The organism is Lacinutrix sp. (assembly GCF_029238095.1).
GTDB lineage: Bacteria > Bacteroidota > Bacteroidia > Flavobacteriales > Flavobacteriaceae > Lacinutrix.
Genome location: NZ_JAQWGS010000011.1, coordinates 1 through 57671 on the forward strand (window position 1 = coordinate 1; position 57671 = coordinate 57671).

The 57671-nt window shown below is 31.5% G+C and carries 57 protein-coding genes, 1 tRNA gene and 1 pseudogene (1 of these 59 running past the window's edge); 31 read left to right on the forward strand and 28 right to left on the reverse strand.

Features of this window, described 5'->3' with window-relative positions:
* Both P8H50_RS03390 and P8H50_RS03395 read left to right on the forward strand, forming a co-directional pair.
* Positions 1-1836: sodium-translocating pyrophosphatase (locus tag P8H50_RS03390; protein WP_300205613.1), on the forward strand; the 1836-nt coding region annotated here is incomplete at its 5' end.
* A 145-nt stretch (positions 1837-1981) separates the two neighbouring features.
* On the forward strand, positions 1982-2914 hold the full coding sequence (locus P8H50_RS03395) for a phosphatase domain-containing protein (protein ID WP_366900953.1): 933 nt from the start codon (positions 1982-1984) through the stop codon (positions 2912-2914).
* Between the two features lie 50 nt (positions 2915-2964).
* On the opposite strand, the gene P8H50_RS03400 is transcribed toward P8H50_RS03395, so the two are convergent.
* Positions 2965-3579, reverse strand: coding sequence for a deoxynucleoside kinase (locus P8H50_RS03400; protein WP_300205615.1), 615 nt, complete (start codon positions 3577-3579; stop codon positions 2965-2967).
* A 1-nt stretch (position 3580) separates the two neighbouring features.
* Positions 3581-4360, reverse strand: coding sequence for a hypothetical protein (locus tag P8H50_RS03405; RefSeq protein WP_300205617.1), 780 nt, complete (start codon positions 4358-4360; stop codon positions 3581-3583).
* 186 nt (positions 4361-4546) lie between these two features.
* On the opposite strand from P8H50_RS03405, the gene P8H50_RS03410 reads away from it, so the two are divergent.
* Together P8H50_RS03410 and P8H50_RS03415 are read left to right on the forward strand one after the other, a co-directional pair.
* Positions 4547-5503, forward strand: a complete 957-nt coding sequence (locus P8H50_RS03410; RefSeq protein ID WP_300205619.1) for a GLPGLI family protein — start codon at positions 4547-4549, stop codon at positions 5501-5503.
* Positions 5504-5542: 39 nt separating this feature from the next.
* The gene (locus P8H50_RS03415) at positions 5543-8302 is read left to right on the forward strand and encodes a carboxypeptidase regulatory-like domain-containing protein (RefSeq protein ID WP_300205621.1); all 2760 of its coding nucleotides are present in this window, start codon (positions 5543-5545) and stop codon (positions 8300-8302) included.
* A gap of 48 nt (positions 8303-8350) precedes the next feature.
* Here P8H50_RS03415 and P8H50_RS03420 read toward each other — a convergent pair whose 3' ends face one another.
* The 3 genes from P8H50_RS03420 to metK form a co-directional block, all read right to left on the reverse strand.
* Positions 8351-9079 (reverse strand): nitroreductase family protein, encoded by a 729-nt coding sequence (locus tag P8H50_RS03420; protein WP_300205623.1) that lies wholly within the window; start codon positions 9077-9079, stop codon positions 8351-8353.
* A gap of 80 nt (positions 9080-9159) precedes the next feature.
* Positions 9160-9241 (reverse strand) — tRNA-Tyr (locus P8H50_RS03425).
* Between the two features lie 61 nt (positions 9242-9302).
* Complete coding sequence (gene metK / locus P8H50_RS03430) at positions 9303-10559, reverse strand: methionine adenosyltransferase (RefSeq protein ID WP_300205625.1); 1257 nt, start codon at positions 10557-10559, stop codon at positions 9303-9305.
* A 247-nt stretch (positions 10560-10806) separates the two neighbouring features.
* On the opposite strand from metK, the gene P8H50_RS03435 reads away from it, so the two are divergent.
* Positions 10807-11901: an acyloxyacyl hydrolase gene (locus P8H50_RS03435; protein WP_300205627.1), complete on the forward strand. Its 1095-nt coding sequence runs from the start codon at positions 10807-10809 to the stop codon at positions 11899-11901.
* Positions 11902-11940: 39 nt separating this feature from the next.
* A complete protein-coding gene (locus tag P8H50_RS03440) occupies positions 11941-12684 on the forward strand; it encodes a head GIN domain-containing protein (protein ID WP_300205629.1) in 744 nt (247 codons plus the stop codon).
* A gap of 70 nt (positions 12685-12754) precedes the next feature.
* On the opposite strand, the gene P8H50_RS03445 is transcribed toward P8H50_RS03440, so the two are convergent.
* The 3 genes from P8H50_RS03445 to gldA all read right to left on the reverse strand — a co-directional run bounded on the left by P8H50_RS03445 (position 12755) and on the right by gldA (position 15798).
* Complete coding sequence (locus P8H50_RS03445) at positions 12755-13411, reverse strand: hypothetical protein (RefSeq protein ID WP_300205631.1); 657 nt, start codon at positions 13409-13411, stop codon at positions 12755-12757.
* A 136-nt stretch (positions 13412-13547) separates the two neighbouring features.
* On the reverse strand, positions 13548-14735 hold the full coding sequence (locus tag P8H50_RS03450) for an MFS transporter (protein ID WP_300205633.1): 1188 nt from the start codon (positions 14733-14735) through the stop codon (positions 13548-13550).
* A 169-nt stretch (positions 14736-14904) separates the two neighbouring features.
* Complete coding sequence (gene gldA / locus P8H50_RS03455) at positions 14905-15798, reverse strand: gliding motility-associated ABC transporter ATP-binding subunit GldA (protein WP_300205636.1); 894 nt, start codon at positions 15796-15798, stop codon at positions 14905-14907.
* A gap of 298 nt (positions 15799-16096) precedes the next feature.
* On the opposite strand from gldA, the gene P8H50_RS03460 reads away from it, so the two are divergent.
* The 12 genes from P8H50_RS03460 (at position 16097) to rlmN (ending at position 28116) form a co-directional block, all read left to right on the forward strand.
* Positions 16097-16924 carry a prephenate dehydratase gene (locus P8H50_RS03460; protein WP_300205638.1) on the forward strand — a complete coding sequence of 276 codons (828 nt, stop codon included), beginning with the start codon at positions 16097-16099 and terminating at the stop codon, positions 16922-16924.
* Entirely contained in the window at positions 16921-18063 is a 1143-nt protein-coding gene (locus P8H50_RS03465) for an aminotransferase class I/II-fold pyridoxal phosphate-dependent enzyme (protein WP_300205748.1), read from the forward strand. The genes P8H50_RS03460 and P8H50_RS03465 overlap by 4 nt, the downstream gene beginning before the upstream one ends.
* Positions 18064-18153: 90 nt before the next feature.
* Entirely contained in the window at positions 18154-19005 is an 852-nt protein-coding gene (locus P8H50_RS03470) for a prephenate dehydrogenase (protein ID WP_300205750.1), read from the forward strand.
* A 47-nt stretch (positions 19006-19052) separates the two neighbouring features.
* Positions 19053-20135: a bifunctional 3-deoxy-7-phosphoheptulonate synthase/chorismate mutase type II gene (locus P8H50_RS03475; protein ID WP_300205640.1), complete on the forward strand. Its 1083-nt coding sequence runs from the start codon at positions 19053-19055 to the stop codon at positions 20133-20135.
* Positions 20136-20216: 81 nt separating this feature from the next.
* Positions 20217-21167 carry a ribosome small subunit-dependent GTPase A gene (rsgA, locus tag P8H50_RS03480; protein ID WP_300205642.1) on the forward strand — a complete coding sequence of 317 codons (951 nt, stop codon included), beginning with the start codon at positions 20217-20219 and terminating at the stop codon, positions 21165-21167.
* Positions 21168-21179: 12 nt separating this feature from the next.
* Positions 21180-21632 (forward strand): D-aminoacyl-tRNA deacylase, encoded by a 453-nt coding sequence (gene dtd / locus P8H50_RS03485; RefSeq protein WP_300205644.1) that lies wholly within the window; start codon positions 21180-21182, stop codon positions 21630-21632.
* A 66-nt stretch (positions 21633-21698) separates the two neighbouring features.
* Positions 21699-23594 carry a DUF3857 domain-containing protein gene (locus P8H50_RS03490; protein ID WP_300205646.1) on the forward strand — a complete coding sequence of 632 codons (1896 nt, stop codon included), beginning with the start codon at positions 21699-21701 and terminating at the stop codon, positions 23592-23594.
* Between the two features lie 11 nt (positions 23595-23605).
* Positions 23606-24124, forward strand: coding sequence for a metal-dependent hydrolase (locus P8H50_RS03495; RefSeq protein ID WP_300205648.1), 519 nt, complete (start codon positions 23606-23608; stop codon positions 24122-24124).
* Complete coding sequence (locus P8H50_RS03500) at positions 24114-24440, forward strand: nucleotide pyrophosphohydrolase (protein WP_300205650.1); 327 nt, start codon at positions 24114-24116, stop codon at positions 24438-24440. The genes P8H50_RS03495 and P8H50_RS03500 overlap by 11 nt, the downstream gene beginning before the upstream one ends.
* Positions 24441-24473: 33 nt before the next feature.
* Positions 24474-25703 (forward strand): 3-phosphoshikimate 1-carboxyvinyltransferase, encoded by a 1230-nt coding sequence (aroA, locus tag P8H50_RS03505; RefSeq protein ID WP_300205652.1) that lies wholly within the window; start codon positions 24474-24476, stop codon positions 25701-25703.
* Positions 25704-25784: 81 nt separating this feature from the next.
* Positions 25785-26834, forward strand: a complete 1050-nt coding sequence (queA, locus tag P8H50_RS03510) for a tRNA preQ1(34) S-adenosylmethionine ribosyltransferase-isomerase QueA (RefSeq protein ID WP_300205752.1) — start codon at positions 25785-25787, stop codon at positions 26832-26834.
* A gap of 241 nt (positions 26835-27075) precedes the next feature.
* A complete protein-coding gene (gene rlmN, locus P8H50_RS03515) occupies positions 27076-28116 on the forward strand; it encodes a 23S rRNA (adenine(2503)-C(2))-methyltransferase RlmN (RefSeq protein WP_300205654.1) in 1041 nt (346 codons plus the stop codon).
* An 87-nt stretch (positions 28117-28203) separates the two neighbouring features.
* Here the strand turns inward: rlmN and P8H50_RS03520 are convergent, their stop codons facing one another.
* The 3 genes from P8H50_RS03520 to gldB form a co-directional block, all read right to left on the reverse strand.
* Entirely contained in the window at positions 28204-29199 is a 996-nt protein-coding gene (locus P8H50_RS03520) for a T9SS type A sorting domain-containing protein (protein ID WP_300205656.1), read from the reverse strand.
* Positions 29200-29323: 124 nt separating this feature from the next.
* On the reverse strand, positions 29324-29659 hold the full coding sequence (gene gldC / locus P8H50_RS03525) for a gliding motility protein GldC (protein WP_300205658.1): 336 nt from the start codon (positions 29657-29659) through the stop codon (positions 29324-29326).
* Positions 29659-30633 carry a gliding motility lipoprotein GldB gene (gldB, locus tag P8H50_RS03530; protein WP_300205660.1) on the reverse strand — a complete coding sequence of 325 codons (975 nt, stop codon included), beginning with the start codon at positions 30631-30633 and terminating at the stop codon, positions 29659-29661. The genes gldC and gldB overlap by 1 nt, the downstream gene beginning before the upstream one ends.
* 72 nt (positions 30634-30705) lie before the next feature.
* Here gldB and nadE point away from each other — a divergent pair, with 72 nt between their 5' ends.
* Positions 30706-31494 (forward strand): NAD(+) synthase, encoded by a 789-nt coding sequence (nadE, locus tag P8H50_RS03535; protein WP_300205662.1) that lies wholly within the window; start codon positions 30706-30708, stop codon positions 31492-31494.
* 6 nt (positions 31495-31500) lie between these two features.
* Complete coding sequence (locus P8H50_RS03540) at positions 31501-31926, forward strand: PH domain-containing protein (protein WP_300205664.1); 426 nt, start codon at positions 31501-31503, stop codon at positions 31924-31926.
* A gap of 16 nt (positions 31927-31942) precedes the next feature.
* On the opposite strand, the gene dnaG is transcribed toward P8H50_RS03540, so the two are convergent.
* The 11 genes and pseudogenes from dnaG to P8H50_RS03595 all read right to left on the reverse strand — a co-directional run bounded on the left by dnaG (position 31943) and on the right by P8H50_RS03595 (position 44193).
* Positions 31943-33901 (reverse strand): DNA primase, encoded by a 1959-nt coding sequence (gene dnaG / locus P8H50_RS03545; RefSeq protein ID WP_300205666.1) that lies wholly within the window; start codon positions 33899-33901, stop codon positions 31943-31945.
* A 108-nt stretch (positions 33902-34009) separates the two neighbouring features.
* Complete coding sequence (locus P8H50_RS03550; RefSeq protein WP_300205668.1) at positions 34010-34624, reverse strand: hypothetical protein; 615 nt, start codon at positions 34622-34624, stop codon at positions 34010-34012.
* A gap of 73 nt (positions 34625-34697) precedes the next feature.
* A pseudogene (locus P8H50_RS03555) lies at positions 34698-34840 on the reverse strand (RNA polymerase subunit sigma-70); the annotation flags it as partial.
* 76 nt (positions 34841-34916) lie between these two features.
* Positions 34917-35894 (reverse strand): polyprenyl synthetase family protein, encoded by a 978-nt coding sequence (locus P8H50_RS03560; protein ID WP_300205670.1) that lies wholly within the window; start codon positions 35892-35894, stop codon positions 34917-34919.
* An 85-nt stretch (positions 35895-35979) separates the two neighbouring features.
* Positions 35980-37254, reverse strand: coding sequence for a rod shape-determining protein RodA (gene rodA / locus P8H50_RS03565; protein ID WP_300205672.1), 1275 nt, complete (start codon positions 37252-37254; stop codon positions 35980-35982).
* Positions 37254-39182, reverse strand: a complete 1929-nt coding sequence (gene mrdA / locus P8H50_RS03570; protein WP_300205674.1) for a penicillin-binding protein 2 — start codon at positions 39180-39182, stop codon at positions 37254-37256. Before mrdA ends, rodA begins: the two co-directional genes overlap by 1 nt.
* On the reverse strand, positions 39179-39688 hold the full coding sequence (locus P8H50_RS03575; RefSeq protein WP_300205677.1) for a rod shape-determining protein MreD: 510 nt from the start codon (positions 39686-39688) through the stop codon (positions 39179-39181). The genes mrdA and P8H50_RS03575 overlap by 4 nt, the downstream gene beginning before the upstream one ends.
* Positions 39681-40499: a rod shape-determining protein MreC gene (gene mreC / locus P8H50_RS03580; RefSeq protein WP_300205679.1), complete on the reverse strand. Its 819-nt coding sequence runs from the start codon at positions 40497-40499 to the stop codon at positions 39681-39683. The genes P8H50_RS03575 and mreC overlap by 8 nt, the downstream gene beginning before the upstream one ends.
* A gap of 15 nt (positions 40500-40514) precedes the next feature.
* Positions 40515-41543, reverse strand: coding sequence for a rod shape-determining protein (locus tag P8H50_RS03585; RefSeq protein ID WP_300205681.1), 1029 nt, complete (start codon positions 41541-41543; stop codon positions 40515-40517).
* A 379-nt stretch (positions 41544-41922) separates the two neighbouring features.
* Entirely contained in the window at positions 41923-43455 is a 1533-nt protein-coding gene (gene purH, locus P8H50_RS03590; RefSeq protein ID WP_300205683.1) for a bifunctional phosphoribosylaminoimidazolecarboxamide formyltransferase/IMP cyclohydrolase, read from the reverse strand.
* Positions 43456-43722: 267 nt separating this feature from the next.
* Positions 43723-44193, reverse strand: a complete 471-nt coding sequence (locus P8H50_RS03595) for a GAF domain-containing protein (RefSeq protein WP_300205685.1) — start codon at positions 44191-44193, stop codon at positions 43723-43725.
* Positions 44194-44272: 79 nt separating this feature from the next.
* On the opposite strand from P8H50_RS03595, the gene xrtF reads away from it, so the two are divergent.
* The 11 genes from xrtF to P8H50_RS03650 all read left to right on the forward strand — a co-directional run bounded on the left by xrtF (position 44273) and on the right by P8H50_RS03650 (position 52896).
* Positions 44273-44824 (forward strand): exosortase family protein XrtF, encoded by a 552-nt coding sequence (gene xrtF, locus P8H50_RS03600; RefSeq protein ID WP_300205687.1) that lies wholly within the window; start codon positions 44273-44275, stop codon positions 44822-44824.
* Positions 44817-45248 carry an exosortase F system-associated protein gene (locus P8H50_RS03605; protein WP_300205689.1) on the forward strand — a complete coding sequence of 144 codons (432 nt, stop codon included), beginning with the start codon at positions 44817-44819 and terminating at the stop codon, positions 45246-45248. The genes xrtF and P8H50_RS03605 overlap by 8 nt, the downstream gene beginning before the upstream one ends.
* A 59-nt stretch (positions 45249-45307) precedes the next feature.
* Positions 45308-45712: a hypothetical protein gene (locus tag P8H50_RS03610; RefSeq protein WP_300205691.1), complete on the forward strand. Its 405-nt coding sequence runs from the start codon at positions 45308-45310 to the stop codon at positions 45710-45712.
* Positions 45713-45782: 70 nt separating this feature from the next.
* Complete coding sequence (locus P8H50_RS03615) at positions 45783-46508, forward strand: MauE/DoxX family redox-associated membrane protein (RefSeq protein ID WP_300205693.1); 726 nt, start codon at positions 45783-45785, stop codon at positions 46506-46508.
* A complete protein-coding gene (locus tag P8H50_RS03620; protein WP_300205695.1) occupies positions 46508-48742 on the forward strand; it encodes a carboxypeptidase-like regulatory domain-containing protein in 2235 nt (744 codons plus the stop codon). The genes P8H50_RS03615 and P8H50_RS03620 overlap by 1 nt, the downstream gene beginning before the upstream one ends.
* A gap of 64 nt (positions 48743-48806) precedes the next feature.
* Positions 48807-49163 (forward strand): cation transporter, encoded by a 357-nt coding sequence (locus tag P8H50_RS03625; protein ID WP_300205754.1) that lies wholly within the window; start codon positions 48807-48809, stop codon positions 49161-49163.
* A 62-nt stretch (positions 49164-49225) separates the two neighbouring features.
* Entirely contained in the window at positions 49226-49567 is a 342-nt protein-coding gene (locus P8H50_RS03630) for a GIY-YIG nuclease family protein (protein ID WP_300205697.1), read from the forward strand.
* Between the two features lie 185 nt (positions 49568-49752).
* Positions 49753-50610, forward strand: coding sequence for a CsgG/HfaB family protein (locus P8H50_RS03635; RefSeq protein WP_300205699.1), 858 nt, complete (start codon positions 49753-49755; stop codon positions 50608-50610).
* Between the two features lie 4 nt (positions 50611-50614).
* Entirely contained in the window at positions 50615-51076 is a 462-nt protein-coding gene (locus P8H50_RS03640; RefSeq protein WP_300205701.1) for a hypothetical protein, read from the forward strand.
* Positions 51077-51078: 2 nt separating this feature from the next.
* The gene (locus tag P8H50_RS03645; protein ID WP_300205703.1) at positions 51079-51954 is read left to right on the forward strand and encodes a DUF6175 family protein; all 876 of its coding nucleotides are present in this window, start codon (positions 51079-51081) and stop codon (positions 51952-51954) included.
* Between the two features lie 3 nt (positions 51955-51957).
* On the forward strand, positions 51958-52896 hold the full coding sequence (locus tag P8H50_RS03650) for a hypothetical protein (RefSeq protein ID WP_300205705.1): 939 nt from the start codon (positions 51958-51960) through the stop codon (positions 52894-52896).
* Between the two features lie 217 nt (positions 52897-53113).
* On the opposite strand, the gene groL is transcribed toward P8H50_RS03650, so the two are convergent.
* The 6 genes from groL to P8H50_RS03680 form a co-directional block, all read right to left on the reverse strand.
* On the reverse strand, positions 53114-54751 hold the full coding sequence (gene groL / locus P8H50_RS03655) for a chaperonin GroEL (RefSeq protein WP_300205707.1): 1638 nt from the start codon (positions 54749-54751) through the stop codon (positions 53114-53116).
* Between the two features lie 99 nt (positions 54752-54850).
* On the reverse strand, positions 54851-55129 hold the full coding sequence (locus P8H50_RS03660) for a co-chaperone GroES (RefSeq protein WP_300205709.1): 279 nt from the start codon (positions 55127-55129) through the stop codon (positions 54851-54853).
* Positions 55130-55312: 183 nt separating this feature from the next.
* Positions 55313-55657, reverse strand: coding sequence for a preprotein translocase subunit SecG (gene secG, locus P8H50_RS03665; protein ID WP_300205711.1), 345 nt, complete (start codon positions 55655-55657; stop codon positions 55313-55315).
* A gap of 9 nt (positions 55658-55666) precedes the next feature.
* Positions 55667-56563: a hypothetical protein gene (locus P8H50_RS03670; RefSeq protein ID WP_300205713.1), complete on the reverse strand. Its 897-nt coding sequence runs from the start codon at positions 56561-56563 to the stop codon at positions 55667-55669.
* The gene (locus P8H50_RS03675) at positions 56564-57070 is read right to left on the reverse strand and encodes an LptE family protein (protein ID WP_300205715.1); all 507 of its coding nucleotides are present in this window, start codon (positions 57068-57070) and stop codon (positions 56564-56566) included.
* Between the two features lie 39 nt (positions 57071-57109).
* Positions 57110-57671 carry the final stretch of a sigma-54 dependent transcriptional regulator gene (locus P8H50_RS03680; protein ID WP_300205717.1) on the reverse strand. It continues 695 nt past the right edge of the window, so 562 of the gene's 1257 nt are visible here — the last part of the coding sequence; its start codon lies beyond the right edge, outside the window — the gene reads right to left on this strand; it ends in the stop codon at positions 57110-57112.

The following is a 57671-nucleotide window of genomic DNA, read 5'->3' on the forward strand; positions in this document are numbered from 1 at the left end:
AAAGCTGCAGATGTAGGTGCTGACTTAGTTGGTAAAGTTGAAGCAGGAATTCCTGAAGATGATCCAAGAAACCCTGCTACAATTGCAGATAATGTAGGAGATAACGTTGGAGATGTTGCTGGTATGGGAGCTGATTTATTTGGTTCTTATGTAGCTACGGTATTAGCTGCAATGGTATTAGGTAACTATGTAATTAAAGACATGGGAGGTACTATTTCAGATGCCTTTGGAGGAATAGGACCTATCCTATTACCAATGGCAATTGCTGGTGCAGGTATTATCATTTCTATTATAGGAACAATGCTTGTAAAAATTAAAAGTAACGATGCAAAAGAAACTCAAGTTATGGGCGCTTTAAATATTGGAAATTGGACTTCTATACTTTTAGTTGCTGCAGCTTGTTATGGATTAATCACATATATGTTACCAGAACAAATATCTATGGTTTTCTTTGGAGAAAATTTAGATGCAGCTGGAGAAGAAATTCCAAGAATAATTTCAAGAATCAATGTATTTTATTCAACTCTAGTTGGTTTGGTTGTTGGTGCTGTCATTTCTTCAGTAACAGAATATTATACAGGATTAGGTAAATCTCCAATCTTAAAAATAGTACAACAATCTAGCACAGGAGCTGGTACAAATATCATTGCTGGTTTAGCTACTGGTATGATTTCTACCTTTCCTTCAGTAATCTTATTTGCAGGTGCCATTTGGGCATCCTACTTCTTTGCAGGATTTTATGGTGTGGCTCTAGCTGCATCAGCAATGATGGCAACAACAGCTATGCAATTAGCAATTGATGCTTTTGGACCTATTGCAGATAATGCAGGTGGTATTGCCGAAATGAGTGAGCAAGAACCAATTGTAAGAGAGCGTACAGATATTTTAGACTCTGTTGGTAATACAACAGCAGCAACAGGAAAAGGTTTTGCAATTGCTTCGGCTGCATTAACTTCTTTAGCCTTATTTGCAGCTTACGTAACCTTTACTGGAATCGATGGAATTAATATTTTTAAGGCACCAGTTTTAGCCATGTTATTTGTTGGTGGAATGGTACCAGTGGTATTCTCTGCTTTAGCAATGAATGCAGTAGGAAAAGCTGCTATGGAAATGGTAGAAGAAGTTCGTCGTCAGTTTAGAGACATTCCTGGAATTATGGAAGGTACTGGAAAACCAGAATACGATAAGTGTGTGGCAATTTCAACTAAAGCCTCTTTAAAAGAGATGATGTTACCAGGTTTATTAACTATCGGTTTTCCATTAGTTATTGCTTTTGTGCCAATGCTATTTGGAATGAATAATTTAGCAATAGCCGAAATGTTAGGAGGTTATATGGCAGGAGTTACAGTTTCTGGTGTACTTTGGGCAATTTTCCAAAATAATGCTGGTGGTGCTTGGGATAACGCTAAGAAATCTTTTGAAGCAGGAGTTGAGATAAATGGAGAAATGACTTACAAAGGTTCTGACGCACATAAAGCAGCAGTAACAGGAGATACAGTAGGAGATCCATTTAAAGACACTTCTGGACCATCTATGAATATATTAATTAAACTAACCTGTTTAATTGGATTAGTCATTGCGCCTATTTTAGGAGGACATGCAGAAGAAGGGATGGCTTTAAATAATTCTAACGTAGAAGTATCTAGAGAGATTTCTATTGAAACTGTTGACAATGGAACAATGAAAGATGAGACAGCAAAAGCAACTGTAACTACCAAAATTACTAAAGATGGTAAAACTGAAATTACCGAAAAAACTTTTGAAGGCACTTTAGATGATGTTACTAATGAGGCTAGCGAATATGCTAATGCTGAAAAAGAAAAGGAAAGAAAATAATTTATTCTTTTAAATATTATATTTAAACCTGCTAATTAGTTTAGCAGGTTTTTTTTATGCTTAATTTGAAGCTATGAGTTGATTAAAAAAAGATCCCTTACAAATAATTGCGTTTCAAAGTTATGGAACAGACACGCATTTCTATTTGCGTGGAAGAGCCTTACAAGACGAATCTATAGATTTAGAACAAGGTGGTTTTTTTAGGTTATTAATTAATACCTGGAAACGTATGGAAACGGATAAAGTAAAACACGTTGACATAGACATAAAATTACCAAATGATACCATTTTAAACACTAAAAGCGATAACAAAGGTTACTTTAAAGTTGAAGCCAATTTACAGGGATTAAAAATCTTAGCAAATAAAGAAGGCTGGTTAGCTTGCGAAGTGTCTTATAACACTATAAATATAAAACGGAACATACAAAACAGTAATTGTTTTCCAGCTGAGATATTAATACCATCTACTAAAGCAACTTTTGGTGTTGTAAGTGATATAGACGATACGATTTTACACACTGGAGTTGTATCTACTTTAAAGTGGAGACTGCTTTACAATACTATTTTTAAGTCTGCAAAAATGAGACTGCCTTTAAAAGGAGCAGCAGAGTTTTATCATTTACTACATAGAGGACAATCTGGTAAGAATGCTAATCCTATATTTTACGTTAGCCATAGTCCGTGGAATTTATACAGATATTTAGAGTTGTTTTTAAGACAAAATAATTTCCCCAAAGGTCCTATTTTACTCCGAAATTTTAGCGATATGCTAAAGCGAAAAGCAGTTGATGATAAGCCGCAAAAACAAAAAGAAATACTAAATTTACTTAAAACCTATCCTAACTTACCTTTTATTTTAATTGGAGATAGTGGTGAGCATGATCCAGATATTTATATTGAACTTGCTAAGCAATTTCCAGAGCGTATTAAAGCTATTTATTTACGTAGTGTAAAACATAAAAAGAAAATAACACGTGTCAAAGTGTTGCTTGAACAGTATAAAACAACGCCTGCTTTATTGGTTAAAAGTAGTGAGCAAGCTATTGTTCATGCTCGTGACAAGGGATTTATTGTTTAAACTAATTTTATTTTATGTATTCTTGCCTTAGGTTTAGCTTGAAATAACAATTAAAATAAACCATTAATTTCAGCATCAATTTTATTAAGTATAAGCCCTAAGTCTTCCGGATTAGAGACAAAATCTAAGTCGTCTACATCTATAATTAGTAAATTACCTTTGTCATAACCATGAATCCAAGCTTCGTAACGTTCGTTAAGTCTACTTAAATAATCGATACTAATTGAGTTTTCATAATCACGACCACGTTTGTGAATTTGCGCTACTAAATTAGAGATAGAACTGCGTAAGTAGATTAATAAATCTGGACCTTGGACAAAACTTTCCATAAGATCAAAAAGTGAAGAATAGTTTTCAAAATCCCTATTGGTCATCAAGCCCATTGCATGAAGGTTTGGTGCAAAAATATGCGCATCTTCGTAAATGGTTCTGTCTTGAATAATATCTTTTCCGCTTTCGCGAATTTGTGCGACTTGGCGAAAACGACTGTTTAAAAAGTAAACTTGTAAATTAAAACTCCAGCGTTCCATTTGGTTGTAGAAATCATCTAAGTATGGATTGTCTACTACGTCTTCTAATTGTGCTTCCCATTTGTAATGTTTAGCAAGTAATTTTGTGAGCGTAGTTTTTCCAGCTCCAATGTTTCCGGCAATGGCAACGTGCATATTATTTTAATTTTAGTTGGTAAGTATACAGCGATTTATCTGTGTAAATATACACGAATTGATTGGTTACAAAAAACTGACTTATTAACAAATTTAAAATACTAATAGGTTTAATGGTTTCGGTGTTTTTTGCACTGTAAAATAATGTATTGTCTTTTTTTAGTATAATGTTTTCATTACACTCCTCAATGTTGGTATAACTAATGTTAGGTGTCTTTGAAACAAGGCTTCCAAAATAATTGTACTTGTAAATAAATTTCTTGGTAAGTAGCCAGCACCAATTGTAGTTGCTTGCCATATCTATAATATTGTCTTCTATAGGTAGTGTTTTTGCACGCATGGTATTATTTTTATAATCGTACAATTCTAATTGCATTAGGTCTTGATTAAAAACCCATATTGTATTATCACTTCCTGTAGAAACATGAGATATGTTTTTATACGGTTTGGTTTGGTTAAAGTCTATTTTATAGATTTCAGCTAACCTATTATCTAAAATAATAACGGTATTAAATGCTTTATAAAATACATTAATTTTTAGCGGGTTAAAGCTATTTGCCGATGTTATTGGCCCTAATTGGAGATTGCTATATTTTAGTAATTTATCCTCTTGCTTTTTTATTAATGAATTGTTTAAAGTGTAAAAAATAGTTCCAAAATTATCGACACCAACTATAGAATCGGCTTTAAAATCGATTTTACTTTCAAGTTCTGCTTTTATAGTGTCTTGAGTAAAACCTGAAAAGTGAATAAAAAAAAGGAAATAAAGTAGTTGTTTCATTGCGAAGTGAAAAGTACAAAAATTGAACCACTTTTTTAACAAATGTTTTGTATTGATTTAGGAGCTAAAATAAGAGGATGATTTTTTTGTGAAATATTTAACACTTTAAAATTAAACATTTTTTGCTTTTTCGCGTCTTACAGTAATTAACTGTATTTTTACAAAACAAATTTAAGAGATAAACACATGAAATTAAAAGCACTATTAACTTGTATTACCTTATGCTTAGCTGCATCTGTATTTGCTCAAGACGACTTTCAAGGTCAAGCAACCTACATGTCTAAAACGACTGTTGATATGGATGGTTGGGGAGGAAAAGAAATGAGTCCAGAACGTAAGAAAATGATTATGGAGCGTATGAAAAGTATGTTCGAAAAAACGTTTCTACTTACTTTTAACAAAACAGAGTCTATTTATAAAGAAGAAGAGCAACTAGATACTCCAGGTGGTGGAAAAGGTATGATGATGAGTATGGGAATGGGTTCTGGAACACAATACAAGAACCTAAAAGATGGTGTTGTACTCGAAGATAAAGAGTTTATGGGTAAACAGTTTCTAATAAGCGATACCTTAGAAAAGCTAGAGTGGAAAATGACAGGTGAAACCAAGCAAATTGGTAAGTATATGTGTATGAAAGCAACCGCAATGAAGCCAGTAGACCAGACAGACTGGACTAAAATGCGAAGAAGAGATAGAGATAAAGATAAAAAGAAAGACGAAACTGAAGCAAAAGGAGATAGAACAGTAAGTACTTTTGGTAAAGACGATGCTAATAAAGCAGATAAGGCAAAAGATAGTTCTGCTGTGGCATCTACAGAAAAAGAAACCACAACACTTACAATGGATGATATCGAGATTCCAAAAGAAGAAGAAGTTGTGGCTTGGTACACGATGCAAATTCCAGTAAATAATGGTCCTGGAGATTTTTGGGGATTACCAGGTTTAATTTTAGAAATCAATTCTGGTAGAACAACTATTTTATGTTCTAAAATTGTAATGAATCCTGAAGAAAAAATAGAGATAAAGAAGCCTTCTAAAGGTCAAGAGGTAACTAGAGCAGAATATACAGAAACTGTAACAAAAAAGATGGCAGAGATGCGTGAAATGTATGGTGGAAGAAACCGTGGAGGACGCGGAAAATAATTGAAAACACACCTTATAAAAAATAACCAAACCACATTTATGAAACATATACTCACGCTATTATTTTTAATAGTAGCAAGTACAACTTTTGCACAAGTTAAATACGAAGGTGTCGTAACAGATAGCTCTGGAGAACCTTTAGAATTCGCTAATGTTATTGCAATTAATAAAGAGTCTAAAGTTCTAGAATCTTATGCTGTAACTAATGATGCTGGAAAGTATAAATTAAGCTTAGGAAAAAACACAACGTATAGTATACAAGTTAGCTATATTGGTTTTACTACATTCGAAATAGAAGTAACAACAACAGAAGAAGCCTTAAGCAAAAACTTTAGTTTAGTTGAAGATAATACTCTAGATGAAGTAGAGCTGGTATACGAAATGCCAGTAACAATTAGTGGAGATACTATTACTTACAATGCAGATTCTTTCAAAAACGGAACAGAGCGAAAGTTAGGTGATGTTTTAAAAAAATTACCAGGAGTTGAGGTAAATGATGATGGAGAGATTGAAGTAGAAGGGAAAACTGTTGGAAAAGTAATGGTAGATGGCAAAGATTTTTTCGATGGAGACTCTAAACTTGCCACTAAAAACATTCCTGCAAATGCAATCGACAAAGTTCAGGTATTAAAAAATTATTCTAATAATAGTCAATTAAGTGGTGTAACCAATAACCAAGATAATGTTGCTATTAACATTAAACTTAAAGAAGGAAAGAAAAATTTCTGGTTTGGAACCGTTACAGCAGGTGTTGGAGACTCACCAGATAGCGAATTGTATTTAGCACAACCAAAATTGTTTTATTACAGCCCTAAAAAGAGTATTAACGTTATTGGAGATATTAATAATATTGGAGAATTAGCATTGTCTAGACGAGATATTTTTAATTTTGGTGGTGGTTTTCAACAGCCAAGTCAACAGAGCGGAACTAATATAAATCTAGGAAGCAACGATTTAAGTTTTAGACAGCTACAAAACAACCAAGCAAAATCTTTAAATACAAAGTTTGGAGCAGCTAACTTTAGTTACTCTCCAAACAGTGCTCTAGACTTATCTGGTTTTGGAATTTTTTCAAGTAGTAGAATTGAGTTGCAAGAAAACAGTTCGGTTTTATATACTAATCCAGATTTTGGTATTCCAGACGAATTTACCCAAAGTAACACCAAACAAAAAAGTGATTTAGGATTAATAAAGCTAAGTACTAAATACAAGCCAAATCCTAACAATCAATTAGATTATGATATTATTGGTCGTATGTCTAAAGATGAACAAATAAATGGAACCTTTTCTAATGTGGTTGGTTCTGTAAATCAGCTTGAAGATGCAACACCTTTTAGATTAAATCAAAACCTAAATTATTATTACACTCTAGACGAGACTAATATTTTTGCTTTATCTATTCAACATTTATTGCAAAATGAAGATCCTTTTTATAATGCATTATTAGAAAACGATCCTACAAATAATGATAATGGAACAGATCCAAACGATATGCTTCCAGACGAAGATCCTTATGATGCTACAGCTGAAGATTTAGGTTTCGATAGAACTCAAGTTAATTATAATGTTAATCAAGAGAAATTTGTAAAAACAAACCAGTTAGATGCAAAACTAGATTATTGGAATATTTTAAATAAAAAGAGCGATATTAACTTTACTTTAGGTACAATATTTAGCAATCAACAATTCGATTCAGATATTTTTCAAACGTTAGATAATGGTAACGAGTTAGATTCTAGTCCAAGTATAACAGGTATATCAGATGTTAACGATATAAAGTATACGTTTAGTGATGTGTATTTAGGAATGCACTATCGATATAAAACAGGTAAATTTACTATAAGTCCTGGCTTATCTGCACATGCTTATGGTGTTAAAAATAATCAGTTTAATACAGAAACAACAGATAATTTTTTCAGATTATTACCAGATTTAAATGTAAGAGTACAATTAAAAACGTCTGAAAACTTAAACTTTTCATACCGTATGCAAACACAATTTACAGATGTTAATCAATTTGCTAGAGGTCTAGTATTAAATAATTACAATTCAACTTTTATTGGTAATGCTAATTTAGAGAATTCGTTATCACATAATTTAAACTTGAGCTATTTTAGTTTTAATATGTTTAATTATACTAATGTATTTGCATTCCTAAACTATAGTAAAAATATAGATAATGTAAGAACACAATCTATATTCCAACCAGGTTCTGTAATAAGAAGTAGTACACCATTTAACTCTGGATTAGAAGATGAAACGTTTACTGCAAGTGGTCGTTTTCAAAGACGTTTTGGAAAGTTGCAAGCGAGTATAAGAGGTAATTTTAATTATTCTAAATTCAATCAATTTATTAATAATCGGTTATCTGTAAACAAGAATTTTTCTCAAACTTACACGCCAACGTTACGTTCTAACTTTAGAGAAGCACCAAATTTCGAACTAAGTTACAAGTATACTACTAGTGATAACAATCAAGGTGATAGAACTACTAAAATTATTACAAATGCACCATCTATAGAGTTTGATGCTTTAATATTTAAAAAGTTCACGTTTAGAACAGATTATGGATATACAAAACAAACTGTTGGAGATAATACTAATAGTTTTGGTTTATGGAATGCAAATTTAATGTATAGAAAAGAAAACGATAGTAAGTGGGAGTATGAGATTAAAGCTACTAATATATTAGATGTAGACTCAAATTTAACTAACAATGTTGGAGGATTCTCAGTAAGTACAAGTGAGTATTTTATACAACCTAGATTCTTAACGTTTAGAGCAATCTATAATTTATAGAATTTAAAAATACAGTTAAAGAAAAAGCGAGCTAAATGCTCGCTTTTTTTATACTTTAAAATAAACCTCTTCAAATGGAATTCTAAATCGTGGTCCATAAACACCTTCAGGTTTTCTAATACCACAACTAATAACCATATTAATTTCTGCGCCTCTTGGTAAACCTAATATTTGTTTTACTTTTAAAGTGTCACTACCTTCCATTGGGCAAGTGTCGTAATTAATCTCACTCATACTCATCATAAAATTTTGAGCAGCTAATCCAGCACTTTTATGCGCTACAATTCGCATATCGCTAGATCTTACTTGTCTGTAAATAGGTTTAAAAAGACCTACAATTTGAAATGTAAAATATTTTAGCAATCCAAGAACACCTAAAAAATCTGTATAGATGGTTGGGATTATTTTTTTGTAATAATCTGTAGCCATTTTTTTGCGTTTTTGTTCTCGTGCTGTTAAATCTGGTTTGTTATAAACACTATTTAAAAAGCTAATGTTTGCCTTAGCACGTTGTTTCCATAAATCTTTTCTTGTAACAACTATAACTAACTGTTTTGCTGTTTTTGCTGCACTTTGGTTAAAGCAAGCTTTTGCTAATTGGTTTAGTTTAGTAGTGTCTGTAACATGATAAAATTCCCAAAGTTGTAAATTGCTACTAGTAGGCGCTAAAGATGCATTGTAAATGCATTGTTTTACCTTCTCTGTGTCTATTTCTGTGTCTTGATAAGCTCTAATGGAACGTCTGTATGTAATGGCTTCTGTAACGGTTTTATTCATTTCACGATTTTTAATTGTTTCAAGGTAACACTATGTTATAAAATAAAAAAGCCTATACTTTCGTATAGACTTTTAAAATGTGGGGAGAGCAGGATTCGAACCTGCGAAGACGTAGTCAGCAGATTTACAGTCTGCCCTCGTTGGCCGCTTGAGTATCTCCCCAAAAACGATTGCAAATATAATATTGTTTATCATACTCGCAAACGATTTTTTATCTTATTTTTTACAAGCCAAATTCGGCTTTTACTTTGTCTACATAATCTAATTTTTCCCAAGTAAATAATTCAACATCTACAGTAATATCTTCTCCATTTGGTTGAGAAAAAGTTTTAGAAACCGTTTCGTTTGTTCTTCCCATGTGACCATAAGCAGCGGTTTCGCTATACATAGGGTTTCGTAATTTTAAAAGTGTTTCTATTGCAGAAGGTCTCATATCGAAAACCTTAGAAATCTTTTCAGAAATTTCACCATCTGTTAAGTTAAATGGGCAAGTACCATAAGTATCCACAAAAATACCCATAGGCTCTACAACACCAATAGCATAAGAAACTTGTACTAATATTTCATCGCAAACACCTGCTGCTACTAGGTTTTTAGCAATATGTCTTGTTGCATAAGCAGCACTTCTATCGACCTTACTAGGATCTTTTCCAGAAAAAGCACCACCACCATGCGCACCTTTACCACCATAAGTATCTACAATAATTTTACGTCCTGTTAATCCTGTATCTCCATGAGGTCCACCAATAACAAATTTTCCGGTAGGATTTATATGGTATTTAATATCGTTATTAAATAATATTTTAATGTCTTCTGGAAGTTTTGCAATAACTCTAGGAATTAAAATATCTACAATATCTTTTCTAATTTTTGCAAGCATAACTTCGTCATTAGTATTGAAATCGTCATGCTGTGTTGATACTACAATAGCATCGATGCGCTGTGGTACATTATCATCACTATATTCTATGGTAACTTGACTTTTAGAGTCTGGTCTTAAATAAGTAATGTCTTTATTTTCACGACGCAATGCTGCTAATTCAATTAAAATTTTGTGAGATAAATCTAAAGCCAAAGGCATGTAGTTTTCAGTTTCATTGGTAGCATAACCAAACATCATACCTTGGTCTCCAGCACCTTGTTCTTCTTTTGTAGCACGATCTACACCACGATTTATGTCTTCACTTTGTTCGTGAATGGCACTAAAAACACCACACGAATTCCCATCGAACATGTATTCACTTTTAGTATAACCAATTTTGTTTATAGTGTCTCGTGCTATTTTTTGCACATCTAAGTAAGTGTTAGACTTTACTTCTCCTGCAAGCACTACTTGTCCTGTAGTTACTAGCGTTTCGCAAGCTACTTTAGAGTCGCTATCGAAAGCTAAAAAGTGGTCTATTAATGCATCACTAATTTGGTCTGCAACTTTGTCTGGATGTCCTTCAGAAACACTTTCTGATGTAAATAAATACGCCATAATTTTTTTATTATATTTAAAGGATTTGACGAATGCGTCGAAGGTAGTTTACACTGCCTTTAGCATTTTTTATAGAGGTTGCAATCAGTCAAATCCGTCCTCAAAATTAATTTTAGCAAAAGTAAAAAAATTAAATGGATTGAAAATTTATTTCACATTTTTTAACTCAATCTTATTTAATTGGCGTTGTTGAAAGAATTTAAGTAATAATAATTTCCATACTTTTGCCAACTAATTAATTTAATACATGAAGTATTTATTATCCGTTTATATTTTATTGCTTTCTTTTTATGCTTTTGGCCAAGAAGAAAAAAGCCCTTATACAATAGATGCTAATTATTTTTATGGAACAATTTTCGAGCACAACTCAGATATTGCACACTTAATTACAGGCCATCAAAATGGTTTAATATTAAGTTTTAATCAGAAAACTTTTGGCAGAGAGGCTTGGGAGAGTAGATATAATTATCCAGATTTTGGTGTGTCTTTTATTTATCAAGACATGGCAAACGAATATCTTGGAGAAAATTATGGATTGTATGCACATTATAATTTCTACTTTTTAAAAAGAAACCTAAAACTTAGATTAGCACAAGGTATTGCTTACACAACAAACCCTTATGATAAGGTTACTAATTTTAGAAACAATGCTTATGGATCAGATTTATTAAGCTCTACTTATTTTCAATTAAACTACGATAAACAAAATATCTATAAAGGATTTGGATTGCAAGCAGGAATATCTATTATCCATTATTCTAATGCTAATTTTAAAGCACCAAATGCATCGACCAATACATTTACTTTTAATGTAGGCGCAAATTACATGTTTGGGTATGATAAACAACCAGAATATAAGGCATCGACTGAAGACAACCAATTTACAGAAAAAATAAAGTACAACTTTGCCATAAGAGGTGGTGTAAACGAAAGTGATGTAAATAATTCTGGACAGTATGCATTTTATATTCTATCAGCCTATGCAGATAAGCGTTTAAATAGAAAAAGTGCTATTCAATTAGGGACAGAAGTTTTCTTTTCAAACTTTTTAAAAGAATCTATAAAGTATTATGCTGTTGCTTTTCCTGAAGATAATGTAAGTGGAGATGAAGATTATAGACGCGTAGGTGTATTTATAGGTCATGAGTTATTTATTAATAAAATGTCTTTTGAAGCTCAACTAGGTTACTACGTCTATTATCCTTACGATTACGAAGGTCGTGTTTATAACAGAATAGGATTTAAACGTTATTTTGGAGATACGTTTTTTGGCGCGCTTACCTTAAAAGCTCATGGAGCAAAAGCAGAAGCAGTAGAATTTGGAATAGGAATTAGACTTTAATCTATTACATTAAAAAAAATGTTATAATAAACATTAAGTATGAAAAAAATAGTATTCATTTTATCAATTGTGATACTTGCTTCTTGCAATAGCGAAAATGCACCAGATTGTATTCAAAATTCTGGAGACATTATTCAAAAAGAATTTACAGTCACAGCTTTTACGAAAGTTACCGTATTTCAACGAATAGAACTTATAGTAAAAGAAGGTCCAGAACACAAAGTTTTAGTTGAAACAGGAGAGTATTTAATGGATGACATTGAAGTAAAAGTTGAAAACGGAAAACTATTATTAATTAATAATAATGGTTGTAATTTAACACGTGAATATGGAATTACCAAAATATACGTTACAGCTCCAAACTTAACCGAAATAAGAAGCAGCACAGGTTTACCAACCAGAAGCGATGGTGTTTTAACCTATCCAAATATAACCTTGTTGTCAGAGGATTACTCCGGAGAATTTCATACCGTTGGTGTTTTTAATATGCACATTGAAAATAGTGCTCTAAACGTTATACTTAATAATTTATCAAGCTTAACTATTGAAGGTAATACAGATAATCTAAATATTCAGTTTGCATCTGGTGATGCGCGTTTTGAAGGTAGAAATTTTATTTCTCAGAATGTAGTAGTTGAACATCGTGGTACTAACGATATTATTGTAAATCCACAACAATCTTTAACAGCCAACTTGGTAAGCACAGGAAATATTATTTCGGTAACAACACCTCCAAATATAGATATTACAGAGCAATATACAGGACGAGTTATTTTTGAATAATATATGCTTAAAACAAATGTTAAGTTTCTACTTGCTAAAAAGTTGAGTTTAAGATTCCGTACGTTAGTTTTTAAAAATGATACATTTCTAGCGTGTCAAAATCTTTGATGCTTGATAATTTTAATAGAGGTTCTATTTCAATATCATACCAAGTTTCTTTAAACGTTTCATTATTTTCTTCATTTGTATTTGTGTACTCTATAACTAGCTTCTTTTTCGTTAAAAAATCAATATACAATTCGCTTTCAATTATAGCGCCTCCATGAGTTGCATCGTAATTGATTAATTCGAAATGAGAATTTTTAAATCTAAAAGTATAGTTCCAAAAGCCATATCTACCATGATTGTAGTTTACAATTAGGTTTCCCTTTTTAATTTTAATAGATAATTGTGGTTGATAATAGACACCTCCATCTTCATTCTCAGATGAAAAGCAATCATAGTTTTTATCTGCAATTCGATAACTATTGCCATTTTTCAATAATATAATTAGTCCTCGTCTATTTTGGTCTACTTTTTTATCAAACCTATTCTTTACGATATTATTTTTATCTGTTTTTTTAATTATAATTACACAATCTACCTCATCATCATTATTTAAGTCTCCAAACTGTTTTTCAACCGCTACATATCCTTTAGGTATAAAATGAGAGAATTCGTTTTGTTGTGCAGTACAATTAAAAATTGTTAAAAGTAGTAAGGGTAATATTCTTAAAAAATGATGCATTTGGTTGTAATTTTTATAATAAAACAGTAAAAAATTAGTTGCGGTTTGGTTGATAATTAACTCATTTAATAAATAGAAATGAACTGTTAAAAAGCCTATTGATTTTATGAGTACAAAAAGACATTGTCTTTAGTTATTAATGGTGTTGTATACTATTATTTTTCTTGTTATATAATGCTATCAAACCTAAAATTGGTCCTATTGCTAATAGTGTATAAATAAAGATGGGATTTATTGATTCCTGTAATGTATTAAGAAGCTGAATGCTAATTATGGTTATCGAGAACCCAATACAATTTACAATAGTAAGTGCAGTAGCTTTTATTTCTGCCGATGCATTTTTAGCTACTAATGTTGAGAAAAGTGGTGAGTCTGCTATAACAACCATTCCCCAAAAAAGCAGAAAACCAATAAACAAACTCTCAGATTTAGTTTCAAAGAGCAATGGAGAAACAAGACAACATACGCAGGATAATAATAATGTTAAGAAGGCTATTCGTTTGGCTCCAAATTTTTGCCCAAGATATCCACTAAGTACACAGGCAAAACCACCTATTCCTATTATTAGGAAAGACAATACAGGAATATTAAATACTGCTTCAGGATGTGCTTTACTATAGGTTTTTAGTATTATTGGTACAAATGCCCAGAAAGCATATAATTCCCACATATGACCAAAATAACCAAAGGCTGCAGAACGAAATTTATGATTTTTAAAGACATCAAAAAAAGCTGATGCGTCTAACGTATTTCCTGGTTTGCGGTAAGGACCATCAGGAACCATAATAAATACCGATAAACCACCTAACACAGCAAGAGACGATGTTAAGATTAGTACAGATTGCCAGGGAAATGTATTGGTAATTGCTTTTGCTAAATGAGGAAATGCAGTGCCAATAACTAATGCGCCTACTAGAAAGCCAAGAGACTTACCTAAACCTTTTTTATAATAATCTGCAGCTATTTTCATGCCTACAGGATAAATTCCTGCCAAAAAAATGCCTGTAATAAAACGAAGCGAAACAATACTTCCTAAACTATGTCCATCCCATATTAATCCAACATTAAATAGTGAGCCAAGTAAAGCACAATAAAAAAATACTTTTGATGGCGAATAACGGTCTGCAATAGTTAAAACAGCGAATATTAGTGTGCCTAGAATAAAACCAAATTGAACAGCAGATGTTAAATGCGCTAAAGCACTGGTTTTAAGGTTGAAAGTTGCTAAAAGATCACTCATTACACCGTTAACAGCAAACCAAAGTGATGTACAGCAGAATTGTGAGATGACAATTATTGGAAGTATTAGCTTAGATTGTTTCACTAAATTATGTGTTAGGTTTTTCTAAAGTTATTTTTATAAATGCTTTTTGAAACAGCGAATCACAAATTTAATTACTCTAAACTCATAAATAAAGGTATTAGTTTTTGTAATTAGTATTAACAAACCTGAGAGCATCACAACAAATAAAAAGCTGCATTTAAGACTAGAATTAAGCAGTTAACTCCCTAAACATACTCTCTAAACTTGCGTTTTTCTGGTTTAGTTGTAAAATTTTCAATTCATTATCATGAGCAAAATCGAACACATGAGAACGCATATCGTCTTTTGTAGAGAAGGTGATTTCGTAAATAAAATCATGTGTGTTTTTAACGCTTTTTGCGTTTGGTAATTTTAGTAAAAATGCATCTTCCACTCTATAATCGAACTCTACAATAACTATTTGTTCTTGTCCTTCGCGTAGTTCAGTTAGTTTTTTATTGGCTACAATTTCGCCTTTATTAATTATAATAACACGATCACACATCGCTTCAACTTCTTGCATGATATGAGTAGATAGAAATACGGTTTTTTCTTTACCTATGGATTTAATTAAGTCTCTAATAGCAACTAATTGATTAGGATCTAAACCAGTAGTAGGCTCGTCTAGTATTAAAACATCTGGATTATGCAATAACGCATTTGCTAAACCAACACGCTGTCTATAACCTTTAGAAAGTTGACTTATTTTTTTGTGAGCCTCTGGAGCAAGGCCAGTAAGATTAATCACATCTTCAATTCTACTTTTATCTACTTTATAAACCTTTGCGTTAAAGTCTAAATATTCACGAACGTACTGTTCTAAATATAAAGGATTGTGCTCTGGCAAGTAGCCAACACTTTGTTGCACAAGTTTTGCATTGGTATTAATGTCGTGTCCGTTTACTGCTGCTTCACCTTTTGTTGGATTGATAAAAGTGGTTAATATCTTCATCATAGTAGATTTACCAGCACCATTTGGACCAAGAAAGCCAACAATTTCAGGTTTGTCAATTTCAAAAGACACATTATGTAGTGCTTTTTGCTCACCATAAACCTTAGTTATATTTTCAACTTTTATAGACATCTTATATTCTTTCTTCAAAAATAAACATTCTGTAATTTATAAAGCACATTGTTAGTAAATCTTTAAATCTTTACTTAAAACCCTAAAATTCATGCTTTAGTATTTTTATTTGTGATTTAATTATTTACATTAGCACCATAATTACAATGAAAACAATTCAAAATACATATTACAGCTGGTACTATTTCTTTTTTTGCAAAAAGAACGAGACTGCTTATATGTAATTGAAATAAACATATATTTTAAAAAAGTCTCGATGTACATCGAGACTTTTTTTATATCTAAAAACAAAAATAATTTGATTAAAATAGTAGCTATACAAGGCGTAAAAGGATCGTTTCACCATATTGTGTCGCAAGACTATTTTGGTGAGCAAACTGCTGTAAACGAGTGTTTGTCTTTTGATGAAACTGTAGAAGCTTTATTGTCTGGAAAAACCGAAGCTGCAATTATGGCTTTAGAGAATTCTATTGCAGGATCTATAATACCAAATTATGCGTTAATAGATGCTAATAATTTACACATAGTAGGTGAGCATTATCTTGACATTCAGCACAATTTAATGGCTTTGCCAAATCAAACAATTCAAGATGTAAAAGAAGTGTATTCGCATCCAATGGCATTACTGCAATGCAAAGTATTTTTTAAAAATTATCCACATATTAAGTTGGTTGAAGATAAAGATACAGCTGAAGTTGCACAACGTATTTCTCAAGGAAAGATAAAAGGAATTGCTGCAATAGCTAGTAGTCTGGCAGCTTCAATTTTTAAGTTAGATATTCTGGCAGAAAGTATCCAAACCATTAAACACAACGAAACCCGTTTTGCTATTGTTAGGCAAAATAATTCCGAAATTCCAAAAACTGAAATAAATAAAGCTTCTATTAAATTCGAACTCGATCATAAACGCGGAAGTTTGGCAGCAATTTTAAATGTAATGAGTGATTGTAAGCTTAATTTAACCAAAATACAATCACTTCCTAAAATTGAAACACCATGGTTGTACGCTTTTTTTGTAGATGTGACTTTTGACAGTTATAAAGATTTTGAAAAAGTAAAAACTATAATAGAAATAATGGCTACACATTTTAAGGTTTTAGGAGAATATAAAAATGCAAAATTATAATGGAAGTTGCAAACAGATTACATAGCGTAGAAGAATACTACTTTTCTAAGAAGTTAAAGGAAGTAAATAGCCTTAAATCTCATAGCAAGCCTATTATTAATTTGGGTATTGGTAGTCCAGATTTGCAACCTCCAAGCAATGTAATTACTGCAATAGCAAATAGTTTAAAAGAGGCTAATGCTCATAAATACCAAAGCTACCAAGGTTTGCCAGAATTAAGACAAGCTATTTCTGGTTTTTATAAAACACATTTTAACGTAACTCTTAATGCGGATGGAGAAGTGTTGCCTCTTATGGGAAGTAAGGAAGGTATTATGCATATTTCAATGGCTTTTTTAAACAAAGGAGATGCAGTTTTAATTCCAAATCCAGGATATCCAACCTATACCTCGGTTACTAAATTATTAGAAGCAAAGCCTGTTTTTTACAATTTAGATCAAAAACATAACTGGTGTCCTAATCTATTAGAACTTGAAGCTCAAGATTTAAGTAAAGTAAAAATAATGTGGATTAGCTATCCACACATGCCAACAGGAGCAAAAGCATCAAAAGAAGTGTTTAAATCATTAATTACCTTTGCAAAAAAACATGATATTTTGCTGGTAAACGATAATCCATATAGTTTTATTCTCAACAAAGAACCTTTAAGTATTTTAAGTGTTGAAGGCGCTAAAGATGTGTGTTTAGAGCTAAACTCTTTAAGTAAAACTTTTAATATGGCTGGCTGGAGAGTTGGTATGTTGTCAGGAAATAAAGAGCTTATAAATGCAGTTTTAAAAGTAAAAAGTAATATGGATTCTGGTATGTTTTATGGCATTCAAAAAGGAGCCATTGAAGCACTAAAAGTATCGCAATCTTGGTTCGAAAATTTAAATGCTATCTATCAAGAAAGAAGACGATTAGTTTGGGAACTAGCGACAAAATTAGAGTGCACATACAATGAAAATGCAAGCGGATTGTTTGTTTGGGCAAAGTTGCCCTCCAATTTTTCTTCCGAAGTATTTATAGATAAACTATTAAAAGAATACGATATTTTCATAGCTCCAGGCACTATTTTTGGTAGTCAAGGTGAAGGTTATGTGCGTTTTTCGTTATGTGCAACAACAGAACAGATTAAAGAAGCAATTTCAAGAGTATAAACTCCTGTAAATTGTTTAAAACCTGACAGGTATAAAATATAAAATAATATAATTCTTCCTTTTGGGAAGCTATCTAAAAGACAGATGGGAATAAATAACATATACATAATTGGTGTAGGATTAATAGGAGGGAGTTTGGCTTTAGATATAAAGAAAAAACGACCAGAAGCTACTATTTATGGTATAGATAATAACGCACAGCATTTGTCGGAAGCTCTGGAGTTACAAGTTATCGACGCAGAAGCTACGTTAGAGGATTTGGATAAAGCAGATTTGATTGTATTATCTATTCCTGTAGATGCTGCTGTTGCTTTATTACCAAAAGTATTAGATAAAGTGTCAGACTTTGGTTTAGTTGTAGATGTCGGTTCTACTAAATTAGATATTTGTAAGGTGGTAGAACATCATCCAAAGCGAAGAAACTTTTTAGCCATGCATCCTATTGCAGGAACAGAATTTTCTGGTCCCAAAGCAGCAATTCTAGATTTGTTTCAGCATAAAACAAACATTGTTTGCGAAGTTGAAAAAACTGCTTTCAAACTTCAAGAGAAAGCATTAAATCTGTTTACAGAAATAGGCATGAGAATGCGTTATATGAATCCAGAATCTCACGATAAACACATTGCTTACGTATCGCATTTATCGCACATAAGTGCTTTTATGCTAGGAAAAACAGTAATAGAAAAGGAAAAAAACGAACGTGATATTTTCGATATGGCAGGTTCTGGTTTTGAGAGTACAGTACGTTTGGCAAAAAGTTCTCCAGCCATGTGGACACCAATTTTTAAACAAAATAAAGATAACGTGGTTGAAACTTTAGAAGATTACATTACCAATCTTACAAAGTTTAAAAACATGATGCAAAATGATGATTTCGAAGGTGTTTTTAATGAAATGAAAGATACCAATTACATCAAACAGATATTAAACGGAATAAAATAAGTTCCTGTAAGGTTTTAAAAACCTGACAGGTATTAAAAAAAAGTAATATGGAAAATAAAAAAGAAATGAGGAACTGGTTGGATGCCATGAATTTAGAACATCCATTAGTAATTGCTGGACCATGTAGCGCAGAGACAGAAGCGCAAGTTTTAAAAATAGCGCACGAGCTTAAAGATACTGACGTAAGTTATTTTAGAGCAGGTATTTGGAAACCACGTACACGTCCAGGAATGTTTGAAGGCGTTGGTGCATTAGGTTTAAATTGGCTTAAAAAGGTAAAAGCGGAAACAGGAATGAAAACCTGTACAGAAGTAGCAAACGCTGCACACGTAAAGTTAGCGATAGAAAATGATGTCGATTTACTTTGGATTGGTGCACGCTCTACCGTAAGTCCATTTATTATGCAAGAATTGGCAGATGCTTTAGCTGGAACCGATAAAATAGTGTTGGTAAAAAATCCATTAAATCCAGATTTAGCCTTATGGTTAGGTGGAATAGAACGATTATATACTGCTGGTATTAAAAACCTAGGAGCGATACACAGAGGGTTTTCAACATACGAAAAAACCAAATATAGAAACATTCCAGAATGGCAAATTGCAATCGAGTTTCAAAACAGATTTCCAGACTTACCTTTAATTAACGATCCATCGCATATTACAGGAAAGCGTGATATGGTTTTTGATGTGTCTCAAACAGCATTAGACCTTAATTTCGATGGTTTAATGGTAGAAACACACACAGACCCAGATAATGCATGGAGTGATGCTGCACAACAAGTAACACCAACAGCACTAATTAAAATGATGCAAGATTTAAAAATCCGAAAAGTTAGTGATCCTGAGGAAGCTTTCAATAGTGAGTTAACTAACCTAAGAGCTCAAATAGATGTTGTAGATAATCAACTTATCGATTTAATGGGTAAGCGTATGCAAGTAGCAGATGGTATTGGTAAACTTAAGAAAGAGAAAAATGTTGCTGTTTTACAAAGTAAGCGTTGGAACGAAATCTTAGGAAAAATGGTGCTTCAAGGTGATGAAAAAGGTTTAAGCGAAGAGTTTATTTTAAAACTCTTTAAAGCTATTCACCAAGAATCTATTAATCATCAAGAGAAAATTCTTAAAGGATAGTAAGTTTTAGTAATTTTTTAAACATGCCATTATTAGTTAATCATTTTTAAATATTAATTAATAGTGGCATCTTTGTATTGAATGACAGGACTAGTATATAAATCTACAGGAAGTTGGTACACCGTTAAGACAGCGCTTGGTACAACTTACGAATGCCGAATTAAAGGTAAATTTCGTTTACAAGGTATAAAAAGCACAAATCCAATTGCTGTAGGCGATTATGTGGATTTTGAATTAGATACTAAAAGTGACCAAGAGACAGGTGTAATAAATAAAATTCACGATCGCGAGAATTATATTGTTAGAAAATCGGTTAATTTATCTAAGCAAACACATATTATCGCTTCTAATATCGATCAGGTTTTTCTATTAATTACTATAGATAATCCTCCTACATTTACCAGTTTTATCGATCGTTTTTTAGTAACAGCGCAAGCGTATTCCATTAAAACAATATTAGTTTTTAATAAAATAGACACCTATAATGAAGATACTATTTTAGAGGTAAAATATTTAGAGCATATCTATAGAAATACTGGTTACGAATGCGTAAGTGTTTCGGCCAAAACTGGAGAGAATATAGATAAAATTAAAGCTTTAATGGAAGGTAAAGTTAGTGTATTTACTGGTCATTCTGGAGTTGGGAAATCTACTTTAGTAAATACTATTGAACCTAGTTTAGATTTAAAAACAAAATCTATTTCTACGCAACACTCTCAAGGACAACACACCACCACATTTGCAGAAATGTTCGACTTAAGTTTTTATGCAAAAATTATTGATACACCAGGAATTAAAGGTTTTGGTGTTGTAGATATGGAAAAAGAAGAAATCAGCGATTATTTCCCAGAGTTTTTTAAATTAAGTCAGGACTGTAAATTTAATAATTGTCTACATATAGAAGAACCAAAATGTGCTGTAAAAGAAGCCTTAGAAAAAGATGAAATTGCAGCTTCTAGATACCGAAGCTATATTCAAATTATTGAAGGTGACGACCAGCATTACAGAACAGATATTTGGGATAAAGAATAATAGGAGTATAAAATGAGAGTTGTTATCCAAAGAGTTTTAAATGCAAGTGTTACAATTGAAGACAAAACTGTAGCTTCAATAGACAACGGACTTTTAATTCTTTTAGGTATTGTTGCCGAAGACACTCAAGAAGACATTACTTGGTTAACTAATAAAGTTGCAAATCTTCGTATTTTTGAAGACCAAAATGGTGTCATGAATACCTCTTTATTAGATATTAAAGGCGACGCCATAGTGGTAAGTCAGTTTACATTGTATGCAAGTACAAAAAAAGGGAATAGGCCAAGTTATATTAAAGCCGCACGACCAGAAGTTGCAATACCTCTCTATAAAACATTTAACACAACTTTAGAGGCTGTGCTAAAAAAACCAATACAAACTGGTATTTTTGGAGCAGATATGAAAGTACAATTAATAAATTCTGGACCAGTTACCATTATTATAGATTCTAAAAACAGAGAATAATTTTTTTTCATTTATATTTATTATCAAATTGCTATTAGTTATTTTTTTAATTTCCAAACCAACCAAATGTCCCATAAATTAGCATTAAACTTATTTTTTTTACTATTTAGTGTAATTGGCACTTCTCAATCAAGTAAAACCAACGCATTCACCATAAGTTCTGAATTAAAAGAGCATGCAAATGCAGTAATTAGACACCAATCTTTAGAAATAGAAATTAAAGATTACAATAAAATGATTGTAACAGAGCATCGCATAGTTACAGTTTTAAACGAGTATGGTATAAAAAAAACAGGAGCTTATTTAGGATACGATGATGCTGTTAATATTAAAGAGGTTAAAGCTATAGTTTACGATGCTTTAGGTGAAGAAATAAAAAGTTTTAAAGAAAAAGAGTTTAAAGATGTAAGTTCAATTTCCGGTGGTACTTTGTTTTCAGATAATAGAGAGAAGTACTTAAGTTATACACCATCAAGCTATCCATATACAGTGGAATTCGAAGCGCAATATGTTACTTCTACAACCGCTTTTATGCCAAGGTGGATACCTATAGAAGGTTATTTTATTAGTACAGAGTTTTCAAGTTTTAAAGTGGTTAATAGTTCAGGAGTTATTTTAAAAAAGAAAACATCAAATTTTGAAAATTACAACATTACAGAGGTTTCAGATTTCCATTTTGAAGCTAATAATTTGAAGGCTATAAAAGCTGAAGCATTTGCACCAGATTTTTCTGTATTTGCACCAGAGTTAAAGTTGGCTTTACAAGAGTTTGATATGAAAGGCGTAAAAGGAATAAACACAAGCTGGCAGTCTTTTGGTAAGTGGGTAGATACAGACTTAAATAAAGACACAGAAGTCTTACCTGAAAACGTAATTACCGAAATCACAAAGCTAACATCAGCTGCTAGTTCTGATATAGAGAAAGCCAAAATAGTCTATAAATATATGCAAGACAAAACACGTTACATAAGCGTTCAAGTTGGTATTGGAGGTTGGAAACCAATGTTAGCAAGCGATGTAGATAAATTAAGTTATGGTGATTGTAAAGCGTTGTCTAATTATACAAAAGCATTACTGAAAGCTGTTGGTATAGATTCTTATTACACCCTTATTTATGGTAAAAGAGATATAGAAAGTATAGATAAAGCGTTTTCTTCGCAACAAGGAAACCATGCCATTCTAGCAATGCCATATCAAGACAATTATGTGTTTTTAGAATGCACCAGTCAAACCACACCATTTGGCTATATTGCTAATTTTACAGACGATAGAGACGCTTTAATTATTACTCCAGAAGGTGGTAAAATCGTACATACAACTGTATACAATACAGAAGGTAATACTCAAAAAAGTCAAGCATCAATAACTTTAGATGAAACTGGAGCATTTACAGCAAAACTTGAAATTGCTTCTAAAGGAACGCAATATAATAAGTATAAAAGTTTAGAGGACAAAGAAGACAAAGACAAAACACTTTATTACAAAAATAAATACGATAATATTAATAATCTAGAGATAGTTTCTATGCGTTTTAATAATAATAAAGACAATATTGTTTACACAGAAAACTTAAAATTAAAGGCTTCTAAATATGGTTCAAGAGCAGGAAACAGAATTCTATTAATACCAAATGTGTTTAATAAAAATACATACATTCCACCACGATATCAAGAAAGAACCTTGCCTTTTGAGATAGATAGAGGTTTTGTAGATGAAGATGAATATATTTTCACTCTCTCTAATACTTTAACTGTTGAAGCCTTGTTTGATGCAGTTTCATTAACCAGTAAGTTTGGAGAGTACAATGCTAAAATTGAAAAATTAACAGATAATCAGTTAAAGTATACACGAAAATTAACTTTAAATAAAGGTAAATATACAAAGGAAGATTACAAGGCTTTTCGGAAATTTTACAGCAACATAGTAAAGCACGATAAGTCTAAAATAGCATTAAAAAAATAATTTAAAAAAATATGGCATCAATTTTTGGTCATGGATTAGTTGGTTTTACATTAGTCAAAATCGCTAAAGGGAAGACCAATAAATTACTGCTATTCTTAGCTATTGGCTCTGCTTTAGTCCCAGATTTAGATGTTATAACATTTGGTAAAATACCATATTCACATCCTTTTGGACATCGTGGTTTTACTCATTCAATAGTTTTTGCTCTGTTTTGGGCAACAGTTTTGTCGTTCATTTTTACAAAAACAAAAAAGAAACTTTTCTTTATAGTTATCTTTCTTTCTACGCTCTCTCATGGTGTTTTAGATGCTATAACAACAGGAGGAAGAGGTGTTGGTTTTTTTATTCCGTTTAATAATGAACGGTTTTTCTTTCCGTGGAAAGTTATAAAAGTATCACCAATTGGAATTAGCGAATTCTTTTCGAGTTGGGGTATGCAAGTTATTTTAAACGAATTAAAATATATTGGTATTCCATGCCTAATAGTTTTATTATTTTTGCACTATAAAAACAAAGACAATGGACATTAAAAACGCACAACAAGAAGTAGATAATTGGATTAAAAACCATGGTGTTCGTTATTTTAATGAGCTCACCAATATGGCACAACTTACAGAAGAAGTTGGAGAGGTTGCTAGAATTATTGCAAGACGCTATGGAGAACAGAGTGAAAAAGAAAGTGATAAAAATAAAGATTTAGGCGAAGAATTAGCAGATGTAATGTTTGTTGTTTTATGTCTTGCAAACCAAACAGGAATAGATTTGCAGGAGGCTTTCGATAAAAAGCTAGATATAAAAACGAAGCGTGATCACGATAGACACCACAATAACCAGAAGCTAAAATAAACTTCCAATTCTTCAAAGTATTCAAATTATAAAATGAATTTAAAACTCAAACAGTCTTATATAAAACAACAGTCTTCAATCCAAATTACAGGCTCTAAAAGCGAGTCTAATAGATTGTTATTACTTCAAGCATTATATCCAGAGATAAAAATTGAAAACGTCTCTAATAGCGACGATTCTCAATTAATGACAAAAGCCTTAGCTTCCACAGAAGAAGAAATAGACATTCATCACGCAGGAACAGCCATGCGCTTTTTAACAGCCTATTTTGCTACTCAAAAAGATAGAGAAACCATACTTACAGGTTCTAAACGCATGAAAGAAAGACCAATTAAAATTTTGGTCGATGCCTTAAATCAATTAGGCGCTAATATTTCATATCAAGAAAAAGAAGGCTATCCACCACTTTTAATACACGGTAAAGTACTCAATAAAAATAAGGTGACTTTAAAGGCAAATGTTAGTAGCCAATACATTTCGGCGATATTATTAATTGCGTCTAAACTCGAAAATGGTATTGTACTTACTTTAAATGGAAAGATAACATCTGTGCCTTATATTAATATGACTTTAGATTTATTAAAACGTATTGGTGTAGCCTCAACATTTATAGATAACACCATAACGGTTAATCCAAAAAGAGAAGCTATAAAAAACACGTTGTTAACTGTGGAATCCGATTGGTCATCTGCCTCATATTATTACAGTATTGTTGCACTTTCTAAAATAGGAACTACTATAGAATTGTCATCATACACTAAAAATAGTTTACAAGGCGACTCTGCTCTAACAGAATTATATAAAAGTTTTGGTGTTAAAACAACCTATAAAGAACAATCTATTGTTATTGAAAAAATAAAAACAATTAGCCAAGAGACTAGTATTGATTTCGATTTGGCAAATGCACCAGATATTGCGCAAACCATCGCAGTAACAGCTTTTGCTTTAGGTTTAAAATCTAATTTAACAGGATTACACACCCTTAAAATCAAAGAGACCGATAGATTAGAAGCGTTAAAAACAGAAATTGAAAAATTAGGTGGGCAAATAAAAATCACAAATGAGAGTCTTCATCTTTCAGCTTCAAAAAAAATAAAAAAACATATGGTAATCGCAACCTACAACGACCATAGAATGGCCATGGCTTTCGCACCTTTAGCCTTAAAAGTGCCAGTAGAAATTGAAGATTATACTGTGGTTTCAAAATCGTATCCAACGTTTTGGAAAGACTTAAATAGCTTAGGAATAGAAATTAATAAATAATAATCACTCATTTACTTGACAACGCCTATCTTGAGATTGTATATTTGCAACTTTCTAAACCTAAACACGTCAAGCATGAAAATGAAATTATCACACTTTAACTTCGAATTACCCGAGGAGTTATTGGCAGAATATCCATCGGAAAATAGAGACGAAGCACGTTTAATGGTTTTAAATCGTAAAGAGCAAACCATAGAACATAAACAATTTAAAGATATTATAGATTATTTTGATGAGGACGATGTCATGATTCTTAATGATACAAAAGTTTTTCCAGCTCGCCTTTTTGGAAACAAAGAAAAAACAGGAGCCAGAATAGAAGTCTTTTTATTACGCGAATTAAACGAAGAACAACGTCTTTGGGATGTACTTGTAGATCCAGCTCGTAAAATAAGAATAGGAAATAAATTATACTTTGGTGACGACGAAAGTTTAGTTGCAGAGGTTATAGATAATACAACTTCAAGAGGAAGAACACTACGTTTCCTTTACGATGGTTCTTATACAGAGTTCCGTAAAAAATTAACCTCGTTAGGGCAAACACCATTACCTAAATATATTAAAAGAGAAGTAGAACCAGAAGACGAGGAGCGTTATCAAACTATTTTTGCAGAAAAGGAAGGAGCTGTAGCAGCTCCAACTGCAGGAATGCATTTTTCTAAACACTTATTAAAGCGTTTAGAAATTAAAGGAGTAGACTTTGCTAAAGTAACATTACACGTAGGTTTAGGCACCTTTAACTCTGTTGAGGTAGAAGATTTATCTAAACATAAAATGGATAGTGAAGAAGTGCAGATAGGCTCAGAAACAGTAGAGAAAATAAATAAAGCGTTAAAAAATAGACGTCGTATTTGTGCAGTAGGTACAACAGCTATGCGAGCAGTAGAAAGTTCTGTATCTTCAAACCAAACCTTAAATGAAATAGATGGTTGGACTAACAAATTTATTTTTCCTCCATACGATTTTAGTATTGCAAACAGTATGATTACAAATTTTCATACACCAAAATCAACATTAATGATGATGGCTTCTGCTTTTGCAGGACACGATTTTATTAAAAAAGCATATGCCGAAGCGATAAAAGAAAAGTATAAATTCTACAGTTATGGAGATGCAATGTTAATTATCTAATTATCAATAACATACAAAAAAATAAAACCTCTTTTCGCTCTAAGTTAAAAGAGGTTTTTTTATGGCGTTACCTACTTTTGCTCTTTTAAAGCAAAAGCAGGTCAGGCTCTCGGCAGTCGCTCTCTGCGAGGAGCTTCAACAAGTGCCTCCATCCTTAACGCTGGCTTACCATTAGTTTTTTTAGTAAAAAACAAAAAGTGTTAAGCAAACATCAATAATTAATTACCTTTGTGCTAACACTATGGAAATAAAGAAAAAAGACATTCGAGCATTAACCAAAGAACAACTTCGAGAGTTCTTTGTAAAAGAAGGAGATAAAGCCTTTCGTGGCAACCAAGTATACGAATGGTTGTGGAGTAAAGGTGCGCATACTTTTGAGGATATGACAAATATTTCTAAAGAAACCCGCCAAATGCTAGAAGACAACTTCGTTATTAACCATATTGAGGTAGATACAATGCAACGTAGTAGTGATGGTACAGTAAAAAATGCTGTAAAGTTACACGATGGCTTAATAGTAGAATCTGTACTTATCCCAACCGAAACCAGAACGACAGCCTGTGTGTCTAGTCAAGTTGGCTGTAGTTTAGATTGTAAATTTTGTGCAACATCACGTTTAAAACGTATGCGTAATCTAAATCCAGATGAGATTTACGACCAAGTAGTTGCCATAGACAGAGAGAGTAGATTATACTTTAATAGACCACTAAGTAATATTGTGTTTATGGGAATGGGAGAACCACTCATGAACTATAATAATGTTATAAAAGCCATAGATAAAATTACATCTCCAGAAGGTTTAGGAATGTCTCCAAAACGAATAGTAGTTTCAACATCTGGTGTTCCAAAAATGATTAAAAAAATGGCAGACGATGCCGTAAAGTTTAATCTTGCAGTATCCTTACACTCTGCAATAGACGAAGTAAGAACAAGTATAATGCCTTTTAACGAAACGTTTCCACTTAAAGATTTAAAAGAAGCTTTAGAATATTGGTATAAAAAAACAGAGCGTAAAATTACTTACGAATATGTAGTTTGGGATGGCATAAATGATAGTATGAAAGATATTGAGGCTTTAGTGAAGTTCTGTAAATATGTGCCTTGTAAGGTAAATATTATAGAATACAACCCAATAGATGATGGAGCATTTCAACAAGCTTCAAATACAACGATAGATAATTATATTGCAGAATTAGAACGTAATCGTATTGTTGTAAATGTACGTAGAAGTAGAGGCAAAGATATTGATGCAGCTTGCGGACAGCTGGCTAATAAAACATAATTGTACTATTCTAAGTAAAGTAATATAAAAAGCCTCATTTTATTTATAAAAATGAGGCTTTAAAATTTTAAAATAAGTTTGAGAAACTTATTTTTTCACAAATTTAATTGCTTCAGTTCTTCCATCAACACTAACTTTAGCTATATAAATACCATCTGTTATATTTGATAGGTTTATAGTTTCATTAGTTTCTGATAGTTTATTGTTTAATACTTGTTGTCCTAAAATACTATAGATTTCTACATTAGTAAATGGTAAACTAGAAGACTTAAAAGTTAAATCATTAGTATTTACATTATAAAAATGAGAGATTGAATTGTTAGATTCAAATTCTTCAGTAGATAATGAAGGGTCCATTTCTGTCGTAAATGTATAGTCTACACTTGTAACTGTTCCAAGGCAGTTTGTTGAGGTTATAGACCATTGGTAAGTAGTATTATATGCCCAAGTATAATTAATGGTTACTGGGTTTCCAACGCCAGATGCAGTACCAACACCTACAATATTAAAATCATAAACTGTTGCTTCACCATTATCTGACCAAGAAAAAGGGCCAACGGCTAGATTCGCAGGATCTGTATCATCAATAGGTACATCAACAGCATTATCTACAGGACTAGGAGCTACTGCAGCGTCTGGAGCAGCACCAGCTGTACAGCTACATGAAGCACTAGTACATTGAATTGTTGTTAACGTATTTTCGGCACCAGATTCATCACAAGTTGCATCTAAATGCCAGTGGAGAATAATATCTGGCGTAGTTGCTGTGAAAGTTACAGAAGGAGTTCCATGTCCTAATACAGTACCACCTATTGCAGGTGCAGCCCAATCTATTTCAGCAATTGTAATATAAATACCATTCATATTCGTTGCATTAACTGTGTATGTGTTTCCTGCTACAAAACCAGTCATTGCAGTATATTCTCCTGCTCCATAATTGTTAGTAGCAATCGTTTGTACAGCACCATCATTAAGCATTGTTATAAGACCGGTTGGCCAATTTCCACCACCAATACTAGTACATTGTCCAGAAGACCATAATGATACTGATAAACATAAAACTAATAAAGTAATTTTTTTCATAAAAAATAAAATTTAGTTAATAATTTTTCTAATATAAATAATTTTTTTATTTCCATTAAAAAAATAAATCAATAAATAATTTTTATCGATAAAACACTATTTTTTAACGATATAAAGCGTGTTGTTATTTGTTTTTCAATTCAAGTTTTTCAGCAAAATAATCACAAAAATCTTTCATAGTTGCTGTCATTTTATCATCTTGAGTAGCACGATTAAATGTATTACTCATGGCCACTAAGGTTTGATGAAAAAACACTTTCATTTCATCTACAGGCATATCTTTTGTCCATAAATCTATACGTAAAGATTCTTGTGCTTTACTATCCCAAACTGAAAGCATCATTGCTTTAGCTTCAGCATTTGTAATACCACCATCTTCTGCGGTCCAATTAAGTTTTTCTGGAACTCGATTCTCGTCTAATTCTACGTTTAAAGTGATTTTAGATTTTAAATTTGCCATTATTTTCTTGGTTTATATTTTGCATTATCAAATATTTCTTCGGTACTTTTGGTAAGCATTTGTTTAAAAGAAATAGTATTATTTTTCATGTAATCGCGCACTATTTGCCAGCCAATATATTTTCCAATTTCTCCTGGAGACTCGCTGTCTATCTGTTCTAAGTAAAATTTAGAAAAAGGTGCAGGATTAATAAAACGGCTAGGTAGTTTTGTGTCTGTATTAAATAACAATTCTTTATCTACAAAATAGCGCCAAATATACTCTTCGTTGGCTTTAGCCCAATTATATTCGGCTTCTGTATAATTTAATTTTTCTGCATCTGTTTTAAACGGAATGACTTTGTCTTTAAAATACAACAGTTTGCCTTCGAATATTAAATCGTCTAAAAATGTTTTTCTGCGTTGATTAAAAGTATAGTGTTTAGCATAATTTGTAGCTAAATCTACAACTAGGTGTTTAGGTTCTAGATCTTCTGCAATGTATTCTTGAATACCATCGTAAAAAAAATGGTCTTTGCCAAGGTAATTTGCTAATGGTAAAACAACTATAGTGTCTGTTACAATTACTTTATTTCTATAGTCTACATCTGTTGCAACAGTAATGACTCTTGGTGTTTTAAATTCTGGAAAATAATATTTTACATGTTTAAATAAAGATTCTATTTCTACTGTTTCTTTTTTTAAATTTTCAAATTTTTTAATGGTTTCGTTTTGTAATTCTTGTTGTAAAGTGTCTTTTAATTTGTTTAGCCAAAAAGCATCATCATAACTTTTTACAAATAAAAACGGATAGGCTTCCTTAAGTTGAGGTAAGGTATTAGGTGTTACTTCTGCGAAAGCTTTATCAAAACGTTCAACTGTAAAATCAATACTAATTTTAGAGATTTCAGCTTCGATTTTGTCCTCTTTTTCACACGAAAATAGTGTTAGAGAAGACAGTAAAAGAAAATAAATAGGTTTCAAAAGGCTTTTCATTTTTATTCCTAAAGTGTTTACTTTATTTTTGTTAGGCAAAGGTACTATTCTTTGTTTTAAATACTTTAAAAAATGCAAACAGAAAAAGTAGTTAATCATATTGTTAATTGGTTAAAAGACTATGCTACTAACGCAAGAGTTAATGGATTTGTTGTAGGAATTTCTGGTGGAATAGATTCTGCAGTTACTTCTACTTTATGTGCAAAAACAGGATTAGAGGTTTTGTGCATAGAAATGCCAATACATCAAGCTGCTAGTCATGTGTCTAGAGCAGAAGAGCACATTAAGCAATTAAAATCTCGTTTTCCAAATGTTAGCGATACACGTACAGACTTAACACCTGTTTTTGAGGAGTTTAAAACCGAAGTGTCTCTAGAAGGCAAACAAGAAGTTGTTGATATGGCTTTAGCAAATACTAGAGCGCGATTAAGGATGGCCACTTTATACTATCATGCTGGTTTATTAGGGTTGTTAGTTGCTGGAACAGGAAATAAAGTTGAAGATTTTGGCGTAGGTTTTTACACCAAATATGGAGATGGAGGTGTAGATTTGAGTCCGATTGCTGATTTGCTTAAAAGCGAAGTCTATGCTATTGGTGAGTTTTTAAAAGTGCCAAGTTCAATAATGAAAGCTGCACCAAGCGACGGACTTTTTGGTGATGCCAGAAGTGATGAAGACCAAATAGGAGCATCTTACCCAGAATTAGAATGGGCTATGCTAGAGAGTGAAAAAGGTAGTACAGCAAATGATTTTAGTGGAAGAAAAAAGGAAGTGTTTACTATTTTTAAACGCTATAACACTGCTAACAGACATAAGATGATACCAATTCCTGTTTGTGAAATTCCTAAAGAAATAATGTAATTTGTTATGGCTAAAAAATATTCGTCTAAAATATCTTATGGATTGTTGGTTGTATTATTTATTGTTTTTTTTAGTCCAATAATTATAAACCTAATTATTGATGGAGTTTATAAAGCATTAGTCTTACTCTTATTATTTTTAATTATAGTTTATGTATTTATATTACATATGTTTTTTAAAACAGAATATTTAATTGAAGAAAGCCAACTACAAGTAAGATGTGGCTTCTTTACTTACAAACCAATTAATATTCTAGATATAAAAGAAATTTCAAAATCAACTAATATTATTTCATCACCAGCAGCTTCATTTGATCGCATTGAAATTAAATATGGAAAATTTGAAGAGTTAATAATTTCACCAAAAAATAAAATTCAATTTGCTAAAGATTTGATGTTTATTAATCCAAATATTAAAAATAATTTGGCTTAATTAGTTCTTAGTCATTTTAAAGTACACGATTTAACTTTCTTGATAACAACATTTTTAAACCAGAATAATCTTTTACTTCTTCTAAAATACTTCTATTAACTTCGTTTTTGTTTTCTATAGTTTTTTGTTGAAAACCAATTACTTTTTTGTCTATTAAATGGCAACGTAAACTTAAAATGGTTTCGCTTACTAATTGTGCAATACTTTCTTTTTTAGACTTTGGGAAAATGTTTTTTCGTTCCCAATCAGACAATTCGTAACGTTCATCTTCCATTAAAATATTAGTAATCTCACTACTAATTTCTTGATTTTCGTTATTAATAAATTGTTCTGATGAAAAATCTGGATTCTGATTTAAAGTTTCTATTATCTTGTAATATAAAGTTTTAAACTGTTCGTTAGAGAATTCCATTTCATCATCTTGCAAATCTAAAAACACTTTTTCAAATACTTTGGCTTGTTGTATTACTGGTTCTAAAATAAGAACACCTTTTTCATTTTCTTTAAGAACGAGGTCTTCAAAATCTTCAGTTTTGTTTCCATATAGCAATAAAATTTCTATAATTTTTCGTTCTAAAACATATTGTACATCAATTTTTGTTATAGGCGTTTGGTGTTTAATAACTTCAAAGGCTTGTTGTGGTTTTTGTTGTTGTTTGGCTTGATCGTTTGCTTCTTTTTGTGTGAGTTGTGCTAGCGTGCTAAAAAGTACGTCTTCGCTAATATCCATAATTCTAGAACATTCTTGTATATAAACTTCGCGTTTAATACGATCTGGAATTTTAGCGATACTGTTAATAATATCTCTAATGGTCTCTGCTTTTTTTATTGGGTCGTTTTGTGACTCTTCAAATAAAACCGAAGCCTTAAATTGAATAAAATCTTTAGCATTTTCATTTAGGTAATGCTTTAATTCTTCTAGTGTATTTGTTTTTGCAAAACTATCTGGATCTTCACCTTCTGGAAAGCTACAAACCTTAACATTCATGCCTTGCTCAAGAATAAGATCGATACCTCTTATAGAGGCTCTCATTCCAGCTGCATCTCCATCAAAAAGTACAGTAATGTTTTTTGTTAATCTGTTTATTAATCGAATTTGATCACTAGTTAAAGCGGTTCCAGAAGAAGACACAACATTGGTAACACCAGTTTGATGAAACTGTATCACATCAGTATATCCTTCAACTAAATAACAATTGTCTTCTTTTGCAATACTTTGTTTTGCATGGTAAATACCATATAACACTTTACTCTTGTGGTAAATATCACTTTCTGGTGAGTTTAAATATTTTGCTGCTTTTTTATCATTGGTTAATATACGTCCACCAAAGCCTAAAACACGACCACTCATACTTTGTATTGGGAACATAACACGACCTTTAAACCTATCAAACTGTTTATCGCCTTTGTCTATAGTTAAGCCAGTTTCTGCTAAAAATTCTAGCTTGTAACCTTTTTTTAAAGCCTCGTCTGTAAAACCACTCCAAGCCTCTGTACAGTAACCTAAGTCGAATTTTTTGATAGTTTCGTCTGTAAAACCACGTTCTTTAAAATAGCTTAAACCTATGGCTTTACCTTTGTCTGTTTTATGTAAAATATGCTTAAAATAGGTGTTTGCATATTCACTAACTAAATATAGACTTTCGCGTCTGTCTTGTGCCTCTTTTTCTTCGTTAGACTTTTTGGTTTCTTCAATCTCGATATTGTATTTTTTAGCGAGGTATTTTATAGCTTCAGGATAGGTAAAATGTTCGTGTTCCATTAAAAAAGCTACTACGTTTCCACCTTTTCCACTAGAAAAATCTTTCCATATTTGTTTTACTGGTGAGACCATAAAACTTGGTGAACGCTCTTCGCTAAACGGACTTAACCCTTTATAGTTACTACCTGCTTTTTTTAACTGCACAAAATCGCCAATCACCTCCTCTAATCGAGCAGTTTCGTATACTTGGTCTATGGTAGATTTTGAAATCAATTACTTTGAAGTTTTAAGCTTTTGCAGAATAACGATGTAAATGTAATATAATTAGAATGCTTTTGAAAGTTTACAGATTTTTTAATTAAAGAAACTAACACAAATTTTTTAATCTAAGTCTACTCTTAATCCAAGCGATATATTATTTTGCTTTATAGCTTGATTTCTGAAGGTTTCAGATAAATCGTATTTGGCATAAAGACTCATATCACCAACACCAACATAAGTACCTAAACCATAAACAAAATTACTAACGTTAAAATCGCGTCTTATTTTTTGTTTCACTCTGTCTCCATCTTCTTTATAACGTAATTTAAGTTGTGAACCTAAATTTAAACCTCCATAAGCACCAATACCAAATTTAAATTTACCATTGTTGATATAGCGTACTCTGTCTTTTTTCTCAATGGTTTTCATTGGTCCAAACTCAAAGTATAAAGGGAAAACTAAGTTTGTATTTCTAAATTCAGATTGTTTTAAGTCTGATGAAAATGTTTCTAATGTATTAGTATTACCATTTTGGACTAATATTTTATTGTCTTTAAGTTCGTATTTATTCCATTGAAACATAAAACCATATTTTAATCGTGGTGAATTTCCAGACTTACCAAGTCTTGTTTTCCAATTCCAACCTAATTCTACAAAACCAGAGCCTCCAATTTTGTATGGCGAGTCGCTAAGGCTTTGTCCATCTATAATAGCATTATTTAACCCAAAAGCCATAACAAGGTCGTTGCTTGTGCGAATGTCGTATTTAACGGCTTCACTTTTTTTAGATTTAGTGTAAGATACACTGTTGTAAATCTTTAATATAGTATCTGCAAACGCTTAACATTTTTGGTGCATGCAACTCGTACAATACGTGTTGTGCTTCACGATTGTTTTTTGAGCTCTTTTTATAAGCCTCGTTTCATTTTTATAGAGTTGAATAACTTTCAAAAAACTGTTAGTTTAGTGGTTCTATATATAAAGACGCAATTTGTGTGCAAAAGGTTGCCTCGTGATTAAAAAAAAATTATTTTTTTCTTTCAATCACGTAATTTACCATTAATTCTAAAGAAGATTTGTAGCTTGAATCTGGAAATTTTTGCAATATTTGTAGGGCTTCGGTTTGAAATGCTTTCATTTTTGTAACAGCATAGTCTAAGCCTCCATTATCTTTAACAAAAGCAATCACTTCGCTCACGCGTTTTTTGTTTTTATTATGGTTTTTAATGGAGTTAATAAGCCAATTTTTATCTTTTTTGCTTACAATGTTTAGTACGTGAATAAGCGGTAAAGTCATTTTTTGCTCTTTAATATCGATACCTACTGGTTTACCAATGCTGTTGGTGCCATAGTCGAACAGATCGTCCTTAATTTGAAATGCCATACCAATAAGCTCTCCAAACTTTCGCATGGTTTCTACATCTTCAGATCCTGGTTTTACAGATGCTGCACCAAGACTGCAGCAGGCAGCAATTAAGGTCGCTGTTTTTTGTCTTATTATCTCGTAATATACTGCTTCTGTAATGTCTAATCTTCTGGCTTTTTCAATTTGTAGTAACTCGCCTTCGCTCATTTCTCTAACTGCTACAGAAATAATTTTTAGTAAATCGAAATCGTTATTATCTATAGAGAGTAATAGGCCTTTAGAGAGTAAGTAGTCGCCAATAAGCACTGCTATTTTATTTTTCCAAAGGGCATTTATACTAAAGAAACCTCGACGTTTATTACTATCGTCTACAACATCATCATGTACTAGTGTTGCGGTATGAATTAACTCTATAACTGAAGCTCCTCTATAGGTTCTGTCTAAAACTTCACCATTAGATACCATTTTAGCGACAAGAAACACGAACATTGGTCGCATTTGTTTGCCTTTTCTTGTAACGATATAATGTGTAATTCTGTTTAATAACGGAACTTTAGAAGCCATTGCCAAGCGGAACTTTTGTTCAAAAAGATCCATTTCGTAAGCAATGGGTTGTTTTATTTGTTCGGTTATTTTCAATAGAAAAAATATAGAGTTACAAAGCTAATAATAAAGTTTGTTTAATTATGTTAATTAAATGTTGTAAAAAGTAACATAATACTTGTTACCACTCGTTTATTCTGTTAGAGTCTAATTTTATAAAAATAAACACAAGAATTGTAAATCCCCAAAGTCCAGAGCCACCATAACTAAAAAGAGGTAACGGAATACCAATAGTTGGTATTAAACCCATAACCATACCAATATTAATTAAAAAATGGATAAATAGTATGGCTCCAACCGAGTAACCATAAATGCGACTAAATTGCGATTTTTGGAGTTCGGCTAAGTGTAAAATACGTAGAATAAGTAACACAAAAATAAGGACTACACTAAAGCTGCCTATAAATCCCCATTCTTCGCCTACAGTTGTAAAAATATAATCTGTATGTTGTTCTGGTACAAACTTACCTTTGGTTCTAGTACCTTCCATAAAACCTTTGCCCTTTAGTCCTCCTGAGCTAATGGCTTTTTCACTCTCTAAAAGGTTGTATGCAGCCTCTTTCTTCATCTTTTCTAGCTTTTCTGCATCTTTTTCTAAACTTAGCCAAATTGTAATTCTGTCTTTTTGGTGGACTGGTAAAAGTGTACTATACGTATAGCGAACTCCAAAAGCTATTAATAGTGCAATTGTTAAGGTTAAAACTGGCTGAAAAAAGGAAGGTTTTTTTTTGAGAGAAAAAAAGTAACCAAAGACAAGTAGTACTGTAATACACATAGTAATTATTACACCAAATTTTAAAGCAGAAATCGCTAAAACAGTTAAAAGCGAACCTATAATTAAATATATTTTTGGAAGCCCTTCGCGATAGAGTACAAAGAAGAATGCACCATAAACTAATGTGCTTCCTGCATCTTTTTGTAATAAAATTAGAAATGCTGGAATAACAATAATTGCAAAAATGCGTATTTGATGTTTAAATAGCTTAATGTCTGTTTGTAAATCACTAACATATTTTGCTACTGCTAAAGCTGTTGCTGCTTTTGCAAACTCACTTGGTTGCAAAGTCATACCTCCTAAATCGTACCATGAAGTGGCACCATTTATATTTTTTCCAAATATAAATAAGCCAACTAAAGAGAGGAGAGAAGCAAAATAGATAATACTGGAAAAACGTTCATAAAATTTAGTATCTATAGAGAGTATAAGAATGATTAAAATAACCGAAAGGATGATAAAAATAAGCTGTTTGCCGTAAAACTCTGTAAAACTAAAATAGTCTATAATTTCGCCAGTATGTGAAGCAGATAAAATATTTAACCAACCAAAACCTGCTAGTATAAAAAACAGTAAAATGGTAATCCAATCGAACTTAAAATGTCTATCTGTTTGTCTCATTAAGGTGTTAGCTTAATATTAGTTTTGTCTGGAAAGGCTATATTTTCTTCTAAAGGAATAATTTGATATTCTGTTTCTCTATTAATTTTAAAAGGTTTTCCAGATTGAGGTTTAGCGTATTCGTTTTCTAAACTATGTGTGAGTAACCATTCTTCTAGATCTTTTCTAGAAATGGTCTTGTTAATGTATTTTTCAATCATTAAACTCGCCACTCTTCCGGCAAATCTACTTCCAAAATAACCGTTTTCTACAAAAACTGCTAAGGCTATTTTAGGGTTATCTTTTGGAGCAAATGCAACAAATATAGAGTGATCTGTTAGTTGTGTTCTCACACTGTCTATAATAGCAAAATTTTCTACAGTTCCTGTTTTTCCACAAATTTCTAGGTCTTTTACTTGAAGGCCACTTGCGGTTCCGTTTTTATAAACTTGAAACATGCCTTCAATTACAGGATCAAAATGTTTTTTCGCTATTGTTGTGTAGTTAGGTTTTGTAAAATTTTCTGGTAAGGTTTCGCCATCAATAGCTTTAATTATATGAGGTGTGTAATAATAACCACGATTAGCAATTGCTGCTGTCATGTTTGCTAATTGAATAGGAGTTGTAGCTACTTCACCTTGACCAATGGCATTAGATAATGTGTATGTAGAATAGAATTCTTTTGGATAAGCATTTCTGTAATAATCTCTATCAGGAATTCTGCCTTTTTGTCCCACAACTAAGTCGTTGTTTAAATAATTACCAAGGCCAAAACTTTTTACATGGTTACTCCAAACATCTATACCATTTGATGCATTATTATTTTTGTCTAATATTTTTCTGTAAAGGTTTGCAAAATAGGCATTACAAGATTTTTGAATACCTAAGACCATATCTCTAGAACCTCCACCACAATGGCAACCCATAAAACGATTTCCAAATTTATAACCATTTTGGCAAACAATCCTATCGTTAGTTTTTATCACATCTTCTTGCAAGGCAACAAGTGCATTCATCAGTTTAAAAGGAGAACCAGGATTATATACGCCTTGTAAGCTTCTATTAAATAAAGGTTTAGCTATGGTGTCTCTTAATAACTTATTAAAGTTTTTAGAGCGTTTTCTTCCTACTAAATCATTTGGATTGTAGCTAGGAGCAGCAATCATGGCTAAAATTTCTCCTGTACTAGGTTCTATAGCAATAATACCACCACGTTTATTTTGCATCAACCATTCTCCATAAGCTTGAAGTTCTGAATCTATAGTTATTTTAATGTCTTTACCTGGTTCTGGTAAGGTGTCATTTGCACCATCATTGTATGGTCCTATGTTTCTATTAAATCTATCTTTTTGAAAAAACTTGATGCCTTTTCTACCGCGTAAAATAGCTTCATAAGATTTTTCAACACCTTGTTTTCCTATTAAATCACCTAAATTATAATATGGATCATTATTAATATCTCTATTATTAACTTCGCCAATGTCTCCTAATACATTGGCACCAATAGTAGTTTCGTATTGTCTTAAAGATCGTTTTTGAATGTGAAAACCTTTGTATTTTCTCATTTTTTCTTGAAGTACAGCATAGTCTTCTTTAGATAAATGAGATACAAATGGAGAAGCTATTCGCCATGAATAATGTTTGGCTTTTTCAAACTGACTAATAAAACGTGCTTTGTCAATTTTTAGTAGTCTACAAAACTCTAAGGTGTCTAAAGGTTCTACTTCTCTTGGTATTACCATTACATCGTAAGAGGGTTGGTTTGCTACTAGAAGCGTTCCGTTTCTATCGTAAACAAACCCTCTTTTTGGGTAATCATAAACCTTTCTAATAGCATTATCATCAAAAATACTATCAGAGTTTGAATTGTAAATTTGAAGATAAAATAGTCTTGCTGTAAATAATACACCAACAAGAATAACAGAAAGAAAGAGTAAAAACTGTCTCATTTTTTATTTGTGCCACCAAAAATTATAGTTATTAATACACATAATAAAATAGTAAATATACTTGAGAATAACGTGTTTTTGAGTACTAAAAATATCTTTGAAAAGTTAAAAATTTCAAGTAAAAATAAAATGAAATGGTGAATTAAAACAAGTATGGTAATATAAGTAATACGTTGCCCAAAATCTACATTGCCAAATTTAATAGCATTATGCTCGTATACTGCTCCAAAACTAAACTTTAGTGCTGCAGGTCTTATAAAAGCAATGGTTACAGTTGCAGCAGCATGTATACCTCCTGAGTCTAAAAACATATCAATTAATAAACCTAAAAGAAAACTTAATAAAATAAAAATAAGTCTGTTGTTTTTTACAGGAAATAGTAAAACAAATAAAATGTATGGATACGGATTTATATTGCCTAAAAAGTTAACATGACTTAAAAGGAGAACTTGTATTAATAACAATACAATAAAACGAATGGTATGTATAGATAATAAATTAGTCATTATCTTTTAATATGTTTTCTATAATTTTAGCATCTTTATTTTCTATAATATAAACATGTTCAATACTTGTCATATCATTAAATAGCACAATGTCTATTTCATAATAATTTTCGGCATTATCTAGTTTAAAATTAGAAATTGTACCAACTGGAATCCCTTTAGGAAAAATGGCAGAACGACCAGATGTAATTATAGTATCTCCTTTTGCTACAGTTGCAATTTTTGGAATTTCGGAAAGTTGAATTGTGTTTGGTGAGTTTCCGTTCCATTTTAGTGAACCAAAATGAGGTGTTTTTTTTAATTTAGCACTAATACTACTCGTGGTATTTAAAATAGAAAGTACTGTTGCATAATTTCTATTTGTTTTTTCTACTATACCAATAATACCTTTGCTAGACACCACACCAAAATCTTGTTTAATACTATCATTATCTCCTTTGTTTAATAGTAAAATATTATTGGTCGTTGCGTAACTGTTTCTTATAACTTGAGCAGCTGTAAATTTATATTTTTTATTGTAATTTGTACTGTCAATATAATTAGTGTCTGGTGTTTGCTTTGTATTATACAGAATTGATTTTAAGCGTTTATTGTCTTCTTGAAGTAGTTTGTTTTGGTTTTTTAAATCGAAGTATTCACTCATAGAATTTGAAGCGTTATAAATACCTCCACTTAAAAAATTAGCAGAATTTATAAATCTACTTCTGTGGTAACTGTGAGATTGAATAGTTAACATTACCGAAACAAATAACAATAGCACAAACAGAAGAAACGTTTTGTTTCTTAGTATAAAGTTTACTATTTGTTGCATTTATTAAGGGTAGTTTTATTTAATCAAAACACTTTTGTATTTAGGAATATTTTTAAGCGTAATACCTGTTCCACGTACTACTGCACGTAAAGGATCTTCAGCAATATAAACAGGTAAGTCTGTTTTTTGAGATAAACGCTTGTCTAATCCACGTAGCATAGAGCCACCACCAGCTAAATAAATTCCAGTGTTGTAAATATCTGCTGCTAATTCTGGAGGTGTTTGCGATAAGGTTTCCATTACAGCATCTTCAATTCTAAGAATAGATTTATCTAAAGCTTTAGCAATTTCTCTGTAAGAAATTTGAACCTGCTTAGGCTTTCCAGTTAATAAATCACGTCCTTGAACGCTCATGTCTTCTGGTGGTAAATCTAAATCTTCGGTCGCTGCACCTATTTGTATTTTTATTTTTTCGGCAGTGCGTTCACCAACATAAAGGTTGTGTTGTGTTCTCATGTAATAGATAATGTCGTTTGTAAACACATCACCTGCAATTTTAACAGACTTGTCGCAAACAATACCACCTAAAGCGATAACTGCAATTTCGGTAGTTCCACCACCAATATCTACAATCATGTTGCCTTTAGGTAGCATAATATCTACACCAATACCAATAGCAGCAGCCATTGGCTCATGTATTAAATACACTTCTTTACCATTTACACGCTCTGCACTTTCTTTTACTGCACGCATTTCTACTTCTGTAATTCCAGAAGGAATACATATTACCATACGCAACGATGGTGTAAATAACTTTTTTTTAAGCGCAGGTATGTTTTTAATAAACATGCTTATCATTTGCTCAGAAGCATCAAAATCTGCAATTACACCATCTTTTAAAGGCCTAATTGTTTTTATGTTTTCGTGCGTTTTCCCTTGCATCATATTGGCCTCTTGACCAACAGCTATTATTTTTCCTGAAATACGATCTCTCGCAACAATGGAAGGTGCATCTACAACAACCTTGTCGTTGTGGATAATTAATGTGTTTGCAGTTCCTAAATCTATTGCGATTTCTTCTGTTAAGAAGTCAAAAAATCCCATGCGTTAAGTAGTAATTTATGAAGTTATTAAAGAGTTGCTGTAAAAGTAACAAAACTAACGAAAAAAACAGCCTTTATTTTATATACTTCTTATATAAATTTTTAATGCTTAAGGATTTAGAAGCATAAGAATAAAACAAAAAAGATATTTGTAAGAATTTTAGACGGTTTTTTATGACCTTATTCGCTTTCGCGGAATTGTTAATTAATAGTATTTAAAAGATTAAATATTATTCATAATTCTCATCTTATTTAACTTTTCTTTATTAAAGGATGTTTTTGATGAAGCGTCCCGAAATAAAACAAGCAAGCCTGATATATAGAAAAATATATCAGGCAAGTTAATATTATTAAAAGATTCCTTTTTTAAAGAAATTTGTTTAATGTTTAAAATGACGTGTTCCTGTAAAAACCATCGCAACACCATTATCATTACAATAATCTACACTTAATTGGTCTTTTATAGAGCCTCCTGGTTGTATTACTGCAGATACTCCAGCGTTTTTAGCAATCTCTACGCAATCTGGAAAAGGAAAGAAAGCATCACTTGCCATTACGCTGCCTTGTAAATTAAACTTAAAAGATTGTGCTTTGTGTATGGCTTGGTTTAAAGCATCTACACGGCTGGTTTGTCCTGTTCCACTTGCACACAATTGTTTGTCTTTTACTAGAACAATTGTATTCGATTTTGTGTGTTTACAAATTTTAGAAGCAAATATTAAATCGTCTAACTCAGCAGTTGTAGGTGCCTTAGTAGTTGCGTTTTTAACATTTTCTTTTTTGTCTGTTACGTTATTTCTATCTTGAACTAACACACCGTTTAAACATGTTCTAACTGTAGTTTGTGCCAATTCGGCATCTTTTAATACTAATAGAATACGGTTTTTCTTGCCTTTTAAGAGTGCTTCTGCTTTTGCCGAGAAACTTGGAGCAATTACTACTTCGCAAAATAATTTATGTATTTCTTCTGCAGTTGCTATATCAATTTCAGAATTAGAAATTAATACACCACCAAAGGCAGAAACAGGATCTCCTGCTAGAGCATCTACATAAGCTTGATGTAAAGTGTCGCGTTGTGCTAGGCCACAAGCATTGTTATGTTTTAAAATAGCAAATGTAGGCGCATCGTTTTTAAACTCGTCCATTAAGTTTACTGCTGCATCTACATCTAAAAGATTATTATAACTTAATTCTTTACCATGCAACTGGTTAAACATAGTGTCAAAATCACCAAAGAAGAAGCCTCTTTGATGTGGGTTTTCGCCATAGCGTAATACTTTACCATTAGTCTCGGACACCTTTAAAGCCGCAATTTCATGGGTAGTATTAAAGTAATTAAATATGGCAGAATCGTAATGAGAAGAAACGTTAAAAGCTTTTGCAGCAAAACGTTTTCTGTCATCTTCTGTTAAGTTTCCTTTTTTGTCCGTAATTAATTCTAAAAACTCAGTATAATCTCCTACAGAGGAGACGCAAATAACATCTGCATAATTTTTGGCAGCTGCTCGAATTAGCGAAATGCCACCAATATCTATTTTTTCTATAATGTCTTGGTTTGTGGCTCCAGAAGCTACAGTTTTTTCAAAAGGATATAAGTCTACAATAACAACATCAATTTGTGGAATGTTGAATTCTGTCATTTCGGCAATATCACCATCATGGTTTTGCCTATTTAATATACCACCAAAAACTTTTGGGTGTAATGTTTTTACGCGACCTCCAAGAATAGAAGGGTAAGATGTTACATCTTCTACAGGAACGACTTTTATACCTAAATCGTTAATAAATTTTTCTGTACCACCAGTAGAATAAATTGTAACGCCTTGTGCGTTAAGTTCTCTAACAATTGGTTCTAAACCATCTTTGCTAAATACAGATATTAATGCAGATTTAATTGTTTTGTTATTGCTCATTAGTAGTTGTGTTAATAAGCCATCAAATTTACAAAAAAAGGAAATGATATTTACTTAAAAAAGCAAATGGGTTTTCAACTAAAAGTGTTAGTTGTTAACAACGTGGTTTAAATTTCAAAGTTCAAAAACAAAATTTCAAAAAATGAAAATATAAATAACAGAGCCTTTAAATAGGTGCTTTGAAAATGAGATGTTTAACCTGCTTCTAAAAATCTGTTTAAAAGTAAGTTAATGATTATTTAGTATGCCTTTGGGATTTAGTTTTTTTTAATTTGGGATTTGCAAAAGTATATCTGAAACTTTTGCACAAACAAACTCTAAAAAACGCTCATCTTCTTCAGTAAAAGGATCAGGAGTATTAGAATCTATATCTATTTGCCCAATGTTTTCACCATTCACAAAAATTGGAATTACAATTTCAGCTTTTACTGTAATGCTACATGCAATGTAATTGTCTTGAGCAGCAACATCTGGTACAACAAAATTTTTATTGCTTAATGCTACTTGTCCGCAAATACCTTTCCCAAAAGGAATAATGGTATGGTCTGTAGGCTCACCAACATAAGGACCTAATTTTAGTTCATTTTTATTACCATTTTTAAAATAAAAACCAACCCAATTGTAATGGCTTACATTTGCTTCTAATAGCTCACATATTTTCATTAAACGCTCATTTACAGTATTTTCGTTTTTAGAAAGTATTGTTTCAGCTTTTGGTTTTAACGTTTCAAAAATCATAAGGGTGTTTTTTTTGGTAAAAGTATTTAAAAAGGTGTAATTTCATGCTTTCTAAATCTAAATATTTTCATAATTAAATTTGAAAACACTTTTTATAAAATATAAGTCTGTATTACAATTTATTCTTACATTTTTGTTAGTATATAGTGTGTTATCTTTTGGTTATAAATACTATTTAAGCGCATCTATTGGTTCTCAATTTTATCCAGATTATGTTACAAATATTGTTGCATCACAAACTGAATATTTACTAAATAGTATTGGGTATAGTGCTCAAGTTTTAATGCATCAACAGGAGCCTTCAATGAAACTAATTTTAGAAGGAAAATATATTGTGAGAATAATAGAAGGCTGTAATGGTATAAGTGTTATTATTTTATTTGTGTCTTTCGTGATTGCTTTTTCAGGTAAATTTAAAGTAACCGTATTGTTTTTAGTGTTGGGAAGTGTCATTATTTATACTGTAAACCTTTTTAGAATTGTACTTTTAACACTTGGCTTGTATTATTATCCATGGCATGGTGAACTTTTACACACAGTAATTTTTCCTGCTGTTATCTATGGGATAGTTTTTTTATTATGGATGCTTTGGGTGAATAAATTTTCTAATCTTGGTAAAAAGAATGAGTAAGTTTATTAAATATATCTGGCTCCTTTTGCTTTTTGGATTATTATTATTATTAATTCGTGCTTTTGAAGATGAATTGTTTTACGATCCTTATTTAAAATTCTTTCAGAGTGATTATTTGTATCTCGATTCTCCAAGACGCGAAGTTTTAAAATTAACACTTTCAACTACATTAAGGTATGTTATTAATACATTAATTTCGTTAGTAATTTTATATGTGTTTTTTAAAGATAATAGTGTCGTTAAGTTTTCGGTATTAATTTATATCATGTTTTATGTAATTCTGTTAGGCTTGTTTTTATACTTTGTTCTTAATCCTAAACAAGAAGACTACTACTTGTTTTTTAATATTAGAAGGTTTTTAATCCAACCCATACTCTTGTTATTGCTACTTCCTGCTTTTTATTATCAAAGAAAAAGCGCTTAAATTAATGTTAAAGCTTAAAACTTAAAGCTATCTGTTTAAAATTTAATTAACTTTGTAGTGTGAAAATTAAATTAGTAAATAGAAGTTTCTCCTTTTTAATGGCATTTGCAGTGTTGTTCTCAACACTGTCTTTTACTGTTGAGTCTCACTATTGTGGATCTAATTTAATAGACACTGCTGTTTTTACAAAAGCAAAATCTTGTAATGGAGATTTTACAGAGAAAGCAACAACTAAGAAAGGTTGTTGTAAAAATGAAATAGATGTAATTAAAGGTCAAGATAAATTAAAAGTAAATAGTTTTGACGATTTAAATTTCAGTCTACAAATCGTTTTTGTATCTCATGTTTACAGCTATACTTCGTTAGTTATAGGCTTGCCTAAACAAACTGTTTCGCATCAGGAATATGTTCCTCCAAACCTCATTTATGACATACAAGTTCTAGATGAAACCTTCTTAATTTAATATATTATTTCTTTAGTTTTCGCTTACGCGGAAACATTAGTTTACGAAATAATTTATTAAATAAAATACAATGATACATACATATACAGTTACAGGAATGACCTGTAATGCTTGTAAAGCTTCAGTAGAAAAACATTTGAATGCTTTACCAAACATAACTCAAGCGACTGTAGATCTTGAGGCTCAAGAAGTAACAGTCGAAATGTCTCAATACATTTCAATTAAATCGCTTCAGGAAGCACTACCAGAAAAGTTTTTAATTTCAGAAAAAGAACAAGAAAACATTTTTAAAACTTCTAAAATTGAAGCACAAAAAAGTGACCTTCAACAATTAAAACCATTATTTATAATCTTTGGTTACATAACTGCAGCTTCCATTTTAATGCATTATAAAAATTGGGAATGGAGTAGTTTCATGCTCGATTTTATGGGCTTGTTTTATATTGTTTTTAGTTTCTTTAAAATCCTAGACCTAAAAGGTTTTCCAGAATCTTTTAAAATGTACGATCCTCTAGCAAAGCAAATCCCGTTCTATGCTAAAATCTATCCTTTTTTAGAACTTGCCATAGGAATCCTTTTTTTAATGCGTATTCAAGTTCCAATGGCTTTAATAATAACCATTATTATTCTGGGTATTACAACTATTGGCGTAACCAAAACGCTTTTAGATAAAAAAGCAATACAATGTGCGTGTTTAGGAACAGCACTTAAATTACCAATGACGAAGGCGACGTTTATAGAGAATACAATTATGATTGTTATGGCAATTATTATGTTAACTTATACCTATTTATAATGAAGCAGATAATTTATATAATACTATTATTGCCATTATTTGCGATCTCTCAATCGGAATTAAAAGGCACTGTTTTTGAAGATAACGCAAGTAAAACACCACTTCCAGGAGCTAACGTTATTTGGTATGGAACTACAGTTGGAGATGTTACAGATTTTGATGGAAAATTTACAATTCCTTATAAAAAAGAGTATAACAAACTAATTATAAGTTATGTAGGTTATAAAACAGATACATTATTAATTTCTAGCCCAAAAACTATAACGCATTATTTAAAACCAACAAGCGAACTTGATGAAATTGAAATAACATCAAGAAAAAAACCATCTTCAATTTCTTATTTATCGTCTCAGAATGTAATTAACGTTAGTAGCGATGAGCTTTTAAAAGCGGCTTGTTGTAACCTGTCTGAAAGTTTTGAAACCAATCCTTCAATAGATGTAAATTTTGCAGATGCTGTTACAGGAACTCGACAAATAAAAATGTTAGGTTTAACAAGTCCTTACATATTAATAGCCACAGAAAACATTCCATCTATTCGAGGTGCCTCTCAAGCTTTTGGACTTAGTTTTATTCCTGGAACTTGGGTAGAAAGTATACAAATTACAAAAGGCGCAGGAAGTGTTGTTAATGGTTACGAAAGTATTACAGGACAAATAAATGCAGAATTAGTAAAACCTACAACAGACGATAAACTATTTGTAAACCTTTATGGAGCAAGTAACGCACGTCTAGAGTTAAACACGCATTTTAATACAAAAGTTAGCGATAAATGGACAACAGGAGTTTATTTACACGGCAGTACCTTAAACACAAAACACGATGTAAATAACGATAACTTTTTAGATATGCCTTTGTATAATCAAGTTAATGTAATGAACCGTTGGCAATATACTAATCCAGAAAAAGGCTTGGTAAGTTTTATAAATTTAAAGTATTTAAAAGATGATAAACAAACTGGTGAAATAGATTTTAATCCAGAAACAGATAAATTAACAACCAATAATTGGGGAAGTGAAATTGACACCGAGCGTTATGAGGTTAGTGCTAAATTAGGTTATGTTAATGCAGAATTACCATGGCAAAGTATTGGTGTTCAAGCTGCTTTTAGTGGTCACCAACAAGACTCTTATTTTGGATTAAATACATACGATATTGAGCATAATAGTTTATATGCTAATGTAATTTATAATACTATAATAAGCGATTCTCGACATAAAATTAAAACTGGTATAAGTTATACTTACGATCATTACGATGAATTAGTAAATACAACAGATTTTAATAGAACCGAAAACTCTATTGGTGGTTTTTTAGAGTATAATTATTTTAACCTAGATAAATTAAATGTTACAGCAGGTTTAAGAGTAGATAGACATAATTTATTAGGCACATTTGTAACACCTCGTTTGCATTTGCGTTATACCACATGGGAAAAAGGAGTGTTTAGAGCATCTGTAGGAAGAGGAAAACGTAGTGCTAATATTCTTGCCGAAAACCAAAAACTGTTTTCGACATCACGAAACATAAATATTTTAAATACCACTGGAGCAATTTATGGCTTAGATCCAGAAATTGCATGGAATTATGGCGTGTCTTTTTTACAAGGCTTTAGAGTATTTGGAAGAAAAGGAGAGGTGATAGCAGACTTTTATAGAACAGATTTTAAAAACCAAGTGGTAGTCGATTATGAAAACGCGCAACAAGTAAATTTTTATAATTTAGCTGGAGAGAGTTATGCCAATAGTTTTCAAGTAGAATTACATTACGAGCCTTTTAATAATTTTAATACGCGTTTGGCTTATAAAAACTATGATGTTAAAACGCAATTTAATTCAGGTAAGTTAGAACGACCATTAACACCAAAACATCGTTTTTTTGCAAATGCATCTTATGAAACAGAAGTAGATGAAGGCGAATCTAGACAATGGAAATTTGATGCAACCTATAATTGGTTAGGCGCTCAACGTTTATCATCTACACAAAATAACCCAATACAATACCAATTATCAGAGTATTCTAAGACTGTAGCGACTTTTAATGCTCAAGTAACTAAAGTGTTTTCTCCAAAATTTGAAGTATATTTAGGTGGAGAAAATATATTCAACACCAGACAAGAGAACCCAATAGTATCGGCAGATAATCCTTTTGGTTCGAGTTTTGATACTACTTTTGTATATGGCCCAATTTTTGGAGCTAACTATTATGCAGGACTTAGATTTAAAATTAAATAACTTAATTCCCGAGAAGTAAAGAATTTTATAATAAAATAATTAAAATATGAAATCAATAAACTTAATCAAGAAAGTAACATTAGTATTAACCTTTTTAATAACAACAGTAACATTTGCTCAAAACAAAAATGAACGCACTTCTTTAGAAGTAGATGGTGTTTGTTTAATGTGTAAAAAGCGTATTGAAAAAGCAAGCTTAAATACCAAAGGCGTAAAGTCTGCTATTTGGAATGTAGAAACGCATGAATTAAAATTAATTTTTGATGAGCGTAAAACAAATCTTGAAACCATACAAAAAAGTATTGTAGCAGTTGGCCATGATACTAAAACATTAAAAGCTACAGACGAAGCCTACGAAACAGTACATCCTTGTTGTAAATATCGTGATGAAGAAGTGCAAGAAGACCATAAAAAAGAATAACTAAAAAGGAATAATTATATATAAAGCCTGAATGTACATTCAGGCTTTTTTATATTTACACTATGCCTTACAGAATTTATGTAATAGAATTATCGAAACGTGTGTTTACAGAAAACACTAAGTTTCGAAATGCAAACCCACAATTTAATGGTGTGTTGCAATGTTTGTATGTTGGCATGACAAGTAAAACACCAAAAGAACGGTTTACACAACACAAAACTGGTTATAGAAATAAAAAAGGATACAAGTTGTCTTCTAATATTGTAGAAAAGTATGGCATGTATTTAAGACCAAGTTTGTACAACCATATAGATTCAATTGCTACAAGAACAGAAGCACTTAAAATAGAAGAAGCTTTGGCTCTTGAACTACGTAGACAGAAGTATGCCGTTTGGTTTAATTAACTGACTTGACTTTTTGAATAAAATAAACTAACTTTGTTTAACATATTCATTTTGAATTGCTAAACAACTGAAAAATTACTATTATTACCTGTCAAATGATACGACTAATTTGACTTGAATATAATGTTGGGAATAAACCGAAAAGCCAACTGAATTTTGAAGTAGGTAGAATTAAAAAAAATAAAATGAAACTAAAATTAACAATTACACTTACACTATTATTAAACATTTTTGTATTTGCTCAAAAAAAGAGTGTTGCAATAACTTCATTTGAAACAATATCATCCAATGTTTCCTTAAAATATGTAAAGGCAATAGAAGACAAAGTCAAGGAAGCTTTTTATGCTACGAACAGGTTTGACATTGTTGACAGAACAAACCTTAGAAAACTAAAAGCAGAAAAAGAATTGCAAAAAAGTGAAGATTTTATTGATGGTAAAACAGTTCAACAATCTAGTTTGGAAGGTGCCGAACAAATAGTAACAGGTAGTATAAGTCAAGTAGACATTGTTAAAAATACAATTGACAATAGCGATTCCTATGATTGTAAAATTTCTTTTTCACTACAAGTTATAGATATTGCAACTGGGCAAGTTTTGGCTAGTGAGTTAATTAGACCAAAACAAAGTTTTATAGGAGGTCTTGGTAGTACTTTAGTTGGCGGTGATAATACCCCAGAAAAAGCTTTTTTTAATTCGTTAAAAGGCACACAAAAAGCAATCGATAAGTTTGTTGGTAAACACTTCCCTGTAACGACTTTAATTATAGAAATAACAGAAGCATCTTCAAATAAAGCGAAATCAATTTTAATAAATACTGGTAACTTAAATGGTGCAAAAAACAAACAAGAATTTACAGTATTTGAATTAATAAATAAAAAGGTTGGAGGAAAAACCTTAATAAGAAAAAAAGAACTCGGTCAAATAAAAATAACAAAGGTTGAGGGTGATGAAATTTCAGAAGCAAAAGTTGTTAAAGGTGGCGAAGCAATATTCACTAAATTTAATTCAGGTGCTAAAATAGAGTGTCATTCAAAAAATTAATATTATGATAAGAAAAGTACTAACATTAATTACGATTACTTGCATTTTGGTATCGTGTGCTAAAAAAATAACTGTTCCTCTTACAGCAGAAGTAAATATTGTAAATGAAGATAAGCATAAGACTATTGAATTAAGAAGTGTTGGTTTCGGTAAGAATATAGAAGAAGCTATCTTTGATTCAGAAAAAAAAGCATTTGAGATTTTATTTTTTAGAGGAATCCCAAATACACATATAGAAAATCCCTTAATTGGCCCCAATGAAAATGAGATTTTATTAAAACATCAAAATTATTTCAAAAGTTTTTTTAGCGACAGATATAAATCATTCATAATGAGTATTTATGAATCATCACCTAGCCAGAAAAATAAAGGCGTAACTTCTGTAGTAAATGACATTAAAATAAATACAATGGCATTGAAAAAAGATTTAGAGACTAACAATATTATAAGAAAATTTGGATTTTAATTATGAAACAATTTTTATTAATAACCATGTGCTTGTTTTCACTTAGCGTAAGTGTTGCGCAAGATAAAAAAGTTAATACTGTTCAACCTACAATAATGGTTTTGCCATACACTAAGGAAGGACAGGATATTAGAACAATTTTAGAAGATGATTTTAACAAAAGAATCGCTATAACTGAAGTTAAAGAAGCTTTCGATAACAGAGGGTTTACAACCAAAGATTTTGTTGGTTCTTTAAAAATAGCTCTAAAAGAAACTACTTTAAATAGCGGTAACAAAACAGATTTAAAAGCGAATGTTATCAGGTTGTCTGGTGCAGATTTTTATGTAGAAGTTGAAGTTTTTGTTCAAAAATCAAGTAGCGGAAACTCTGTAAAACTAATATTACAAGGCTATGATTCATTCACAGGTCAATCTCTTTCAAATAAAGTTGGTGAATCTGGTAAGTTTTATACAGATGATATTGCAAAATTATCTCAAAAAGCAGTCGAAAGTTGTGCGGAAGAATTTTTAAACACTTTAAACAATAAATTTGGAGATATTGTTGAAAATGGAAGATCTGTTAGAATTAATATTGGATTTAATGCCGATTCTGATTACAATATGGACTCTGAAATAAATGATGATGGTGACTTAATATCGGACTTAATGGAAGATTGGCTCGATGATAATTCATTTAAAAACTATTATCATATTCAAGGTATTAGTGAAAGCGAAATGATTATTGATGACTACAGAATACCTTTAAAAGACTCAAACGGTAGAAATTATATGGCATCTAAAGTTGCCCGTGCATTGAGGAAGTATATTAAATCTCTAGGATTAGAAGTAAAAACGGATATGGAAGGTTCTGGTAAAATTAACGTTATAATTCAATAAACTATGAAAAAAATACTTATACTTTTATACATTCTAAATTTTGCGATTTTAAGTGCGCAAAACAATACTAATGACTTAAATAGTATTTCTTTATCTGTCATCTTACCCGATAATACCGAGTATTTATCAAGGAAATCAATTTCTAAGATAGAATCTAAAATACAACACATTGTGACAAAAAATGGGATTTCTGGTAGTGGTTATACCAATGAATTTTTAATTTATCCAAAATTGGAAATCTTTGACGAGTCAGTGATAGAGGGTATGAGAAATTTGGTAGTTATTGAAGTTGAATTCAATCTTTTTATACAACAATACAGCACCAAAAAAATATTTTCTTCATATTCAAAATCTATTCAAGGTAGTGGTTACAATAAAGAAAAAGCAATAGCTAATGCAATTTCAAAAATCCCAACTACCAACAATAAGATTAAAGAGTTTATTTTTGAAGCTAAAGAAAAAATACTAACATATTATAATGATAACTGCAATCAAATTTTGGATGATTCAAATTTTTTAATGAAAACTCAAAAATTTGACCAAGCAATAGCATTGTTATCCTCAGTTCCAAGAGAAGCAAAAAGTTGTTATGCTACTGTTCAAGACAAATCTATTGAAGCATTTAACGCCTATCAAAAGCAGACTTGTGAAACAAATTTATTGAAAGCTAAAACTGAAATTTCTAAAAATAATTATTCTAATGCTTTAAGATTTTTAAGTTTTATCGATGTAAGTTCGCCTTGCCTGAAAAAAGCTGAAACATTAATAAATGAAGTTGCAAAAAAAGTGGATCAAGAAGAAAAAAGAGATTGGGATTTAATGCTAAAAAAATATAATGACCGACAGAATATGGAAAAGTATAGACTAGATACTATGAAAGAAATTGCTAAGGCATATTATAGGTCTAAACCGACAACCATAACATATAAAAGCCTATTTTGATATTGACAACTGCTCACAACAAAGTATAAGTATAATAAGGGTTGCAAGGCTATATCTAATGGTAGTTTTGTGCTCTCAACATTAGTTTTTAAACCTATATAAAAACAAACAAATCCCTTACTATACTTATACTAGACCGTTAAACGAACCTTAATAAAAAACGCTTCCAGAAATCAATCTAGAAGCGTTTTTTTAATTTATCTCTGGCGATTTGCCATTACATCATGCCTGGCATGCCTCCACCCATTCCGCCTGGCATTCCACCACCAGCAGATTCTTCTTTAATGTCTATTAAAGCACATTCTGTAGTTAAAATCATTCCTGCAACAGACGCTGCATTTTCTAATGCAATACGTGTTACTTTTTTAGGATCGATAATACCAGCTTTAAGCATGTCTACATAAGTTTCAGATTTAGCATCGTAACCAAAGTCTTTTTTGCCTTCTAAAACTTTGTTTATTACCACACTACCTTCGCCTCCTGCATTTTCTACAATGGTACGTAAAGGAGATTCTATCGCTCTTGCAACAATTTGTATACCAGTAGTTTCATCTAAATTTTCTGTAGTAATTTTTTCTAACACTTTTTTGGCTCTTACTAAAGCAACACCACCACCAGCAACAATACCTTCTTCAACAGCAGCTCTTGTAGCATGTAAAGCATCGTCTACACGATCTTTCTTTTCTTTCATTTCTACCTCACTAGCAGCACCAACATATAATACAGCAACTCCACCTGCTAACTTAGCAAGGCGTTCTTGTAGTTTTTCTTTATCGTAGTCACTAGTAGTAGATTCTATTTGCGACTTGATTTGGTTGACTCTATTTTTTATTAATGATTTGTCTCCAGCACCATTAACAACAGTAGTATTGTCTTTATTTATAGTAATACGTTCTGCAGTTCCTAGCATTTCAATAGAAGCATTTTCAAGTGTAAAGCCGCGTTCTTCAGAAATTACTGTTCCACCAGTTAAAATAGCAATATCTTCTAACATCGCTTTACGTCTGTCTCCAAAACCTGGAGCCTTTACTGCAGCAATTTTTAAAGAGCCACGTAATTTATTAACTACTAAAGTTGCTAAGGCTTCACCATCTAAATCTTCTGCAATAATTAATAATGGTTTTCCAGTTTGTGCAACTGGCTCTAAAACAGGTAATAAATCTTTCATTGTAGATACCTTTTTGTCGTATAACAACACATAAGGATTCTCTAAATCTGCAATCATTTTTTCACTATCAGTAACAAAATAAGGCGATAAGTAACCTCTGTCAAACTGCATACCTTCTACAACGTCTACATAAGTATCTGTTCCTTTAGATTCCTCTACAGTAATTACACCTTCTTTGCCAACTTTACCAAAAGCTTTGGCAATTAAGTCTCCTATAAGTTCATCGTTATTAGCAGAGATTGAAGCGACTTGTTTAATTTTTTCAGAAGAATTTTTTACTTCTTTAGCTTGCTTGCCTAAATCTTCTACTATTGCAGCTACAGCTTTGTCGATACCACGTTTTAAATCCATAGGATTTGCGCCTGCTGCAACATTTTTTAAGCCTTCTTTTACAATGGCTTGTGCTAAAACAGTAGCAGTTGTTGTTCCATCTCCAGCTAAATCGTTAGTTTTTGAGGCAACTTCTTTTACCATTTGTGCTCCCATATTTTCAAGAGCATCTTCTAATTCTATTTCTTTTGCAACGCTTACACCATCTTTAGTAACTATAGGTGCTCCAAATGAGCGACTAATAATTACATTTCTTCCTTTTGGTCCTAAGGTTACTTTTACTGCATTTGCTAATGCGTCTACACCACGTTTTAAACCGTCGCGAGCTTCAATATCAAATTTTATATCTTTTGCCATAATTGAAATTTTATTTTTTATTCCTACGGAAGCAGGAATCTTATTAATTGAAATTATTTGTTAGTAAAACAGAGTACTGCTTTCGCAGGAACGACAGGATTATATAATAGCCATTATGTCTTCCTCACGCATCATTAAATAATCTACACCATCTAATTTTATTTCGGAGCCAGAGTACTTTCCATAAAGTACAGTATCTCCAACTTTAACTGTTAGTGGTTCGTCTTTTTTTCCGTTTCCTATTGCAACAACAGTACCTTTATGTTGCTTTTCTTGTGCGCTATCTGGAATATATAATCCAGAAGCAGTTTTTGTTTCAGCAGGAAGTGCTTCAACTAGTACACGATCTGCTAGTGGTTTAATGTTTATTTTACTCATTGTTATTGTTGTTATGTCCTAATCTATACAGATAAGACGGTTATGTATTATTCTATTAGTTAACTAAGCTAAAAATGTGCCATTAAAATGTAACTGACAAACTTACAGATTAAACTCAGGAACAAATAGAAACAAAAAATGCCAACTGAAAAGCTGGCATTTTTATTAAGATATATATTGTTTTTACTCTTCAGTATTCATTGTTTTTGTAGAATCGTCTGTAGCTGGTGTAGTTGCAGGTTCTACAGGAGTAGAAATAGCATCTGGATCTAAGGCTTTAGAGTCTTGTACAACTCCACTACGAGTAATAGTTAGGCTTGAAGCCAAAATTAATGCTACTAAAATAGCACCTAATGTCCATGTGCTTTTATCTAAAAAGTCTGTTGTTTTCTTTACACCACCTAATTGTTGAGTTCCACCTCCACCAAAAGAGGAAGATAATCCACCACCTTTAGGATTTTGTACCATTATTACTACTATTAGTAAAAAAGCTACCACTACGATTAAAATTAATAATATTGTAAACATGTTATTCCTTTAATTATTTTGTTCTTGTAATTTTTTAATTGCTTTAATTTGGTCTGCAAAGAAACCACTTTTTTCTGGATATTTCAAACTTAATATTTTATAAGATTGAATTGCCTTTGTATAGTTTTTTTGCTCAAGGTATATACGTGCTAAAGTCTCTGTCATAAGGGCTTCAGGCTGTATCATCTGTGCTTTAGCAATGTTTTGTTTTGATGCTGGTGTTTTTTTAGCGCTTAACTTTGGGCTTTCCTCAATAAATTTTTCGATAAGTTCAAACTTTTTTGCTCTTGCTAATTTGCTTTTAGACGCTTTAGTTTTATTTTCTTTTGGCTCGTTTTGTAACGATTTTTCTTCACGATTAATAGGTGTATAACGCGTTAAGCTTAACCACTCGTTAAAGGAATGGGTTTCGTTTTTATTAAATTCAAGTGGTTTTCCAAGATTTAAAACATGTTCTGTTTTTTGTAATGCTTCAGTTTTAGAATTATGATTTTCTGTTTTAGATTGAAATAATCCTGGATCTAAAGTGTCTTTAGTGTCTTCAATTTGCTGTTTTAAGATAGTGTCTATAACTACACGTTTTTTAATAGAAATGTCTTCTGCATCAACATTAATGTCTAATAAATGACCACTACTTTGCTTGATGTATTTAGAGATTTCATTTTGAGTAAATATTTCTGAAGTTATAAAATCGAATAATATACTTCTGTCTGTTGTATAGGCTGCAGTTGTTTTTAAGGCACTATTATATTTAAAGCTATCGGCATTTTTTAAGCCTTTTAAATGGAGTGCTCTTGCAGATTGAAAATACGGGAAAGCTTCAATTACATTTTTCAAATCTTGGGTTTGAGACTTGTTAATGTGTTGAGGTGCTTTAATTATATTTAAAAAATCAGTTTGATTCATTTACCACTTCGCTAGAGATGCATTAAAAATATCTTGAGTAATACGTTCGAAAATCTCATCTAGAGCAGTGTCTTTTAAACTTCCAGAAAGTAGAGCACCTCCTTCGTAATCATAGAAGAAAGAGAAGTTGTTTTCAAAATCGTCGTCTTCTGCCTTTTTATTATAAAAACGAACACGAACACTAACAGACAGTCTGTTTTGTGCTGCTGTATTATTTGCTGTTGCTGTTGTGGGAGAGATACGATATTCTGTAATTTCACCTTCGTAAACTAAGTCTCCATTAGAATTAACTAGCTCTAGATTGGTTTGATTTAGAATTAAATCTTGTAATGCAAGTGTAAAATCTCTATCTAATCCTGGCTCTATTTGAGCAGCTGTATTTTGGAAGTAATTAACTTGAAAAGATTTTACATCGTCTCGAATGTTTGTTCCCGATAGCGAATAATATCCACAGCTAAAGAGTGAAAGTGTAATTACTAATAAAAGGATATGTTTTGAGTATTTCATTTACTATTTTACTTGATATGAAATTAAAATAACGAAAAATTATAAATCAAATTGTTTAATTTTTCTATAAAGTGTACGTTCGCTAATTCCTAATTCTTCGGCAGCTAGCTTTCGTTTACCACTGTGTCTCTCTAAAGATTTTTTAATGAGTTCTAATTCTTTATCATGCAAAGATAGGGTCTCTTCTTCCTCTATTTCTTCAGCAAAATGATACTTATCATTAGTTTCTTTAATATGGTTTTTGGTGGCCTCAGATTTCTCAGGAATAGCTAATACTTGTAAGTCTTCTAAATTGTCTTCTGAAGTGCTTTCGCCATAAATTTTCTCAATTAAACTTTGATTGTCTTCTTGCACATCTTTAACGTTACCGTTTTTCATTAACTCCATGGTAAGCTTCTTTAAATCATTTAAATCGGCTTTCATATCAAACAAAACTTTGTATAAAATTTCACGTTCGCTACTAAAGTCACTTTCAGACTTAGAGGTTTTTATTACTGCAGGAAGGTTGTTAGATGCTGAAGGTAAATAACCGTTTAAAGTAGTTGCAGAAATAGTTCTATTTTCTTCTAAAACCGAAACTTGTTCAGCAACATTTCTTAAC

Coding starts and splice junctions, on each gene's coding strand:
- P8H50_RS03400 (WP_300205615.1), bottom strand. CDS start 3,579: ATGCACGTTGCCATTGCCGGAAACATTGGAGCTGGAAAAACTACGCTC.
- P8H50_RS03405 (WP_300205617.1), bottom strand. CDS start 4,360: ATGAAACAACTACTTTATTTCCTTTTTTTTATTCACTTTTCAGGTTTT.
- P8H50_RS03410 (WP_300205619.1), top strand. CDS start 4,547: ATGAAATTAAAAGCACTATTAACTTGTATTACCTTATGCTTAGCTGCA.
- P8H50_RS03415 (WP_300205621.1), top strand. CDS start 5,543: ATGAAACATATACTCACGCTATTATTTTTAATAGTAGCAAGTACAACT.
- P8H50_RS03420 (WP_300205623.1), bottom strand. CDS start 9,079: ATGAATAAAACCGTTACAGAAGCCATTACATACAGACGTTCCATTAGA.
- metK (WP_300205625.1), bottom strand. CDS start 10,559: ATGGCGTATTTATTTACATCAGAAAGTGTTTCTGAAGGACATCCAGAC.
- P8H50_RS03435 (WP_300205627.1), top strand. CDS start 10,807: ATGAAGTATTTATTATCCGTTTATATTTTATTGCTTTCTTTTTATGCT.
- P8H50_RS03440 (WP_300205629.1), top strand. CDS start 11,941: ATGAAAAAAATAGTATTCATTTTATCAATTGTGATACTTGCTTCTTGC.
- P8H50_RS03445 (WP_300205631.1), bottom strand. CDS start 13,411: ATGCATCATTTTTTAAGAATATTACCCTTACTACTTTTAACAATTTTT.
- gldA (WP_300205636.1), bottom strand. CDS start 15,798: ATGTCTATAAAAGTTGAAAATATAACTAAGGTTTATGGTGAGCAAAAA.
- P8H50_RS03475 (WP_300205640.1), top strand. CDS start 19,053: ATGGAAAATAAAAAAGAAATGAGGAACTGGTTGGATGCCATGAATTTA.
- rsgA (WP_300205642.1), top strand. CDS start 20,217: ATGACAGGACTAGTATATAAATCTACAGGAAGTTGGTACACCGTTAAG.
- dtd (WP_300205644.1), top strand. CDS start 21,180: ATGAGAGTTGTTATCCAAAGAGTTTTAAATGCAAGTGTTACAATTGAA.
- P8H50_RS03490 (WP_300205646.1), top strand. CDS start 21,699: ATGTCCCATAAATTAGCATTAAACTTATTTTTTTTACTATTTAGTGTA.
- P8H50_RS03495 (WP_300205648.1), top strand. CDS start 23,606: ATGGCATCAATTTTTGGTCATGGATTAGTTGGTTTTACATTAGTCAAA.
- P8H50_RS03500 (WP_300205650.1), top strand. CDS start 24,114: ATGGACATTAAAAACGCACAACAAGAAGTAGATAATTGGATTAAAAAC.
- aroA (WP_300205652.1), top strand. CDS start 24,474: ATGAATTTAAAACTCAAACAGTCTTATATAAAACAACAGTCTTCAATC.
- queA (WP_300205752.1), top strand. CDS start 25,785: ATGAAATTATCACACTTTAACTTCGAATTACCCGAGGAGTTATTGGCA.
- rlmN (WP_300205654.1), top strand. CDS start 27,076: ATGGAAATAAAGAAAAAAGACATTCGAGCATTAACCAAAGAACAACTT.
- P8H50_RS03520 (WP_300205656.1), bottom strand. CDS start 29,199: ATGAAAAAAATTACTTTATTAGTTTTATGTTTATCAGTATCATTATGG.
- gldC (WP_300205658.1), bottom strand. CDS start 29,659: ATGGCAAATTTAAAATCTAAAATCACTTTAAACGTAGAATTAGACGAG.
- gldB (WP_300205660.1), bottom strand. CDS start 30,633: ATGAAAAGCCTTTTGAAACCTATTTATTTTCTTTTACTGTCTTCTCTA.
- nadE (WP_300205662.1), top strand. CDS start 30,706: ATGCAAACAGAAAAAGTAGTTAATCATATTGTTAATTGGTTAAAAGAC.
- P8H50_RS03540 (WP_300205664.1), top strand. CDS start 31,501: ATGGCTAAAAAATATTCGTCTAAAATATCTTATGGATTGTTGGTTGTA.
- P8H50_RS03550 (WP_300205668.1), bottom strand. CDS start 34,624: ATGGCTTTTGGGTTAAATAATGCTATTATAGATGGACAAAGCCTTAGC.
- rodA (WP_300205672.1), bottom strand. CDS start 37,254: ATGAGACAAACAGATAGACATTTTAAGTTCGATTGGATTACCATTTTA.
- mrdA (WP_300205674.1), bottom strand. CDS start 39,182: ATGAGACAGTTTTTACTCTTTCTTTCTGTTATTCTTGTTGGTGTATTA.
- P8H50_RS03575 (WP_300205677.1), bottom strand. CDS start 39,688: ATGACTAATTTATTATCTATACATACCATTCGTTTTATTGTATTGTTA.
- mreC (WP_300205679.1), bottom strand. CDS start 40,499: ATGCAACAAATAGTAAACTTTATACTAAGAAACAAAACGTTTCTTCTG.
- P8H50_RS03585 (WP_300205681.1), bottom strand. CDS start 41,543: ATGGGATTTTTTGACTTCTTAACAGAAGAAATCGCAATAGATTTAGGA.
- purH (WP_300205683.1), bottom strand. CDS start 43,455: ATGAGCAATAACAAAACAATTAAATCTGCATTAATATCTGTATTTAGC.
- P8H50_RS03595 (WP_300205685.1), bottom strand. CDS start 44,193: ATGATTTTTGAAACGTTAAAACCAAAAGCTGAAACAATACTTTCTAAA.
- P8H50_RS03605 (WP_300205689.1), top strand. CDS start 44,817: ATGAGTAAGTTTATTAAATATATCTGGCTCCTTTTGCTTTTTGGATTA.
- P8H50_RS03615 (WP_300205693.1), top strand. CDS start 45,783: ATGATACATACATATACAGTTACAGGAATGACCTGTAATGCTTGTAAA.
- P8H50_RS03620 (WP_300205695.1), top strand. CDS start 46,508: ATGAAGCAGATAATTTATATAATACTATTATTGCCATTATTTGCGATC.
- P8H50_RS03630 (WP_300205697.1), top strand. CDS start 49,226: ATGCCTTACAGAATTTATGTAATAGAATTATCGAAACGTGTGTTTACA.
- P8H50_RS03635 (WP_300205699.1), top strand. CDS start 49,753: ATGAAACTAAAATTAACAATTACACTTACACTATTATTAAACATTTTT.
- P8H50_RS03640 (WP_300205701.1), top strand. CDS start 50,615: ATGATAAGAAAAGTACTAACATTAATTACGATTACTTGCATTTTGGTA.
- P8H50_RS03645 (WP_300205703.1), top strand. CDS start 51,079: ATGAAACAATTTTTATTAATAACCATGTGCTTGTTTTCACTTAGCGTA.
- P8H50_RS03650 (WP_300205705.1), top strand. CDS start 51,958: ATGAAAAAAATACTTATACTTTTATACATTCTAAATTTTGCGATTTTA.
- groL (WP_300205707.1), bottom strand. CDS start 54,751: ATGGCAAAAGATATAAAATTTGATATTGAAGCTCGCGACGGTTTAAAA.
- P8H50_RS03660 (WP_300205709.1), bottom strand. CDS start 55,129: ATGAGTAAAATAAACATTAAACCACTAGCAGATCGTGTACTAGTTGAA.
- secG (WP_300205711.1), bottom strand. CDS start 55,657: ATGTTTACAATATTATTAATTTTAATCGTAGTGGTAGCTTTTTTACTA.
- P8H50_RS03670 (WP_300205713.1), bottom strand. CDS start 56,563: ATGAATCAAACTGATTTTTTAAATATAATTAAAGCACCTCAACACATT.
- P8H50_RS03675 (WP_300205715.1), bottom strand. CDS start 57,070: ATGAAATACTCAAAACATATCCTTTTATTAGTAATTACACTTTCACTC.